The 57,671-nt window shown below is 35.0% G+C and carries 58 protein-coding genes, 1 other RNA gene and 1 riboswitch (1 of these 60 running past the window's edge); of the genes, 30 read left to right on the top strand and 29 right to left on the bottom strand.

The window, feature by feature from the left end; genetic code table 11:
• Window positions 1–170: 170 nt before the first annotated feature.
• On the bottom strand, window positions 171–950 hold the full coding sequence (locus H3U97_RS00005; protein WP_198197440.1) for an SDR family oxidoreductase: 780 nt from the start codon (window positions 948–950) through the stop codon (window positions 171–173).
• A 232-nt stretch (window positions 951–1,182) separates the two neighbouring features.
• On the opposite strand from H3U97_RS00005, the gene H3U97_RS00010 reads away from it, so the two are divergent.
• On the top strand, window positions 1,183–2,073 hold the full coding sequence (locus tag H3U97_RS00010) for a LysR substrate-binding domain-containing protein (protein ID WP_086354381.1): 891 nt from the start codon (window positions 1,183–1,185) through the stop codon (window positions 2,071–2,073).
• Between the two features lie 112 nt (window positions 2,074–2,185).
• On the opposite strand, the gene tolC is transcribed toward H3U97_RS00010, so the two are convergent.
• Window positions 2,186–3,532: an outer membrane channel protein TolC gene (gene tolC, locus H3U97_RS00015; RefSeq protein ID WP_065650751.1), complete on the bottom strand. Its 1,347-nt coding sequence runs from the start codon at window positions 3,530–3,532 to the stop codon at window positions 2,186–2,188.
• A 140-nt stretch (window positions 3,533–3,672) separates the two neighbouring features.
• Here tolC and nudF point away from each other — a divergent pair, with 140 nt between their 5' ends.
• Window positions 3,673–4,302 (top strand): ADP-ribose diphosphatase, encoded by a 630-nt coding sequence (gene nudF / locus H3U97_RS00020; RefSeq protein ID WP_034902117.1) that lies wholly within the window; start codon window positions 3,673–3,675, stop codon window positions 4,300–4,302.
• Between the two features lie 161 nt (window positions 4,303–4,463).
• The gene (gene cpdA, locus H3U97_RS00025; protein WP_065578534.1) at window positions 4,464–5,294 is read left to right on the top strand and encodes a 3',5'-cyclic-AMP phosphodiesterase; all 831 of its coding nucleotides are present in this window, start codon (window positions 4,464–4,466) and stop codon (window positions 5,292–5,294) included.
• A 33-nt stretch (window positions 5,295–5,327) separates the two neighbouring features.
• Here cpdA and cls read toward each other — a convergent pair whose 3' ends face one another.
• From cls to fldA, 5 genes are all read right to left on the bottom strand, one after another.
• Window positions 5,328–6,791 (bottom strand): cardiolipin synthase, encoded by a 1,464-nt coding sequence (gene cls / locus H3U97_RS00030; RefSeq protein WP_198197442.1) that lies wholly within the window; start codon window positions 6,789–6,791, stop codon window positions 5,328–5,330.
• A gap of 5 nt (window positions 6,792–6,796) precedes the next feature.
• Window positions 6,797–7,255, bottom strand: a complete 459-nt coding sequence (yciA, locus tag H3U97_RS00035) for an acyl-CoA thioester hydrolase YciA (RefSeq protein WP_086364318.1) — start codon at window positions 7,253–7,255, stop codon at window positions 6,797–6,799.
• Between the two features lie 27 nt (window positions 7,256–7,282).
• Complete coding sequence (locus H3U97_RS00040) at window positions 7,283–7,825, bottom strand: inner membrane-spanning protein YciB (protein ID WP_034902113.1); 543 nt, start codon at window positions 7,823–7,825, stop codon at window positions 7,283–7,285.
• Between the two features lie 69 nt (window positions 7,826–7,894).
• Window positions 7,895–8,353: a ferric iron uptake transcriptional regulator gene (fur, locus tag H3U97_RS00045; RefSeq protein WP_034902110.1), complete on the bottom strand. Its 459-nt coding sequence runs from the start codon at window positions 8,351–8,353 to the stop codon at window positions 7,895–7,897.
• 78 nt (window positions 8,354–8,431) lie between these two features.
• Window positions 8,432–8,944, bottom strand: a complete 513-nt coding sequence (gene fldA / locus H3U97_RS00050; RefSeq protein ID WP_034902105.1) for a flavodoxin FldA — start codon at window positions 8,942–8,944, stop codon at window positions 8,432–8,434.
• 177 nt (window positions 8,945–9,121) lie between these two features.
• Here fldA and sucC point away from each other — a divergent pair, with 177 nt between their 5' ends.
• The 11 genes from sucC to hslU all read left to right on the top strand — a co-directional run bounded on the left by sucC (window position 9,122) and on the right by hslU (window position 19,023).
• Window positions 9,122–10,294 carry an ADP-forming succinate--CoA ligase subunit beta gene (gene sucC / locus H3U97_RS00055; RefSeq protein ID WP_198197444.1) on the top strand — a complete coding sequence of 391 codons (1,173 nt, stop codon included), beginning with the start codon at window positions 9,122–9,124 and terminating at the stop codon, window positions 10,292–10,294.
• A 24-nt stretch (window positions 10,295–10,318) separates the two neighbouring features.
• A complete protein-coding gene (sucD, locus tag H3U97_RS00060; protein ID WP_065578539.1) occupies window positions 10,319–11,185 on the top strand; it encodes a succinate--CoA ligase subunit alpha in 867 nt (288 codons plus the stop codon).
• Between the two features lie 117 nt (window positions 11,186–11,302).
• The gene (locus H3U97_RS00065) at window positions 11,303–12,874 is read left to right on the top strand and encodes a cytochrome ubiquinol oxidase subunit I (RefSeq protein ID WP_065578540.1); all 1,572 of its coding nucleotides are present in this window, start codon (window positions 11,303–11,305) and stop codon (window positions 12,872–12,874) included.
• 19 nt (window positions 12,875–12,893) lie between these two features.
• Window positions 12,894–14,030, top strand: coding sequence for a cytochrome d ubiquinol oxidase subunit II (gene cydB / locus H3U97_RS00070; RefSeq protein WP_198197446.1), 1,137 nt, complete (start codon window positions 12,894–12,896; stop codon window positions 14,028–14,030).
• Window positions 14,031–14,039: 9 nt separating this feature from the next.
• Window positions 14,040–14,150: a cytochrome bd oxidase small subunit, CydX/CbdX family gene (locus tag H3U97_RS00075; protein ID WP_086320090.1), complete on the top strand. Its 111-nt coding sequence runs from the start codon at window positions 14,040–14,042 to the stop codon at window positions 14,148–14,150.
• A 204-nt stretch (window positions 14,151–14,354) separates the two neighbouring features.
• Window positions 14,355–14,750: a tol-pal system-associated acyl-CoA thioesterase gene (gene ybgC / locus H3U97_RS00080; RefSeq protein ID WP_034902095.1), complete on the top strand. Its 396-nt coding sequence runs from the start codon at window positions 14,355–14,357 to the stop codon at window positions 14,748–14,750.
• Window positions 14,751–14,801: 51 nt separating this feature from the next.
• Window positions 14,802–15,422, top strand: coding sequence for a protein TolQ (tolQ, locus tag H3U97_RS00085; RefSeq protein ID WP_065578639.1), 621 nt, complete (start codon window positions 14,802–14,804; stop codon window positions 15,420–15,422).
• Window positions 15,419–15,844, top strand: a complete 426-nt coding sequence (gene tolR, locus H3U97_RS00090) for a colicin uptake protein TolR (protein ID WP_370527996.1) — start codon at window positions 15,419–15,421, stop codon at window positions 15,842–15,844. The genes tolQ and tolR overlap by 4 nt, the downstream gene beginning before the upstream one ends.
• Before the next feature lie 23 nt (window positions 15,845–15,867).
• Window positions 15,868–16,974: a cell envelope integrity protein TolA gene (gene tolA, locus H3U97_RS00095; RefSeq protein ID WP_370545663.1), complete on the top strand. Its 1,107-nt coding sequence runs from the start codon at window positions 15,868–15,870 to the stop codon at window positions 16,972–16,974.
• Window positions 16,975–17,139: 165 nt separating this feature from the next.
• Window positions 17,140–17,667 (top strand): ATP-dependent protease subunit HslV, encoded by a 528-nt coding sequence (hslV, locus tag H3U97_RS00100; protein WP_025316169.1) that lies wholly within the window; start codon window positions 17,140–17,142, stop codon window positions 17,665–17,667.
• Between the two features lie 27 nt (window positions 17,668–17,694).
• Window positions 17,695–19,023, top strand: coding sequence for an HslU--HslV peptidase ATPase subunit (gene hslU / locus H3U97_RS00105; RefSeq protein WP_034902086.1), 1,329 nt, complete (start codon window positions 17,695–17,697; stop codon window positions 19,021–19,023).
• A 76-nt stretch (window positions 19,024–19,099) separates the two neighbouring features.
• Here hslU and asmA read toward each other — a convergent pair whose 3' ends face one another.
• The 3 genes from asmA to mltA all read right to left on the bottom strand — a co-directional run bounded on the left by asmA (window position 19,100) and on the right by mltA (window position 22,743).
• Window positions 19,100–20,980, bottom strand: coding sequence for an outer membrane assembly protein AsmA (gene asmA, locus H3U97_RS00110; RefSeq protein ID WP_198197450.1), 1,881 nt, complete (start codon window positions 20,978–20,980; stop codon window positions 19,100–19,102).
• A gap of 33 nt (window positions 20,981–21,013) precedes the next feature.
• Window positions 21,014–21,595, bottom strand: a complete 582-nt coding sequence (dcd, locus tag H3U97_RS00115; RefSeq protein ID WP_198197452.1) for a dCTP deaminase — start codon at window positions 21,593–21,595, stop codon at window positions 21,014–21,016.
• A 68-nt stretch (window positions 21,596–21,663) separates the two neighbouring features.
• A complete protein-coding gene (gene mltA, locus H3U97_RS00120) occupies window positions 21,664–22,743 on the bottom strand; it encodes a murein transglycosylase A (protein ID WP_086354374.1) in 1,080 nt (359 codons plus the stop codon).
• 201 nt (window positions 22,744–22,944) lie between these two features.
• Between mltA and cycA the strand changes: the two genes are divergently transcribed.
• Complete coding sequence (cycA, locus tag H3U97_RS00125) at window positions 22,945–24,318, top strand: D-serine/D-alanine/glycine transporter (RefSeq protein WP_034902080.1); 1,374 nt, start codon at window positions 22,945–22,947, stop codon at window positions 24,316–24,318.
• 48 nt (window positions 24,319–24,366) lie between these two features.
• On the opposite strand, the gene H3U97_RS00130 is transcribed toward cycA, so the two are convergent.
• A complete protein-coding gene (locus H3U97_RS00130; protein ID WP_144189791.1) occupies window positions 24,367–25,389 on the bottom strand; it encodes a TerC/Alx family metal homeostasis membrane protein in 1,023 nt (340 codons plus the stop codon).
• 179 nt (window positions 25,390–25,568) lie between these two features.
• Between H3U97_RS00130 and dacB the strand changes: the two genes are divergently transcribed.
• Window positions 25,569–27,002, top strand: coding sequence for a serine-type D-Ala-D-Ala carboxypeptidase (gene dacB, locus H3U97_RS00135; protein ID WP_198197454.1), 1,434 nt, complete (start codon window positions 25,569–25,571; stop codon window positions 27,000–27,002).
• Between the two features lie 49 nt (window positions 27,003–27,051).
• Here dacB and H3U97_RS00140 read toward each other — a convergent pair whose 3' ends face one another.
• Window positions 27,052–28,887, bottom strand: coding sequence for an ABC transporter ATP-binding protein (locus H3U97_RS00140; RefSeq protein WP_198197456.1), 1,836 nt, complete (start codon window positions 28,885–28,887; stop codon window positions 27,052–27,054).
• Window positions 28,888–29,140: 253 nt separating this feature from the next.
• On the bottom strand, window positions 29,141–29,824 hold the full coding sequence (locus tag H3U97_RS00145) for a LexA family transcriptional regulator (protein WP_034902075.1): 684 nt from the start codon (window positions 29,822–29,824) through the stop codon (window positions 29,141–29,143).
• Window positions 29,825–30,476: 652 nt separating this feature from the next.
• On the opposite strand from H3U97_RS00145, the gene tatA reads away from it, so the two are divergent.
• Window positions 30,477–30,653: a Sec-independent protein translocase subunit TatA gene (gene tatA / locus H3U97_RS00150; RefSeq protein WP_086320111.1), complete on the top strand. Its 177-nt coding sequence runs from the start codon at window positions 30,477–30,479 to the stop codon at window positions 30,651–30,653.
• Between the two features lie 15 nt (window positions 30,654–30,668).
• Entirely contained in the window at window positions 30,669–31,853 is a 1,185-nt protein-coding gene (locus H3U97_RS00155; RefSeq protein ID WP_198197457.1) for an FAD-dependent monooxygenase, read from the top strand.
• A 50-nt stretch (window positions 31,854–31,903) separates the two neighbouring features.
• Here the strand turns inward: H3U97_RS00155 and H3U97_RS00160 are convergent, their stop codons facing one another.
• The 5 genes from H3U97_RS00160 to raiA all read right to left on the bottom strand — a co-directional run bounded on the left by H3U97_RS00160 (window position 31,904) and on the right by raiA (window position 36,979).
• The gene (locus H3U97_RS00160) at window positions 31,904–32,944 is read right to left on the bottom strand and encodes an NADH:flavin oxidoreductase/NADH oxidase (protein ID WP_198197459.1); all 1,041 of its coding nucleotides are present in this window, start codon (window positions 32,942–32,944) and stop codon (window positions 31,904–31,906) included.
• Between the two features lie 128 nt (window positions 32,945–33,072).
• On the bottom strand, window positions 33,073–34,278 hold the full coding sequence (locus tag H3U97_RS00165) for an MFS transporter (RefSeq protein ID WP_198197461.1): 1,206 nt from the start codon (window positions 34,276–34,278) through the stop codon (window positions 33,073–33,075).
• A gap of 73 nt (window positions 34,279–34,351) precedes the next feature.
• On the bottom strand, window positions 34,352–35,389 hold the full coding sequence (gene mutY, locus H3U97_RS00170; protein WP_198197464.1) for an A/G-specific adenine glycosylase: 1,038 nt from the start codon (window positions 35,387–35,389) through the stop codon (window positions 34,352–34,354).
• Between the two features lie 8 nt (window positions 35,390–35,397).
• The gene (pheA, locus tag H3U97_RS00175) at window positions 35,398–36,549 is read right to left on the bottom strand and encodes a bifunctional chorismate mutase/prephenate dehydratase (RefSeq protein WP_198197466.1); all 1,152 of its coding nucleotides are present in this window, start codon (window positions 36,547–36,549) and stop codon (window positions 35,398–35,400) included.
• A gap of 103 nt (window positions 36,550–36,652) precedes the next feature.
• The gene (raiA, locus tag H3U97_RS00180; RefSeq protein ID WP_065578552.1) at window positions 36,653–36,979 is read right to left on the bottom strand and encodes a ribosome-associated translation inhibitor RaiA; all 327 of its coding nucleotides are present in this window, start codon (window positions 36,977–36,979) and stop codon (window positions 36,653–36,655) included.
• Window positions 36,980–37,230: 251 nt separating this feature from the next.
• Between raiA and trmJ the strand changes: the two genes are divergently transcribed.
• Complete coding sequence (trmJ, locus tag H3U97_RS00185) at window positions 37,231–37,968, top strand: tRNA (cytosine(32)/uridine(32)-2'-O)-methyltransferase TrmJ (protein ID WP_081300039.1); 738 nt, start codon at window positions 37,231–37,233, stop codon at window positions 37,966–37,968.
• 56 nt (window positions 37,969–38,024) lie between these two features.
• Here trmJ and cysS read toward each other — a convergent pair whose 3' ends face one another.
• The 5 genes from cysS to mog form a co-directional block, all read right to left on the bottom strand.
• Window positions 38,025–39,416: a cysteine--tRNA ligase gene (cysS, locus tag H3U97_RS00190; RefSeq protein ID WP_198197468.1), complete on the bottom strand. Its 1,392-nt coding sequence runs from the start codon at window positions 39,414–39,416 to the stop codon at window positions 38,025–38,027.
• Between the two features lie 226 nt (window positions 39,417–39,642).
• On the bottom strand, window positions 39,643–39,885 hold the full coding sequence (locus tag H3U97_RS00195) for a GlsB/YeaQ/YmgE family stress response membrane protein (protein ID WP_065578554.1): 243 nt from the start codon (window positions 39,883–39,885) through the stop codon (window positions 39,643–39,645).
• A gap of 342 nt (window positions 39,886–40,227) precedes the next feature.
• Complete coding sequence (gene lysC, locus H3U97_RS00200; RefSeq protein WP_198197470.1) at window positions 40,228–41,589, bottom strand: lysine-sensitive aspartokinase 3; 1,362 nt, start codon at window positions 41,587–41,589, stop codon at window positions 40,228–40,230.
• Window positions 41,590–41,663: 74 nt separating this feature from the next.
• Window positions 41,664–41,838, bottom strand: a riboswitch (Lysine riboswitch).
• Between the two features lie 111 nt (window positions 41,839–41,949).
• Entirely contained in the window at window positions 41,950–42,408 is a 459-nt protein-coding gene (argR, locus tag H3U97_RS00205; RefSeq protein ID WP_034905059.1) for a transcriptional regulator ArgR, read from the bottom strand.
• Between the two features lie 196 nt (window positions 42,409–42,604).
• Window positions 42,605–43,183 carry a molybdopterin adenylyltransferase gene (gene mog, locus H3U97_RS00210; RefSeq protein WP_198197472.1) on the bottom strand — a complete coding sequence of 193 codons (579 nt, stop codon included), beginning with the start codon at window positions 43,181–43,183 and terminating at the stop codon, window positions 42,605–42,607.
• Between the two features lie 150 nt (window positions 43,184–43,333).
• Between mog and H3U97_RS00215 the strand changes: the two genes are divergently transcribed.
• On the top strand, window positions 43,334–44,272 hold the full coding sequence (locus H3U97_RS00215; protein ID WP_198197474.1) for an ABC transporter ATP-binding protein: 939 nt from the start codon (window positions 43,334–43,336) through the stop codon (window positions 44,270–44,272).
• Window positions 44,265–45,035 (top strand): ABC transporter permease, encoded by a 771-nt coding sequence (locus H3U97_RS00220; protein WP_198197475.1) that lies wholly within the window; start codon window positions 44,265–44,267, stop codon window positions 45,033–45,035. The genes H3U97_RS00215 and H3U97_RS00220 overlap by 8 nt, the downstream gene beginning before the upstream one ends.
• Window positions 45,036–45,087: 52 nt before the next feature.
• Here H3U97_RS00220 and H3U97_RS00225 read toward each other — a convergent pair whose 3' ends face one another.
• The 3 genes from H3U97_RS00225 to accB form a co-directional block, all read right to left on the bottom strand.
• The gene (locus H3U97_RS00225; protein ID WP_065578559.1) at window positions 45,088–45,726 is read right to left on the bottom strand and encodes a bifunctional 4-hydroxy-2-oxoglutarate aldolase/2-dehydro-3-deoxy-phosphogluconate aldolase; all 639 of its coding nucleotides are present in this window, start codon (window positions 45,724–45,726) and stop codon (window positions 45,088–45,090) included.
• A 66-nt stretch (window positions 45,727–45,792) separates the two neighbouring features.
• On the bottom strand, window positions 45,793–47,139 hold the full coding sequence (accC, locus tag H3U97_RS00230; protein WP_198197478.1) for an acetyl-CoA carboxylase biotin carboxylase subunit: 1,347 nt from the start codon (window positions 47,137–47,139) through the stop codon (window positions 45,793–45,795).
• 41 nt (window positions 47,140–47,180) lie between these two features.
• Window positions 47,181–47,636 carry an acetyl-CoA carboxylase biotin carboxyl carrier protein gene (accB, locus tag H3U97_RS00235; protein ID WP_065578561.1) on the bottom strand — a complete coding sequence of 152 codons (456 nt, stop codon included), beginning with the start codon at window positions 47,634–47,636 and terminating at the stop codon, window positions 47,181–47,183.
• Window positions 47,637–48,009: 373 nt separating this feature from the next.
• Here accB and H3U97_RS00240 point away from each other — a divergent pair, with 373 nt between their 5' ends.
• The 6 genes from H3U97_RS00240 to H3U97_RS00265 all read left to right on the top strand — a co-directional run bounded on the left by H3U97_RS00240 (window position 48,010) and on the right by H3U97_RS00265 (window position 54,254).
• On the top strand, window positions 48,010–49,053 hold the full coding sequence (locus H3U97_RS00240) for a rod shape-determining protein (protein WP_065562215.1): 1,044 nt from the start codon (window positions 48,010–48,012) through the stop codon (window positions 49,051–49,053).
• Window positions 49,054–49,168: 115 nt separating this feature from the next.
• Window positions 49,169–50,011: a rod shape-determining protein MreC gene (gene mreC / locus H3U97_RS00245; RefSeq protein WP_065650768.1), complete on the top strand. Its 843-nt coding sequence runs from the start codon at window positions 49,169–49,171 to the stop codon at window positions 50,009–50,011.
• Window positions 49,998–50,489, top strand: coding sequence for a rod shape-determining protein MreD (mreD, locus tag H3U97_RS00250; RefSeq protein WP_065614507.1), 492 nt, complete (start codon window positions 49,998–50,000; stop codon window positions 50,487–50,489). The genes mreC and mreD overlap by 14 nt, the downstream gene beginning before the upstream one ends.
• 12 nt (window positions 50,490–50,501) lie before the next feature.
• Complete coding sequence (gene rng, locus H3U97_RS00255) at window positions 50,502–51,977, top strand: ribonuclease G (RefSeq protein WP_065578564.1); 1,476 nt, start codon at window positions 50,502–50,504, stop codon at window positions 51,975–51,977.
• 99 nt (window positions 51,978–52,076) lie between these two features.
• Window positions 52,077–53,534, top strand: coding sequence for a metalloprotease TldD (gene tldD / locus H3U97_RS00260; protein WP_198197480.1), 1,458 nt, complete (start codon window positions 52,077–52,079; stop codon window positions 53,532–53,534).
• A 30-nt stretch (window positions 53,535–53,564) separates the two neighbouring features.
• A complete protein-coding gene (locus H3U97_RS00265) occupies window positions 53,565–54,254 on the top strand; it encodes a DedA family protein (RefSeq protein WP_065578566.1) in 690 nt (229 codons plus the stop codon).
• Between the two features lie 2 nt (window positions 54,255–54,256).
• Here the strand turns inward: H3U97_RS00265 and rnpB are convergent.
• The 3 genes from rnpB to H3U97_RS00280 all read right to left on the bottom strand — a co-directional run bounded on the left by rnpB (window position 54,257) and on the right by H3U97_RS00280 (window position 55,696).
• Window positions 54,257–54,645, bottom strand: an RNA gene (rnpB, locus tag H3U97_RS00270) — RNase P RNA component class A.
• A gap of 199 nt (window positions 54,646–54,844) precedes the next feature.
• The gene (locus H3U97_RS00275; RefSeq protein WP_065578567.1) at window positions 54,845–55,207 is read right to left on the bottom strand and encodes a hypothetical protein; all 363 of its coding nucleotides are present in this window, start codon (window positions 55,205–55,207) and stop codon (window positions 54,845–54,847) included.
• A gap of 216 nt (window positions 55,208–55,423) precedes the next feature.
• The gene (locus H3U97_RS00280) at window positions 55,424–55,696 is read right to left on the bottom strand and encodes a helix-turn-helix transcriptional regulator (RefSeq protein WP_065578568.1); all 273 of its coding nucleotides are present in this window, start codon (window positions 55,694–55,696) and stop codon (window positions 55,424–55,426) included.
• A gap of 178 nt (window positions 55,697–55,874) precedes the next feature.
• Here H3U97_RS00280 and H3U97_RS00285 point away from each other — a divergent pair, with 178 nt between their 5' ends.
• The 3 genes from H3U97_RS00285 to prc all read left to right on the top strand — a co-directional run.
• Window positions 55,875–56,231, top strand: coding sequence for a DNA-binding protein (locus H3U97_RS00285; protein ID WP_086357542.1), 357 nt, complete (start codon window positions 55,875–55,877; stop codon window positions 56,229–56,231).
• A gap of 66 nt (window positions 56,232–56,297) precedes the next feature.
• On the top strand, window positions 56,298–56,834 hold the full coding sequence (gene proQ / locus H3U97_RS00290) for an RNA chaperone ProQ (protein WP_065578570.1): 537 nt from the start codon (window positions 56,298–56,300) through the stop codon (window positions 56,832–56,834).
• A 9-nt stretch (window positions 56,835–56,843) separates the two neighbouring features.
• A protein-coding gene (prc, locus tag H3U97_RS00295) for a carboxy terminal-processing peptidase (RefSeq protein WP_198197482.1) crosses the window boundary here: on the top strand, window positions 56,844–57,671 show its 5' end (the start). It continues 1,245 nt past the right edge of the window; 828 of the gene's 2,073 nt are visible here — the first part of the coding sequence; the start codon lies at window positions 56,844–56,846; its stop codon lies beyond the right edge, outside the window.

Raw genomic sequence — 57,671 nt, forward strand, 5'->3', positions numbered from 1 at the left:
GCCGCGGGAGATTGTAAAGAGGGTTGGCGCCAACCCTCTTAACTCGGACGTAATCACCGTATAGAAACAACCGCAAAACAACAAAACGTCCGAAACACAAACAACCAAAAATTTTGAGGAGAGGGGTTTTTGAAACCCCAAAATCACTTTAATCACTTATATTCGATTGTTTATTTCTGATTTTCTGCTGGATTACCAGAATAAGGAAAGATACTATCTTTTAAACTGAATGAAAAATCCTTCGTACTGATCTCGCCAATGATTTTGTTGCTATCATAAAGGGCTAATAAAAATTCAGCCATTTGATCGGCAGAATGATATTTAGCAAAACTTTTATCATAATCATATTCATCAACATTATTGGCTTTTTTGCCAAATTCCGTTTGTGTTGCCGCTGGAGCAAGTACTTTTGCTCTTAATTGGGCCTTAGCTTGTATTAGTTCTTGAGCAAGCCCTTCAGTGAAAGCATTAACATAAAATTTTGTTGCGCAATAGGTAACAGCATTTGGCACAATGGTATAGCCGCCGCGAGATGATATATTAATCAACTGAGTATTTGCTTGATCTTTATATTTACGTACATAAAGTGTTGATAGAATGGTTAATGCTTCAATATTTAAATGCAGCATGGATTCGATTTTTGTTAAATCTTGATCGTTTACACTGCCATAATGACCAAAACCGGCATTATTAATCCAAGTTTCGATAAAATAATTCTCTAATTGATTGAATAAATGATAATTAGACTGTGTATTGGTTAAATCACAAACTTTTATAATAACTTCAACTTTGGAATTTAGTTTTGCTATTTGTTGTTTTAATGATTCTAAATTTTCTTTTCTTCGAGCAATTACTATCAGATTTTTGTTTCTTTTGGCAAATGCGATTGCCGTTGCATAACCTATTCCCGAGCTAGCACCAGTGATAACGGTATATCTTTTGTTTTCCATTTTTAATCCCTTTGTTACTTAGATTGGTACCAAACTTTTAATAAGTTGATATCACTAAAATATTTAACTGACATAAAAATCGTTAGGCAAACTTAATCAACAAAATTTTGTTTAATGATGATTATAGACTGATTAAATTTCCTTATTTAATTAAAGATCTATATTATATTGATTGATAAAATGACAATAAATAATATCAAAATTGATTTATTAACAACTGAGGATTGCTAATATGGATTTAGTTAAATGTATGGAAGCATTTGTTATAACCGTAAAAACTGGCTCTTTTGCTGCAACGTCTATTTCGTTAAATACCTCCCCACAGATGATTGCTAAATATATTCTTTTTTTAGAAAATTATTTGGGTCTGAAATTACTTAATCGAACGACAAGATCACAACATTTAACAGAGTTTGGTAAACAGTATTATGAACGATGTTTGTTTATTCTCAGTGAAATTAAAAGTACAAAAACATTAGCGCAGCAATTTAGTCAAGAGCCCAAGGGAAGATTAAGGATTAGTGCCCCAATTAGTTATGGTCAATTTAATTTGATTCCTGTGATAAGTCGCTTTATGAAATGTTATCCGAAAGTGAATATTGATATGCAATTAAGTGATCGTTATGTCGATTTAGTTAAAGATGATTTTGATGTGGTGTTTCGAATTGGCTCGTTAAATGATTCAAGTTTAATTGCTCGTAAACTAAGTGACTTACAGCTGATTTTTGCTGCTTCACCAAGCTATTTAGCTCAAAATGGCGTACCAGCAATACCTGACGATTTGAAGAAGCATCAATGCTTAATTTATCAATATGTCAATCCGACCAAAAAGGATAATTTGTGGCCATTTACTATCAATGGTAAGTTAACTAATATCGCTATTTCAGGTGCATTTCAAAGTAATAATACTACTGCATTGGCTGCAGCCGCTATTGAGGGATTAGGCGTCACAATGTTACCCGAGTCAGTACTGAATGAGTCGATTAAACAGAGTAAATTAATTCCTATTTTGCAAGATTTTTTGCCTCCGCCCAGAGAAGCTCATCTTTTGTATACAGCAGATAAGCAAAGATTACCTAAACTTAATACTTTTATTGAGTTTATGGTTAATGCTATGTCTTGATATATTTTGCAATACACTTGGTAATAGAGTTAAATTAGAAAAATTAATCACCCAAAATAGAAAAAGCGATCTGATGATCGCTTTTTTATGTTTAATCAAACTATATAGTCGATTATTTTATCGTTGCAATGGTACTAACTTCTTTACCTAACATGTTGTTTAAGTAAACTAAATCACTTGCAGTTAAAGTACCAACAGCATATTTCAACTGTAATAAGCTAGTTAAATAGTTGTATTTAGCATCGGATAGATTGCGTTTTGAACTATAAAGTTGTGTGGTAGCATTAAGTACATCAACAATAGTACGCGTACCTACTTGATAACCAGAAGATGTGGCTTCTAATGAACTTTGTGCAGAAACCACCGCTTGTTGATAAGCTTTAATCGCACTAATTGATGATGAAATATTGTTATAAGATGAGCGAACTTGGTTAATCACACTACGATTTGTACTTTCAAGTTTTTCACTAAAACTGACAAAATTATGTTGTGCTTGTTGCACTTGTGATACGGTCGCCCCACCAGAGAAAAGCGGTAAACTTACACTCACACCAACTCTATTATCCCCTGAATATTTTTTGCCAGCGGTATGACGTTGATAATTGGTGTTACCATAGCTATCAGATTTATTTAAGTTAGTGGAGGCATCAAGACTTGCCGTAGGCATAAAACCTGATTGTGCCATTTTTATTTGATCACGAGCAATCTCTTGATTTAACTTCATAGTTAGTAAGTTAAGATTGGCGGTTTCAGATTGTTTTAACAGTGTGTTAATTTGTGTTGGTGCTTGAGTTTTAAAGGTTTTAGTATCAACACTGGCTAGCTTAGAATAAAAGCGACCACTTACTTGACGCAATGATTCAATAGCGTTATTTAAATCATTTAAGGCATTAACTTGTTGCGCTACCGTTAAATCGTAATTTGCTTGTGCGTTTTGTACATCGGTAATAGCTACTAAACCGACTTGATGTTGTTGACGAGTTTGTTCTAATTGACGACCAATTGCTTTTTTCTGAGCATCGATAAAGCTTAATGCATCAAGGCATTTAAGTACATTGAAGTAAGCAACAGAAGTGTTTAAAATCAATGTTTGGCCTTGGTATTGATAAGAAATATCTGCAATAGTTGCTTGTTTTTTCGTGATATCTAAAGCTTTCCAATTAGAAAAATTGAAGATACTTTGCGAGACAGCGACTTGATACAAGCTACCGCTTTTAGTCTTAATTCCGCTATTGTCTCGACGTCCATGGGCTACTCCATAAGAAGCACTTAAGCCTACTTGTGGCAATAAGCTTGCACGAGAACCTGAAATTGCTGAATAAGCTTTATCTTTTTCAGCCAATGAACTGCGTAAATCTGGATTGGTTTCTTTTGCTTGTTCATAAACTTGAACTAAGTTTTCAGCAAATACAGATTGACTTAATGCTAAGCCAATTAAAAAGGTTAAAGTTTTTTTCATCAATCTTTCTCTTTAAAAGCAATAAAATAGAATAATATTTTTCAATTGCATAATTTTAACAGATAATTAGCATATAGAAAGTGCCCATATTAGTTATTCGCACTTTTTATTAAAATTTAGCTTAAAATCGAGAACTTAATATGAAATATAAACCTACTCCAGTAATTTTTAACAAAAAAGATGTGTTTAATTTGACTAAACGAATTTTATATAAAGGTTTTTTCTCGTTGTTTGAATATCGTTTTCAATATCGTAAATTTGATGGTTCAGTGAGTGAAATGGTTTCGCGTGAAATTTTAGAACGTGGTCATGCGGTGGTACTTTTAGCTTATGATGATAAACGAGATGAAGTCGTCCTTATTGAACAAATTCGTATTGCAGCGATTGATACCCAAGCTAGTCCATGGATATTAGAGTTGATTGCCGGCATGATGGATCATGAGAATGAGTCGACAGAAGAAGTTGCAAGACGAGAAGCTATGGAAGAAGCGGGTATAGTCATTGGACAATGTAAGCCGATCATAAGTTATTTAGCCTCACCAGGTGGCTTAACTGAGCAGTTGCATATTTTAGTTGGTCAAGTTGATTCTTCGACCGCAAAAGGTGTACACGGTTTGGCTGAAGAGAACGAAGATATTAAGGTTCATGTGGTGAGTCGTGAACAAGCGTATAAATGGGTTGAAGAAGGGGTAATAAATAATGCCGCCTCAATTATTGCGCTACAGTGGTTACAACTTAATCATCTGACATTAAAGAATGAGTGGAAATAAACAGTTTTTTGTTAAACTAAGCAATTATTACTTTCCTAAAAATAGAATTTATTTTACAATTTAAGTTAACATCATGATTTAAAAATAAAAATTGTGATGTTGATCACAATATCAATTCTATTGCTGACATGATTTCATATAATAAATGATAGAGGTAGATTTTGGAGTCACTTTTAAAGCTTCAAATACGTAATAAGCATTGTGCAAAAATACTGCATATTACCGATACGCATCTGTTTGCTGATGATAATGGCGCATTGCTAGGCGTTAAGTCAAATGCCAGTTTTTTATCAGTTATTGCTGAAATTGAGCGCAGCAATAAGAAGTTTGATTTGATTGTTGCAACGGGTGATTTTGTCCAAGATGGTGCTAAGAAATCTTATGCACGCTTTGCTGAGCAAATTCAAAAATTTGCTACACCATGTGTTTGGTTAGCGGGTAATCATGATAACTATAGTTATATGCAAGAGGTATTTTCGAATTATCAACTTGCTGAAAATAAAAGTATATTACTCGGTGATAACTGGCTAATTGTGTTATTAAATAGTCAAGTGGTGGGTAAGGCTTATGGAATGTTGCCTGAATCTGAATTGCAGTTTTTACAAAATACTTTAACTGCTCATGCCGATAAAAATGCTCTAGTATTTTTACATCATCATCCGATTCCTTCGGGTTGTGATTGGCTGGATGAACATATTTTAAAAAATAGTTATAAACTTGAAGAAATTATCAAACGTTTCCCTAATATAAAAGGAGTAGGTTGGGGACATATTCACCAACAACAAGATCATATTTGGCATAATTGCCATGCATTTTCGACGCCTTCTACATGTTTTCAATTTAAACCTAATTGTTATGATTTTCAGTTATCTAATGCAGATGCACCTGGGTGGCGAGAAATTATTCTTAATCAAGATGGAGTGATTGAATCTAACGTTTTTCGTATTGCGGATAATCAATTTTTACCTGATATATCACAAAAAGGTTATTAGGGTATTTTTTGTACGTTAATTTTTTCAAATTGATTAGAGTAAAGGGGCAAAAAAGTAAAATAATCGTTCAATAACCCGCTGCCAGATCGGTCGCTTTTTCCATTTTTGGATATTAATTTCTTCTGACTGTGATAAATATTGTTTTAGTAGCTGTGATAGTGATTTGGCAAATTGAGCGTCATCAATTACAGTAGTAATTTCAAAATTCAACCATAAACTGCGCATATCTAAATTAACCGTTCCAACTAGACTAAGTTGATTATCAATTAGAACACTTTTTGTATGTAATAAATTATCATTAAATTGATAAAGTTTAACGCCACTACTTAATAATTCCGAAAAGAAAGCTCGACTGGCCCATTTTACCATTAATGAGTCGTTCTTTTTCGGCGTAATGATGATGACCTCAACACCACGTTGGGCGGCGGTGCATATTGCATGTAAAATATCATCACTAGGTACTAAATAAGGTGTAGTAAAAATAATTTGTTCTTGAGCAGAATAAATTGCTGTCAATAACACTTGATGGATCATGTTTTCGGTATAACCAGGGCCAGAAGGAATAAGTTGCATAATATGTTTCTTTTCTTCTGGTGGTTCGGCAAAATCAGTGATTTGTGGAAGGGCTAAATATTTACCTGTTTCAAGTTCCCAATCACTAGCGTATATAGCCCCCATTAAGGTGGTAACCGGTCCATTCATTCTAATCATGATATCAACCCATTCTCCAACATGCTTATTTTGTTTGAAGAATCTAGGGTCAACAATATTCATACTTCCGGTATAGGAGATATAGTTATCTATGATGGCTACCTTACGGTGTTGACGCAAATCAAGTCGTCTAAACATAAATCTTAATAGATTAACTTGTAACGCCTCTATAATGATAATACCTGCAGCACGCATTCTTTGGCAGGCTTTCGATCTAATAAAGTGTCTACTTCCTGCTGAATCAATCATTAATCGACAGGTAACGCCTCTTTGTGTGGCTTGTATTAGTGCTTGTTCAACATCATCCGCTTTACCGCCTTCATTCCAGATATAAAATACCATTTCTATGTTGGAGTTGGCATTATTGATATCGTCAATAAGACGATTAAAAATCGTGTCGGTATCACTTAATAATTCAATATGATTACCTTTTATACCATCAAGTCCTGTTTGATGTTTACAAAGTTGAAAAATAGGCTTGCTGACTTGGCTAACTTTAGCGGTAAAAATATCTGGGAAAGCGCTTAATTGATTAATAAATTTGGTGATAGTTGGGCGCATTTTTTGCGCGCGCTTAGCTCGCTGTTGCCCTAAGTGGGTCTCGCCTAAGGCGAAGTAAAGAATAATGCCAATAATAGGTAATATATAAATGACCAACATCCATGCAATCACGTAAGTAGTTGGTCTTCTTTTGAAGACAATACGTAGCGTGGTCGACACAATAAGCAACCAGTAAACGAGAATAATTAATGTACTTATTAATGCATGGAATGATGTAAATTGCATATTTATCAGCTATAAGTTAAGTTTAATTTGCTAATAGGATCTTTAGTACAATCATAATGTTGAAATATTTCTGGCAAAGGTTTTGGATTATTGTGTTTATCTACAGAAACATAGGTAAAAGTAGCATCAGTGATACGAAAACGCTGCGTAGCAATTTCTGAATCGGTTACTTTTTTAATCCAAACTTCAATCTCGATGGTAATCGAGGTAGTGCCAGTTTTTATACAATGAGCATAACAACATACTACGTCGCCAACCATTGCCGGTTTGTGAAAAGTAATACTACTGGCATTAACTGTCACGACTCTTCTTTTGGCAATTTCTTTAGCTAAAATACCACCAGCTAAGTCCATTTGCGACATGATCCATCCACCAAAAATATGGCCATGTGGATTAGTGTCTGCCGGCATAGCTAAGGTTCGTAATACTAATTGTCCTTTAGGGTTGTTATCATTTTGTGTCATGTTGTTAATACTCCTACCAGTATAATCTTATCTATTTTCAGTAGTCTTACTCATATTTCGGTAAATATAAATTCCCGATATTAAAGACATTATTAATGATGCTGCCGGTAAAATAAATACTTTAAAAATCCAGAAGAAGTCATCTGTTGCATAATATGTTGCAATTAAACTGAAAGTCCCACAAGCGATAAAAAATACAATCCACATCAGATTTAACTTATTCCAGACTGTTATATCAAGCTGTATCTCTTTAGCTAATATTTTTTGTATTAGATTTTTCTTGAAAATAAACTGACTAACAGATAAAGCAGTAGCAAATAAAAAGTTAATAATAGTCACTTTCCATTTGATGATATTAGGTTCACGAGTTAACAATGTCACGCCACCAAAAATCATTACCATCAGATAAGATATCAGCTCAACTTTATCAATTTTTTTATACATAACAAGAATAATTAAAAAGGATATTGTTGAGGCAATCATTAATGCTTGGACGCCGACAAAAATATCGTAAATTGTTAAAAATATAAAAAATACGATAAGTGGGATAAAATTTAAAAGCTGCTTCATGTGATTATTAACCTGACAGATAAAAGTATGTATTATTCTTAATAAGTAAAAAAAGCCTATAAAATAGGCTTATTTTTTAGTATGAAGTTCCGGATGAGCTTTACAGTTACCAGCCTTACAATGTCCGTAAAGGTATAAGCTATGAAAAGTGAGGGTAACGCCATATTGTTCTGCGATTTCTTTTTGACGTTGATTAATTATTTCGTCTCGAAATTCAAACACTTCGCCACAATCTAAACAAATTAAATGATCGTGGTGTTTTTGTGAGGCAAGTTCAAAAACAGCTCTGCCACCTTCAAAATTATGACGAGTTACAATTCCGGCATCGTCAAATTGATTCAATACTCGATAAACCGTTGCAAGGCCAATTTCTTCGCCCATATCAAGTAGTTTTTTATAAAGATCTTCTACAGTAATATGTTGGCATGAAGGGTCTCGTAATAATTCTAAAATTTTTAATCGTGGTAAGGTAACCTTTAAGCCGGCACTTTTTAGTGCTGCATTATTATCTTTATCATGATTCGTCATATTACATTCCAGTTGAGTTGTTTAATAAAACATATTATAAAAATATGTACGGAAAATAAAATAAATCACTTTGATAGATCAAATATTCATTTCGGTTTTTACTTGTTTTACCCAATTATTAATGCGTTCTTCGGTTAATTCTGGTTGACGATCTTCATCAATGGCTAAACCAACAAAATGATTATCATCAACTAAACTTTTCGATGCTTCAAAGCTGTATCCTTCTGTTGACCAATGACCAACAATTTTAGCCCCTTTAGGTTCGATAATATCGCGAATTGTTCCCATTGCATCACAAAAATATTCAGCGTAATCTTCTTGATCACCACAGCCAAAAATTGCTACAGTTTTACCATTAAAATTAATTTGTTCTAAATTAGGGAAAAAATCGTCCCAATCAGCTTGAGATTCACCGTAATACCAAGTTGGGATACCAAAAAACAAGCAATCATATTTTTCGATATGTTCTTTAGTTGTTTTTGCAATATCGAAAAGATCTGCTTTATCTGTACCTAAAATTTGTTGGATTTGTTTAGCTACATTCTCTGTATTACCGGTGTCACTACCAAAAAAGATTCCAACTTGTGTCATATTTTTACCTTTACTGTTTTTACAATATCAATATATTTTTTGAGTATATCATTGTCGGTAGGTATCAGCAATAATTCTCAATTACTATAAACATAAGTAATTATTTACTACACAATTTTTACATCTTGCATTAAAATTAGCCACTATTTTTGGCAATCAGAGCTTTGGGATTTATTTATGAACCTGCATGAGTATCAATCAAAAAACCTATTTAAACAGTATAATTTGCCAGTGCCAGAAGGTTATGTATGTAACTCTATCGATGAAATACAAGATACATTGGCTGAAATTTCCTTGCAAACACCGACTAGCGCTTGGGTGGCAAAATGCCAAGTACATGCAGGGGGACGAGGCAAATCTGGCGGGGTCATTTGTACTAAGGATTTTAATGAAATAAAGCGTTTTGCTGAAAAATGGTTAGGTCAGTATTTAGTAACTTATCAAACAACATCCAAAGGCCAACCTGTTAATCAGATTTTAATTGAGAAGGCTTCAAATATAGCTAAAGAGCTTTATTTAGGTGCAGTAATTGATCGTAGTAGCAAACGTATTGTGGTGATGGCGTCGACTGAAGGTGGCGTTGAAATTGAAAAAGTTGCTGAAACTTCACCACATTTAATTCATAAAATATCGCTAGATCCATTAACTGGGCCATGTGGCTATCAAGGTCGTGAGCTTGCTTTCAAACTCGGTCTTACTGGTAAACTCGTCAATCAATTTGCCAAATTATTTGTCAATTTTGCTAATCTTTTTATTGAAAAAGATGTCTCTTTAGCAGAAGTAAATCCGCTAGTTATTACCGATGTACAAGAATTAATTTGTTTAGATGCTAAAGTGGTTTTAGATGATAATGCCATGTTCAGACATCCTGATCTAGCAATATTAAGAGATTCAACCCAAGAAGACGAACGTGAATCAATTGCAGCTAAACAAGGTATTAGCTATGTTTCACTGGAAGGTAATATTGGTTGTATGGTTAATGGTGCCGGCCTTGCGATGGCAACAATGGATATGATCAAACTTTATGGTGGTGAGCCAGCGAACTTTTTAGATGTAGGTGGTGGTACAACCAAAGAGCGCGTAGCGGAAGCATTCAAATTAATTTTATCAGACAAAAATGTCAAAGCTATTTTAGTCAATATTTTTGGTGGTATTGTTCGTTGTGATCTTATTGCTAATGGTATTATTGATGCCATTAAAGAGATTGGTTTGACAGTGCCTGTTGTTGTTCGTCTTGAGGGTAATAATGCTGAGCTAGCAAGAGAGATTTTGGCTAAAAGCGAATTGAATGTTATTACAGCAAAAGGTTTAGTCGATGCAGCCCAACAAATTGTTGCTGTTGCACAATAATAGTATGGGTGGAGAATAATTACTATGTCAATTTTGATTAATAAAGAAACAAAAGTGATTTGTCAGGGATTCACTGGTAGTCAGGGGACTTTCCATTGTGAGCAAGCAATTGCTTATGGAACAAAAGTCGTCGGAGGTGTAACACCCGGTAAAGGCGGTACCACGCATTTAGGTTTACCTGTATTTAATACGGTTAAAGAAGCTGTAGCAGCAACAGGTGCAACAGCAACAGTAATTTATGTTCCTGCTGCATTTGGTAAAGACTCGATTTTAGAGGCAATTGATGCAGGTATCAAACTGATAGTATGTATTACAGAAGGTATTCCAACTCTGGATATGCTTATCGTTAAACAAAAATTAGTCGAACATGATGTTGTTATGATAGGACCTAATTGTCCTGGAATTATTGTTCCTGATGAGTGTAAAATAGGTATTATGCCTGGACATATTCATTTGGCAGGAAAAGTAGGTATTGTTTCTCGTTCTGGTACTTTGACTTATGAAGCAGTCAAACAGACTACCGATATCGGATTAGGCCAATCAGTGTGTGTTGGAATTGGCGGTGATGCTATTCCGGGTAGTGATTTTATCTCCATTCTAAAATTACTTCAGCAAGATCCTAAGACTGAAGCTATTGTTATGATAGGTGAAATTGGTGGTAGTGCTGAAGAAGAAGCCGCTAATTACATCAAACAAAATGTCACCAAACCTGTTATTGCTTATATTGCTGGTGTTTCGGCACCTGCAGGTAAACGTATGGGCCATGCAGGGGCAATTATTTCTGGAAACAAAGGAACTGCTGCCGATAAAACCAAAGCACTACAGGCAGCTGGAATCATTGTTGTGAATAGTTTAGCGGAAATCGGTGAAACGGTAAAAATGCACCTTTAATTTTATTTAATTTCATTTTTTTGACATTCATCAATTTTTATTCTTAAAATAATATTGTAAAATACAATAAATAACGACAAAAAATTTGTGGGTATTTAAGGATAAAGGGAGCACGTTATGTTTGATATTGTAGAATTATCAAGACTTCAGTTTGCACTCACCGCAATGTATCATTTTATTTTTGTTCCATTAACGCTAGGTATGGCGTTTATGCTTGCAATTATGGAAACAGTATATGTGGTTAGTGGCAAGCAAGTTTGGAAAGATATGACTAAATTCTGGGGTAAACTATTCGGTATTAATTTCGCCGTTGGTGTTGCTACCGGTTTAACCATGGAGTTCCAATTTGGGACTAACTGGTCTTATTACTCGCATTATGTAGGTGATATATTTGGTGCACCTCTTGCGATTGAAGGACTAATGGCATTTTTCTTGGAATCAACTATGGTTGGTTTATTCTTTTTTGGCTGGGATAGACTAAGTCGTGGTAAACATCTAATGGTTACTTGGTGTGTAGCCTTTGGTTCCAATTTCTCTGCACTTTGGATTTTAGTTGCCAATGGTTGGATGCAATTTCCTATCGGTTCTGACTTTAACCCGATTACCTCTCGCATGGAAATGGCCAGTTTCTTTGAATTAATTACTAATACTGTAGCTCAATACAAGTTTGTTCACACTGTTGCTGCAGGGTATTTGACTGGTTCAATCTTTGTTTTAAGTATTAGTTCCTATTATCTATTAAAAAAACGAGATTTGCCTTTTGCTAAACGTTCTTTTGCTGTAGCAGCTGTGTTTGGTTTTATTATGTCAATTGTTGTTGCAATTATGGGCGATGAAGCCGGTCATGAGTTGACAACTGTACAACCAGTAAAACTAGCGGCAATTGAAGGTGAATGGGAAACTCAACCAGCGCCAGCATCATTTAATGTTATAGCGTTCCCGTCGCAAGATAAGAAAGAAAATGTATTCGCTTTGGAAATCCCTTACATAATGGGAATCATGACAACTCGTTCATTCGATACCCAAGTTACTGGTTTAAGAGATATTTTAACTAACAATGAATCTCGAATTCGTAATGGTATTTTAGCTTATACTAATTTGGAAAAAATTCAGAAAGGTGATCAGGACCCAGCTGTTTTAAAAGCCTTTGAAGACAATAAAGTGGACTTAGGTTACGGTTATTTAGTTAAACGCTATACCGATCGTGATAACTTAACAATTCCTGAAGCGACTGAACAACATATTAAAGCGGCAACTGAAGATTCAATCCCTACTGTATGGCCACTGTTCTGGGCATTTAGAGGTATGGTTGGTTTGGGCTTATTAATGATTTTAGGCACTGGGCTTGCTTTATGGACAACCTATAAAGGTCGAATTGGTGAAAAACGATGGTTATATCGTTTACTACTGTTATCTTTACCATTCCCATGGCTTGCATGTGAATGCGGTTGGTTTGTTGCCGAATATGGTCGTCAACCTTGGGCAATTCAAGATATTTTACCAACAGGTGTAGCTAATTCATCATTAACTCCAGGTGAAGTATTATTTACCATGGTTCTTATTTGTGGACTTTATACTTTGTTCTTGGTTGCTGAATTGTTCTTAATGTTTAAATTTGCACGATTAGGGCCAAGTTCATTAGGTACTGGCAGCTACCATTATGAAAAAACACAATCAATATCGGAATAAGGCATAGGGAGTAAATACAATGATTGATTACGAAATTGTACGCGTCATCTGGTGGGTGTTGATTAGTGTTGTTTTAATCGCTTTTGTTATCACAGATGGCTTCGATATGGGTGTCGGAATTTTATTACCTTTTATTGGTAAAACCGATACTGAACGCCGAATCATGATAAATGCAATCGCACCACACTGGGATGGTAACCAAGTTTGGTTAATTACTGGTGGTGCAGGTATTTTCGCTGCATGGCCTACGGCTTATGCGGTATCTTTTTCCGGTTTTTATATTGCGATGGTTTTAGTGCTCTGTGCGCTATTTTTTAGACCAATTGGTTTTGATTACCGTAGTAAACTGGAAAATACTAAATGGCGTAATATGTGGGACCTCGCGATCTTTTTTGGTAGTTTTGTGCCTGCTCTTGTTTTTGGTGTTGCTTTTGGAAACTTATTAGAAGGTGTACCATTTAGATTTGATATTAGTAAACGTGCTTTTTATGATGGTTCATTCTTTGAATTACTAAACCCATTTGCAATATTAGCCGGTATTGTGAGTTTGATGTTAATCGTTGCTCATGGTGGCGCTTGGTTGCAAATGAAAACTTCTGGTGAACTTTATTTAAGAGCAAGAAAAGCAACACAAATAGCAAGCTTGGTAATGTTAATTGCTTTTGTATTAGCTGGCGTTTGGGTTGCATTTGGCATTCATGGTTATGAAATTACAAGTGCTATAGATCATAATGGAGTATCGAATCCATTAGCTAAAACTGTATCAACAGATTCTACATGGTTAAATAATTACATGAATTATCCTATTTTATGGGCGGTTCCAGCATTAGGCGTATTATTACCATTATTAACTATTTTCTTTTCTAGTGTGAATAAAAATGGATTGGTGTTTTTATCTTCTTCACTAACTATTGCTTGTGTATTACTTACCTATGGAATTGCAACATTCCCATTCATTATGCCATCAAGCATTATGCCAAACGCTAGTTTGACTATTTGGGATGCAACTTCTAGTCAGTTAACACTTAATATTATGTTTGGTGTTGTGGTAATCTTTTTACCAATTGTTCTTTTCTACACTATCTGGTCTTACATTAAAATGTTTGGACGTTTAGACAAAAACCATATAGAAAATAATAAACATTCACTTTATTAAGGATTAATTATGTATTACGTTTTATGGTTCATTGGATTAATTGCTGCATGTATGTTAGCTGTTGTTACTGGACTTTGGGTTGAAAACTCTAGTAATGAAAAAGAAACTAATAATAAATAAAATATTAAAAAACTAATATAAAGGTGGCAAATAGTCACCTTTTTACTTATTTATAAGTCTGAACAAATTTATAAGTCTGAATAAAATATAAATAATTCACAAATGATAATTGTTTTCATTTAACTATTTTTATATCATAGTGCAGCGAATTTCATATTCAGATATAATGTGGTTAATTTTTTAGTCTAAATTAGATCTAACAATATGAAACAATTCAATTGGAATGCAAGAGTCTATTATGAAGACACAGATGCTGGTGGGGTAGTTTATCACGCTCGGTATCTTGCTTTTTTTGAACGAGCTAGAACAGAAATGCTAAGGCAACTTGATATTAGTCAACAAAAGTTACTGCAAGAAGGTATTGCTTTTGTTGTTAAAAAGATGGATATTAGCTACGACTTCCCAGCACGTTTAGATGATATGTTAACTATCAGCACTAAGATTGAGCAAATTCGTAAGGCGTCTATTATTTTTAAACAGACAATTTTAAACCAGAATAAGCAAATTATCAGCAGCGCTGATGTGGTGATTGCTTGTGTCAATATGACTAAAATGAAGCCTTGTGCGCTTCCTAAGTCATTATTTTTGGAGTTAATTTAAGTGAATATTATTGATCTATTTTTACAAGCAGGACTTTTGGTACAAGGCGTTATGCTATTGTTACTTATATTTTCTGTTATGTCTTGGGCTTTTATTTTTCAACGTAGTAGCATTTTAGGCAAAGCTAAAAAACAAGTTGAACAATTTGACAATAGTTTTTGGGCCGCTGATGACTTAAATGTGCTCTTTGATAAAGCAAAATTCAATAAAGAAGAGATCTGTGGTACAGAACATATTTTCTATTCGGGATTTAAAGAGTTTTCTCGTTTATACCAAATTAATCCAAATATGCCAGAAGCAGCGTTAGATGGTGCGTCTCGTTCAATGCGTTTAGCGATGAATCGTGAATTAGATAATTTAGAATTGCATATTCCTTTTTTAGGTACTGTAGGGTCAATTAGTCCGTATATTGGTTTATTTGGTACGGTTTGGGGAATTATGCATGCCTTTATTTCACTTGGAGAGGTTAAGCAAGCAACATTGCAAATGGTTGCTCCGGGTATTGCTGAAGCGTTAATTGCGACTGCTATTGGTTTATTTGCCGCGATTCCTGCTGTTTTAGCTTATAACCGATTATCCTTACGTGTGAGTCGAATGGAACAAAGCTATTTGAACTTTATTGATGAGTTTTCATCAATTTTACAACGTCAAGCAGTAGCTGTTAGGAAATAATTATGAGCAGACGTTCACGTTATTCAACAAAATCAGAGATCAATATTGTACCTTTGTTAGATGTATTATTGGTATTAGTATTGATTTTTATGGCTACAGCCCCAATAATAAGCCAAAGTGTTGAAGTTGATCTTCCAGAAGCGACAGAATCAAAAACTGTATCTCCTTCTGATAATAAACCTATAATTATCGAAGTATCTGGAATAGGGGAGTATGCAATTATTATAGATCAGAATCGACAATCGAATATTCCTCAAGAGCAAATTGTTGCAGAAGTTAAGCAGCAAATGTCACTTAATGATAAAGCTGTTTTTTTAGTTGGTGGTGCGAAACAGGTTCCTTATGAAGAGATTATAAAGGCTTTAAATTTACTTCAATCAGCAGGTGTCAAATCTGTTGGTCTGATGACTCAACCAATTTAACTTAACAATTATTAAAAATAAAAATGTCAGCAATGTCTAATAAGTTAAACTCAAAATTAAGTTTACCGGTTATCATTTCCATTCTTTTACATGGCATATTAATTATTGCCTTGGGATATAAGTTTGTCAGTGATACTGGTGAAAACTACGGTAGTATCAATGGTAATTCGATTGATGCTATTATGATTGATCCATCGGTTATGACCGAACAATATCAAAGACAATTGCAGACACAAGTTAATCAACAAAAAGCAGATCAAAAGACCCAAGAACTGCTAGATAAGCAAATAAAAGAACTAGCTGAAAAAGCAGAAGCAGAAAAAGCCGCGGCTGAGAAAGCTGCAGCAGAAAAAGCCGCAGCAGAAAAAGCTGCTGCCGAGAAAGCGGAAGCAGAAAAAGCCGCTGCCGAGAAAGCTGCTGCTGAGAAAGCTGCTGCTGAAAAAGCTGCAGCAGAAAAAGCAGCTGCTGAGAAGGCTGCGGCAGAAAAAGCCGCCGCTGAGAAGGCCGCAGCGGAAAAAGCTGCAGCAGAAAAAGCCGCCGCTGAAAAGGCTGCAGCAGAAAAAGCCGCCGCTGAGAAAGCTGCAGCAGAAAAAGCCGCCGCTGAGAAAGCTGCAGCAGAAAAAGCCGCCGCTGAAAAGGCTACAGCAGAAAAAGCTGCTGCTGAGAAAGCTGCAGCAGAAAAAGCCGCTGCTGAGAAAGCTGCAGCAGAAAAAGCTGCTGCTGAGAAAGCTGCAGCAGAAAAAAAAGCTAAACAGAAGGCAGAGCAAGCTAAAAAAGATAAAGCCCTCAACGATCTTTTGGGTGGGCTTACCTCAGGAACACCAAGTTCTGGAGGAGTTGCCAGTCGTAAAGGTGTATCTGATGGTGAGCTAGATAAATATAAATCGTTAGTACAAAATGCAATAAGTAATAAATTTATTAACCCACCAAATGTTTATCGTGGCAAAACTTGTGAACTACAAATTCAGATAGCACCAGATGGACTATTACTTAATGTTACCTCAAAAGGTGGTGATGCTGATCTATGTAGAGAAGCGCTTGCTGCAACTAAATTAGCGGTTATACCAAAACCAGCAAGTAGTTTGTATAATGAAGTAAAAACCATGAATATTGAATTCCAACCAAAGTAAATAATTTGATAGTTCTTTGATTTTTAAAATTTATTTATGTTATGTCATTTATTAATGAATAAATATTCCGCATCTTGATAATCTGATATTGAAAATTTACTAATCACCCCAATATATTTCCTATTCATTCCGAATTAAGTTTTTATGTAAAAGAAGGAGCAGAATATGACAACAATTGTCAGTGTCCGTCGTGAAGGTCAAGTTGTTATTGGTGGCGATGGGCAAGTCACATTAGGTGAACGCATTATCATGAAAGGTAATGCGCGAAAAGTTCGCCGATTATATAACAATAAGGTGATAGCTGGATTTGCTGGCGGTACAGCAGATGCTTTCACACTATTTGAATTATTTGAACGAAAATTAGAAATGCACCAAGGGCATTTAACTAAAGCAGCGGTTGAATTAGCCAAAGATTGGCGAACCGATAGAATGTTGCGTAAATTAGAAGCATTACTTGCCGTTGCTGATGAAAGCGCATCATTGATTATCACCGGTACTGGTGACGTAATTCAACCAGAAGATGATTTGATAGCGATTGGATCCGGTGGACCTTATGCTCAAGCAGCTGCAAGAGCTTTATTAGATAATACCTCATTATCTGCACACGATATTGTGCAAAAATCGCTATCAATAGCGGGTGATATTTGTGTTTACACGAATAACTTCCAAACTATTGAAGAGCTTAATTACTAATTAATCTGATTTAAGAGAAAAACTACTATGTCTGAAATGACTCCTCGCGAAATTGTAAGCGAATTAAACCAACATATCATTGGACAAGATAAAGCAAAACGTTCTGTTGCTATTGCTTTACGTAATCGCTGGCGTCGTATGCAACTTGATGAAGCATTACGTCATGAAGTTACGCCAAAAAATATTCTTATGATTGGCCCTACAGGGGTGGGTAAAACTGAAATTGCTAGACGATTAGCTAAATTAGCTCATGCACCTTTTATTAAAGTAGAAGCGACCAAATTTACTGAAGTTGGTTACGTTGGTAAAGAAGTTGACTCGATTATTCGAGACCTTACTGACTCTGCGGTGAAAATGATTCGCCAAGAAGCTATCGAAAAAAATCGTAATCGAGCTGAAGAATTGGCAGAAGATCGTATTTTAGATGTGCTTGTTCCACCAGCTAAAGATGGTTGGGGACAAGTTGAAAATAATAATGATTCAACAGCTAGACAAGCATTTAGAAAAAAATTGCGTGAAGGTGCGCTTGATGATAAAGAAATTGAAATTGAAGTAGCTGGCGTCAATATTGGTGTTGAAATTATGGCTCCTCCAGGTATGGAAGAGATGACTAACCAACTACAGTCGATGTTCCAAAATTTAGGTGGTCAAAAAACTAAAGCACGTAAAATGAAGATCAAAGATGCCTTCAAACAGCTAATAGAAGAAGAGGCTGCGAAGTTGGTTAATCCTGATGATCTTAAACACGAAGCCATTGAAGCTGTTGAGCAAAATGGGATTGTATTTATCGATGAGATCGATAAAGTGTGTAAACGAGGTAATTCATCTGGACCTGATGTTTCTCGCGAAGGTGTGCAACGTGATTTACTACCACTGGTTGAAGGTTGTACCGTTTCAACTAAACATGGTTCAGTAAAAACCGATCATATTTTATTTATTGCATCGGGTGCGTTCCAAACTGCTAATCCGTCAGATTTAATTCCTGAGTTGCAAGGACGTTTACCAATTCGAGTTGAATTACAAGCGTTAACAAGCGAAGATTTTGAACGGATTTTAACTGAACCGAATGCATCATTGACAGTCCAATATAAAGCATTAATGGCAACCGAAGGCGTTGATATTGACTTTACACCTGATGGTATTCGTAAAATTGCTGAATCTGCTTGGCAAGTTAATGAACAAAATGAAAATATTGGTGCTCGCCGTTTGCATACAGTGCTTGAACGTTTAATGGAAGATGTCTCTTTCGAAGCCAGCGAATTGGGCGGACAAACTATCACAATTGATGCTAAGTATGTTAGCGATCATCTAGATAAGCTTGTTGCAGATGAAGATCTAAGCAAGTTCATTTTATAATAAAAGATATTGTTAAATTAAAAGGTGAGTTAAACAACTCACCTTTTTTATATCTATTATTTAGTTAATGATAAGTTTATTTTTTTAGCAATCCGCCTAATATATCGGTTGCTTTAGACTTTAATTTATCTTTGTCTTTGTCTTTGTGATTTTCCAATTTATCACGGAGTTTATCTAAACGTTGTTGTAATTTATCACTCAACACATCAGACAGTATTTGAGCGATATCTAATTGATAGCGTAAATTAGAAAACTGACCATATATACGTAGTGGTATAGTAACTTTCTGTAATTTGGCAATGGTTTCACTTTTACTATTCCAGCCACCAAGTAATTTGATGTTTAAATTAACATCCAAATCATGATTAAGCATTCCTACTTTGCCAGAACCATCTAGTACATCTAAGGTTTCAGAATTGGCGTTGAGCGAATTAAGTTGTATATTACCTTGGCTTAAATTAGCATTGGTTTTGATGGTATGAAACTCTGTATATTTCTTTTGATTTCCAGATTTATCATTACCGTTGCCATATTTTGCAGCTGCATTTTCAATAATATTTTGGATATTAATATTATTTAATTTAGCATTAGTAATGACGATATTCGCATTACCTTTTAGATTTTCTAATAATTTAGCCGTTGATAATGAATTAGTTTCTAATAACCCAGAAGCATTAAATATACCATCTAGATCATACGCCATATCCATTTGTGTAAAAAATGAATTTAAATTGATATTGCTAATTTTGGTATTGAGTTTAATCTGCGGTGTTTTCTGTTTGCCGTTAGCTGTACCAGTTGCAGTTATATGACCATTAGCAAAATCAAAATTTAAATCTTTGAATGTCGCTATTCCATCCTGATTATCAACGTCTAGTTTAAAATTGTTAATTACAATTTTATTTGCTTTAACTTCTTTGATGTTTATTGTTGCTTTGCCATCAAATGTATTAAGAGCACTTAATTGATTATTATCTTTGACAACACTAGAAACAACAGGTGAAGTTTGTTGCATCGGAGTGTCTTTGGTTGATTTTGTATCTTGTTGTAAAAAAGGCGTTAAATCTAATTTTTCTGAATTCAATTGCAAATCGACGTATGGTTTCTTATCAAAACGTGCATTGATTTTACTGGTAAAATTATTGTCGTTAATAGAAAAAGCTAAGTTTTGACTATTTAATTGCATAGGACTTTGCTGATAATTAAATATACCGGTTGCACTTCCTTTGAGTTCTTTTTCGGAACTCTCTATGCCGTTATAAGTGTAATCTAACTTTTTAAGATCGATAATGGTTTTTTCAGGAAATTGAGTTAAATCGACATTGGCATTCATTGAATAAAATAGGTCTTGCTGATTTTTATCAATATTTCCTTTTAATTCGATTAAAAGATTCTTATCGTTATTTTGTTCTAATAACAAATTGATATTTCGGAAATTGATCAGATCATCATGATATTGCAACGCTACTGTACTATCAGCTATTTCAAATTTATTTAAGCTAAATTTCCAATTAGATGTATTCTTTTTATTTTCAGATATATTTGTGTTTTGTTCCGCTGAAGGTGCTAGAGTTTGGGTATATTTTTTAGCATTATCACCTTTACTTTCGTCAGTAATATTGATTAATGCTGATTTGATAAATACATTTTTAATCGCTAAATTTTTGGAAAAAAGAGGTAGAAGTTCAACATCAAGTCGCATATTGTCAGCAGTTAATAGCGGTTTTGTCGCACCGGTATCAGATAATTTAACTGCATCAGTTAATATGCTGACCTGAGGCCAGACATGCCAGCGTAAATCACCTTCGATAGTTAATTCATAACCGGTTTTATCTTTTACTGTTTGAGATATATATCCGCGAAAATGATTAGGATCAACAAATACAATAAGAGAAACAATGCCGATAACAATAACCAAAATTAAGATAAATAGAATAACCAGTATTTTTTTTATCATATGAATGTTCCTTTATTAAGGTTATAAACGTTATTAGTCTTTATCTATACGACTGGCAACAGCGCCATGTTGGTCTTTATACTTAGCATCTTGTCTTCGATTATATGGTCTTGCAGCTGGACCACTAAGGGTTTCAAAACTTAGTGCACCAATGGTCATACCAGGTCTTAGTGCTACTGGAATTTTTCCGGAATTGTAAAATTCTAAAACAATTTGACCATGCCAGCCAGGATCAATGCGATGGGCGGTAACGTGTACCATAAGTCCTAGACGCGCTAACGATGAACGCCCATCTAACCAGCCAACTAAATCATCAGGAATGGTTACTGATTCAAGCGTGACAGCTAAAGCTAGCTCTCCTGGATGTAAATAGAAAGCATCACCTTCAGATAATATCATTTCTTCGCTCATGACTCGTTCTAAAGCAGCAGAAACTTCTTCTTTGGGACCACTTAAATCAATATAGGGAGTAGTATGTTCTTTAAAAGTACGAAATTGATTACCAAGTCGAACGTCAACAGTTGCTCCATTAATACAACTTAATTCAGGTTGTGGCGTGATTTTTAATTTACCACTATCTAAATATGCTTCTATATCACGATCACATAATCTCATAAGTTATCCTTAATTCTGCTTTTTAACTTATTCTAGCAGGTTCTTTGGTTGGCGTCGATGTTGGTAAATTAAGGTTTTATAACCCAAGCTCGGCCAAAATGATTGTAGTAACCAGCTTGCTTACCTGCTTTATCGCCAATGCCTAAATAAAGATCAAAATGATGGCCTTTAATTGCACCACCAACATCAAGTGCCACCATCAACCGTACTTCTCGTCTACCTCGATACTGACCATCATCATCAAGGAGTGGTACATCGACTAATACAACAGAACCTGTTGGTATTAATGATTTATCTGATGCCACTGAAGCATTTGCAATTAAAGGTACTGCGGCAGAGCCTTTCACTTCAGCATTATATTGTGGTTTGAAAAAGACAAATGATCGGTTTTGAATTAATAGTGCTTTAAGTTGTTTTTCGCTTTTATTTTTAGCCCAATTTTTAATTGCTTGAATGGACATATCTTCCTTGGCAATTTCACCTTGTTCAACTAATAAACGCCCGATACTTGAGTAACCGTGACCATTTTTACCACCATAACAGAAGAAAACTAATGGTGTGCCATCTTCAAAATCAATATAGGCACTTCCTTGTACTTCCATTATAAAGTTATCCATTAATGAATTACTGTAAGCAATTTCGAGACCTTTACCGGATAATGCTCCATTATATATTTGTTCACGACTAGGTAGACGACCTTTGGACTTAGCCGGCATTCTATAAATTGGATATTTAAATTCACCAGTTGGTTGGTGTCTAGCTTTGATTACCGGAGTATAATAACCAGTTAAATGAACATTGCCATATCCGTCCTTACCTGCCATTTCATAGCTTTTTAACCCTACTTTATGGAATTCTGCCGAACCTAATGAACGATTAATCCAAGCGTCAACCGCTTTATAAATATGTTCATTTTTCTGATACAGTGAAGGTGATGTGGTTCTTAATTTTTCAATTTGGATAGTATAGTCAGAAATATTGACCGGTACGGCTAATTGAGGATGGCTAACATTAAGAGCATTTGGTAGTTTCCCATCTCTAAATTGTTTACTTTTTGCATTTGAATCACTTTGACACCCAGTCAATAATGATAGAATCAATAAAATAGATAATAGGAAGATAGTAGATTTGTGTTTGTTTTCTTTCATTTTAAATAATTTTTTGTAATTAGTTATATGATATAGGTAGCTATGCTACACAATTATATTATAAGAAACTATCAATAATTATTATAATGCCATAAAAAGTTTTGATAACGATTCAGCTTGCGATTTAAAGCCATTAACTTTATAGTCTTTCATTCCTCATAAAAAAACAGAAAATTGTAAAAACGACAGGTAATCAACAAGATGAACAGTACGTCTTCAAATCATGATCTTAAGCGAAATCTCTCCAGCCGACACATTCAATTGATAGCAATTAGTGGTGCAATTGGTACGGGTTTATTTATGGGCTCAGGAAAGACGATTAGTCTTGCGGGACCATCTATTATTTTTGTTTACATGATTATTGGGTTTATTTTATTTTTTGTTATGCGAGCGATGGGCGAAATTTTATTGTCCAACTTGAATTATAAATCCTTCAGTGATTTTGCTAACGATTTATTAGGTCCTTGGGCAGGCTTTTTTACTGGTTGGACCTATTGGTTTTGTTGGGTTATTACAGGAATTGCTGATGTTGTGGCTATCGCCGGATATGCACAGCACTGGTTTCCTGAGTTACAAGCGTGGATCCCGATGTTGCTTACGGTTATCGTTCTATTAACCTTGAATTTGTTGACGGTAAAAATGTTTGGTGAAACCGAGTTTTGGTTCTCAATGATTAAAATTGTCGCTATTTTAGCTTTAATTGCTATTGGCCTTGTTTTAGTCTTTACTGCCTATCATTCTGAACAAACCAATACTACCGCTGCATTTTCTAATCTTTGGCAATATGGTGGCTTCTTTCCACATGGTACTATGGGCTTTTTTGCCGGTTTCCAAATTGCAATTTTTGCTTTTGTCGGGATTGAATTAGTTGGAACAACGGCTGCTGAAACCCTCGATCCAAATAAAAATTTACCTCGAGCGATCAATTCAGTGCCAGCGCGTATTATTTTCTTCTACGTTTTTGCGTTGATTATCATTATGAGCGTAACGCCTTGGCAGTTTATTTCACCAAATAAAAGCCCATTTGTTGAGTTGTTTACGTTAATTGGCTTACCTGCTGCGGCCAGTATTATTAACTTTGTGGTACTAACTTCAGCAGCATCTTCTGCCAATAGTGGTATTTATTCAACCAGTCGAATGTTATTTGGCCTTGCTAAAAAACAAGATGCTCCTGAACCATTTGGTAAATTATCAAGACGTTCTGTTCCTGCTAATGGTTTGCTATTTTCATGTACTTGCTTGTTTGGTGGGGTAGTACTGATTTATTTAGTGCCTAATGTTATGGAAGCATTTACCATTGTAACCACTATTTCTGCAATATTATTTATGTTTATTTGGTCGATGATTTTAATTTCTTACATTGCCTATCGCCGTAAAAAAGCTAAATTACATCAAGAGTCACAATTTAAGATGCCGGGTGGCGTTTTTATGTGTTTTGTTTGTCTTGCTTTTTTTGCTTTTGTAATTGTGTTATTAACTTTTGAAACAGACACTTGCCAAGCACTTATTGCAACACCTATTTGGTTCATTATTTTAGGTATTAGTTACTATATTCGATCATTAAAACGGGTATAACTTTTTATTCTTAATCGGCAGGTTGCCTGCCGATTATCTTCTCATATCTTATTTTTTTGTTTGGTTAGGCCAAATAACACTCGCAATAATACCTAACAATAAAATACCTAATACCACATAAAGACTGGTGGTTGGGCTAATAATAATTCCATAACCAAATAGATGATCAGTTGCATTTAAAGCAAGTTTTGCGGCAATAAAAAATAATAGGCAAATTACTGCTTTACCTAAATGAACAAGATATTGTTGCATTGCCTCTAAAACAAAATACATAGTTCGTAAGCCTAAAATAGCGAATATCATCGCACTATATACAATTAATGGCTCTTGGCTAACAGCAATTACAGCAGGGACCGAATCAAAAGCAAACATAACATCACTTAACTCAATCACAACAATACATAAGAAGAGTGGTGTTGCATATAATGCACTTTTGGGCATTTTGTTGATTAGTTCACTATTCTCTGGTTTGGCTAGTTCGTTATTGAGTTGCTTTTGCGTTAATAAGAAATGGTGCCCGACTATTTTAGGATAGGAAGGAAAAATACGTTTAGCAATGCGATAAGCAAAATGTTCTGAATAATCTTTTATCTCATCATCATTGCCTTGGTTTTTTAGCATCATCAATCCAGTTAAGGCAACCACGACAGAGAAAACCAGCTCCATCCAAGGCCCTAAGGATAATAGACCAGTACCAATAATGACAAAAACAGCTCTGAAGATGATTGCACCAATCACTCCCCAATAAAGTAACCGATGGCGATAATTGTTAGGGATAGCAAACCAAGAAAACAGTGCCATAATAACAAATAAATTATCAACAGAGAGTGCTTTTTCAAGTACATAACCAGTGATAAACAGGCTAGCTATTTCACTTCCGTGATGTATATACAGATAAAGCGCAAATCCTAAAGCCACGAAAATCCAAAAGAAAGACCACATAACTGCACTAGTTAAGCTAATGGGCTTATCATTATGATGAGCGTATAAATCAATTATAATCGCTGCTAAAGCCAAAACGATAAACATTAGTACGGTTTCAATGGGAAAGCCTAATGAATGTTGAATCATAGCTATGTTACCTATATTAAGTTATTTTTTTGAAATAAATAGAAAAATATTATGAGTATTGATATTTGGAACATATTTTTAAAAGTGATTGAGTATATATTGATAGGCTCAGCAAAAAAAGATATATTTGTTATCTTTATTTAACTAGTTTTATTCAAAACTCATGTGAGCATACGTTCATGACTAATATAAAGGTATCTTTTTTCTTCATTGTTACTTTTTTTTCATGTTTATTATCAGCACAACCAGTGGAACCATATATCTCATCCTTACCTAAAGGAAGTGATTTATCTATTTTAGTGCAAACTGTTGATGGTAATCCTAAAACCTTAGCCAAATATAAAAGTGATCAATTTAAACAACCTGCTAGTACGCAAAAAGTTATAACGGCATTAGCTGCACAACTTGAGCTTGGCGATAATTTTCGGTTTATTACTGGCATGTATACCAATGGTTCTCTAAATAATAAACAGCTTAGTGGTGATCTTATTATCAAGTTGAGTGGTGATCCAACTTTTAATCGTGCAAGATTAAAGAATATGATTACTGCCTTACGTCAGAAAGGTGTAGAAAAGATCTCTGGTAATGTTATTTTAGATACTTCTATTTTTGCTAGTCATGATAAAGCAGAAGGGTGGTCATGGAATAATTTAACTGCTTGTTACAATGCACCCGCATCGGCTGCAACAATTGATGATAACTGCTTTTATGCAACCATTACCCCTGGTAAAGCTGGTTCTAAAGCTTCGATTTCAGTATCATCCAGTATACCGGTTATGGTATCAGGTGATGTCAGAACAATTGCTGCCAATAGTAAAGATTTAAATGATAGATATTGTGAACTTGATGTTAGTGCTGATAAAAATCGCTACCACTTATCTGGTTGTATCGCGTCGAATGCGGATAAAACACCGTTAAAGTTTGCGGTAATGGATCCGACCGAATACTTTTCAACAATTTTAAAAAATGAACTAAAACAACAAAATATTACTTATAATGGTCGAGTTGTTGAAAGAAAACAAAAAACATCAGGTGGATTAACATTACTGACTTCAAGTCAATCAGCTCCACTTTCTGAGTTATTAACCGTCATGCTCAAAAAATCAAATAATTTATATGCTGATACTATTTTTAGAACTTTAGGTGCGCATTATTATAATGTGTCAGGAACTTGGCGTAATGGTGGTGATGCGGTAAAACAAATTTTACGCAAGAAAGCCGGAATTGATTTAGAAAATTTAGTTATTGCCGATGGTTCTGGTTTATCACGTCTAAACTTGGTTAGTGCGAATAAATTAATGGAGATTTTGCAATATATTTCTTTACATAATAATCAATTAGCTTTTATTGAAAAATTACCGATTGCAGGCGTGGATGGAACGCTACAAAATCGTAAAAGTTTTAATCAAGCTCCATTTAAAGAAGCAGTTATGGCTAAAACTGGTTATATTCAAGGTAGCTATAATTTAGCCGGATTTATTCAAAAATCAGATGGTCGTTATATCGCCTTTGTTCAGTTGTTATCAGGTTATCGAGCCGATAGTCAAGGTGAGCCTAAAAATGGTGCAATTATGCGATTTGAATCTGAATTTTATAGAAACTTTATTAATTAATATATAGAATTAATATAAGGGCGATGTTATATCGCCCTTATATTTTTAGTTAGAAATTATCCGCTAAGAAGCCACCACTTTGATGTTTCCAAAGTTGCGCATAAAGACCATTTTTACTGAGTAACTCTTGATGTGTTCCTTGTTCAATAATTTTACCTTGGTCTAACACGATTAATCGATCCATTGCCGCAATGGTTGATAAGCGATGGGCAATAGCAATAACCGTTTTACCTTCCATTAAGGTATATAAACTTTCTTGGATGGCTTGTTCAATTTCAGAATCCAGTGCACTTGTAGCTTCGTCTAATAACAATATTGGCGCATTTTTTAAAATAACACGAGCAATAGCAATCCGCTGACGTTGTCCGCCTGATAATTTAATTCCTCGTTCACCAACAAAAGCATCATAGCCAGTTCTACCATTAGCATCAACTAAAGCTTCAATAAAACTGCCTGCATGGGCTTTTTTGGCAGCGATTATCATCTCTTGTTCAGTAGCATGATTGTTACCGTATAATAAATTATCTCTTACTGAACGATGTAACAGCGATGTGTCTTGGGTTACCATGCCAATTTGTGCGCGTAAACTTTCTTGATTTACTTTAGTGATATCTTGACCATCGATAGTGATCTCACCATGTTGTAAATCATAAAATCGCAATAATAAATTGATTAAGGTTGATTTGCCCGCGCCAGATCTGCCAACTAAACCAATTTTTTCACCTGATTTGATGGTTAAATTTAAATTATCAATAATGGCATTATTTAACTTTTCATCGTAACTGAAATCTATCTGTTTAAATTCGATTTTACCTTCAGTAACTTTAAGTGTTGGTGCATTTGGTTGATCAACAACAGTTTTCGCTGCAGAAAATGTATTAATACCATCTTTAACCACGCCAATATTTTCAAATAATGAAGCCATTTCCCACATAATCCAATGTGAAAACCCATTTAATCTTAACGCTACTGCGGTTGTGGTTGCAATTGCACCGACGCCAACTAAATCATTGCTCCATAACCATAATGACAAGCCGGTGGTGCCCAATACTAGGAAAATAGACAATAAATGATTAACAATTTCAAAACTACTGACTAAACGCATTTGCTTATTCACTGTAACCATAAATTCATCCATCGATTCCTGTGCATATTTTGCTTCATTACCAGCATGAGAAAACAGTTTTACCGTCATGATATTTGTATAAGCATCTGTTACACGACCGGTCATGGTTGAACGGGCATCTGCTTGCATACTTGCTACTTTACTTAATCGTGGAATAAAGTAATACATCGCAATACCATAAAAAAAACACCAGACCATAAACGGAACTAATAACCAAAGATCTAACTGACCTATGATGGTAGCCATGGTGATAAAGGAAATCAGAACATAAATAAAGATATCAGCAACTAAAAAGCAAGTATCCCTTACGGCAAGCGCGGTTTGCATGACTTTTGCTGATATTCTGCCAGCAAATTCATCTTGAAAAAAACGCATGCTTTGGTTTAGTACTAATCTGTGCAAATTCCAACGCAAACGCATAGGAAAATTTCCAGCTAGGCATTGATGCTTAATGATGGTTTGTAAGGCAATAATAATCGTGCTAGCTAAAATAATAATGGTAAATGCGATTAAGGTTGTTTTTTCTTGTTGCCAAAATTGATTTGGTGATACAGCAGCGAGCCAATCAACAACTTTACCAAGTGCGGCATATAAAAAAGCCTCAAATGCACCTGCTAGCGCACTCAATATTATTAATAGTAATAAGAAGCAGCGAGTTCCTTTAGTGGATTGCCAAATAAAGCTAAAAAAGTCTTTAGCCATTGGTTGTGGTTCATCTTTGGGATAAGGTGATACCAATTTTTCAAAAAATCGATACATAGTTGACCTAATTAGTTAAAAGGTTATTCATTAATAATTTATCAATGATATAAAAAAGCGAGGTTTGTTTTGCTATACACTTATTGCTGTAGTTGCAAATATAAATCTGAAATTAGTAAATTAAAATCACTTGAATATATACCTATTAAACTGATGTTATGAAAAGAGTAACATTTTGAGGAAAGGGGTTTTTTTATACTTTCCTCGTGTAATAAATTATATATTGAAAAACTTTAGATTACTAATAAATGTCTTAAAAGACATCTTTGATAACTTGCACAACTCGACCGACAATATTGTATTTTTCGAAATGAGCTTTAGGTACTTCAATTGTCGGATATTGGTCATTATTACAGATTAATATCCAGTTACCGAGTGTTAAGCGTATTTTTCTTAATAATGTAAAATTTTCATATTCTATTAAATAAATAGCGCCATCAATAATTTCGTTTATATCTGTGTTAATAATTAAGCCATTATTATTTTCGATATCAGGTGCCATCAAATCACCTTTAGCCCAGTAAAGAATTAATTTTTTAATGTCTAAACCGCGGTGAGATGCCCAGCCTTCAATTACAGGATAATTCATGACGGGTGGTATTTCACGAACATAACGTTGATTTTGTGCTTCTTCTTTGGTTGGTAGCTGTTTTTTATAAACCGGAATACGATAGATATTTTCATTATAGACTTCATCATCGTCTTGCGGATTTAAAATTTCTAGCTTATAACCTGTAGCTAACCAGTTAAATGATACGTTACATTTCTCGGCAATAACTTCTAAACGGGTCAATGATGGATAAGTTTTTCCTGACAAATAATCACGAATAACAGTTTCCGACATATCACATTTTTTTGCAAAAGCAGATACAGATAAACCTTGCATTGAAGTATGGAGTCTGTCTTTAAAAGTTTTGACATTTTTATTTTTAATCATATTTATTTTTGTCTCGTTTTTATTTATTCATCCAGTTTTTGATTATATTGTATTTTTTATGAGTTTTATATAAGTGATTAAATGAATATTCTCAATATTGAAGTTTTTAAATATGAATATTCTTTAAAATTCGTTTTATATTTTGTTATTTTATTGAATTTTCATATAAAAACCAACATTTATTGTTTTTTTTAATAAAATTATTTCATTGCTTTTTTGTTGGGTTTCTTTGTTTTTCTGCGAGGTTGTTTTTGGGTTTATGAACTGAAAATGGCTTTTTTTGGTGGTTAAGTACTGAATAAATATGCTTAAATTACATTTTTGTCATTTTTTGTTTGTTATGTTAATATTTTATTAATGCTCTTTATTTTTCGTGTAAATTTAGTTATTTTTGCTGAAATCCAAATAAAAACGTTGACTAGAGCGAAAAAAAATGGATAATAAGCAGCGTAAGGATTTTTCATTGTTTTCTTTCCTTATATTCCTTATATTTCATGTTGGCCTGCATAATTTTTATGCAGGTCTTTTTTTTATTTAAAATTAACTTGTCATGAAATCCTAGTTTAAAAAGAGTATAATTAATGCCATTATTTAAAATCTATTTGCGCAGTAATAGAATCCAAATAGAGATATATTTTTAAAAGAGGTTTTAATTATGTCATTTAGCATTCCACATCTTTTGGTCTTTCTAGCTGTAGTTGTGTTAATTTTTGGAACCAAAAAATTACGCAATTTAGGTTCTGATCTTGGCTCAGCATTAAAAGGTTTCAAAAAAGCAATGAATGATGATGAAGTTGAAACCAAAAATGATAATAAGCTCGATAAGTAATAACAAAATATTGATATGAAAACGCAATTCGATGTCGCCATTGTTGGTGGTGGATTAGTTGGTTTGGCTACTGCTTGTGCACTAAGCAGATACGATTTAACGGTAGCCATTATTGATACTAAAGTTGATGAGTGGCAATATTTTAACCTTGATGAAATAGGCATAAGAGCGTCGGCAATAAATGGTGCCAGTCAGAGATATTTTTCTCAAATTGGGATTTGGCATGATCTTTGTGCTAGCAATCGAGTTCATTCTTTTAGTGAAATTGGTGTTTGGGAAAAGAATGGTTTAGCTCATCTATCGGCGCATGCTAAAGATTATGGTTATGAAAATCTTGGCTATATTATTGAAAATAATCTCATCGCTTACTATTTGTATCAACTTGCTCTAGCCACAGATAATATTACTATATTCAATCAGGTGGCTATAGATAATAATTATACTGATGATTATGCTTTTTTGACCTTAGCGGATAATACGACTTTACAAGCTAAATTGATTATTGGTGCTGATGGTGCTCATTCATGGTTACGCAGACATGAAAAAATATCAGTATTTGAGCGTAATTATCTTCACCATGCAGTGATTACAACAGTTGAAACACAATATCCTCATCAAGCTTGCGCCAGACAGATTTTTTACCCGAATGGTATTGTTGCCTTTTTACCGCTTTGGCAAGCTAATAAAAGCTGTTTGGTATGGTCGGCTAAACCTGCACAAGCCGCAATTTTAAACTCTTTGACTGAATCTGACTTTTGCCAAGAACTGTTTAAATTAACTGGTGATAAAGTAGGGCAATGTCAGTTGGCTAATCCAAGAATGGTATTTCCATTAAAAGCTCGCTTTGCCAAACAATTTGTCAAACATCGGTTAGCGCTAATAGGTGATGCTGCGCATACTATTCACCCATTAGCTGGACAAGGCGTTAATTTAGGTTTTCAAGATTCTGCACTGTTGGTGGCTACTATCAAACAGCTTATTGATGAGCAAAAAGATATTGGTTTAATGGAAAACTTAAAATCATTCCAATTTACTCGTCGTAAAGATGCATTAGTTATGCTAACAGCCATGCGAACGATTCAAGATATGTTTAATGGCGATAATGCCTTTAAAAAGATGGTTAGGACGGTTGGTATGAATGCTATTGACAACTTTTCACCAATAAAGAAACAGTTGATCAAATATGCCATGCAGATTTAATCTGTTTCTTAATCCTGTAGCATTCGCTACAGGACAATCATTAAATTAACTTATTTAAAGGCGATTTGATAAGACGTTGGTATAAATGGTGAAGATGGAATACGTAACGGCCAATAAGGATCTTTCAATAAACCACGACCAATCGCAACTAAATCAGCATCCCCAGTGCTTAGCACATAATCGGCAACATAAGGATCTTCAAGCATACCAACAGTGATAATCGGTAAATCGGTTACCTGTCTAATTGCTCGGGCTAAATAAACTTGGTAACCAGCATGAAAATCAGGTGTGCGTTCTGGATCCAGTTTTCCATCGCCACCACCACTAACATCTAAAACATCGGCACCAGCTTGAGCTAATCGTTTGGCAATTTGGCAGCCGTAATTAACATCATAACCATTAGCGCCATATTCTTGGGCAGAAAATCGCACAATTAGTGGCATATCTTTTGGCATAACTGATTTTGCAGCTTTAATAACTTGTTCTGCGAATAATAATTTATCTTGACCATATTCATCGGTTCTTAAATTGGTTTTTGGTGAACAGAATTGGTGAATCAAATAACCATGAGCACCATGTAATTCAATGGCATCAAAACCTGCTTCCACGGCTCGTTTGGTTGATTGTTTAAATTTTTCGATGATATCGATAATTTCATTTTTGCTTAATTCTCTTGGCATTTGGTATTGCCATTTTGGATTAGCTTCGACGTTGCCATCATAACGAATAGCGGAACAGGAAACCACATCAGATTCGCCTAACGCTTTTCGACCAGCATGGGCAATTTGGATCGCAATTTTGCCATTTTGTGCATGAACCGCATCGACAATACGTTTTAACTGATCGCGTTGTTCATCATTCCATAATCCCAAACAATTTGGTGATATTCGCCCATTTGGTGCAACATTGGTCATTTCTAAAATAATTAAACCTACACCACCAACCGCGCGTGAAACATAATGAACAAAGTGCCAATCATTAGCTAAACCATCTTTTGCTTGATATTGACACATAGGCGGCATCACAATGCGATTTTTGAGTGATAAATTTTTTACTTTAAATGGCGTATTAAGATAGGATATTTTTGCCATGAGTGACTCCTGTTTTCAATGATAGTGCAAATATTGATGGTGCAAATATTAACTGATAAATGATATATGGTGTTTAAAATCGGAAAATTAAATGGATAACCGTTAAAAAACCCCGTTCCTCAAATTTTTTAGTTTAATTTAGCCTTATGTTTAGGATTGTGAACGGTTCTAAGATAATAGATCCAACAGAGTATACCCAAAAATCCTAAAACGGTTCCGGAAATAATTATCGCTATCCAACCATAATTGCTATACAAGTAAGTAGAAGCAATAGAGCCTAACATACCACCGATAAAATAACTGACCATGTAACCAGTATTCATACGGCTACGTGCTTCTGGACGAATTTGATAAATAGCATTCATATTGGATACATGGGTAACTTGCACCGCAAAATCTAATAAGATTACACCAAAAATTAGGGCCACGAGTGAATACTCGGCAATAGATAGCGGTAGCCAAGCAGCAAGTAATAATGTCAAGCCAATGGATGTGGCTAACCAGCCTTTTCCTTGATCTGATAATTTGCCAACGATGGGGGAACCTAATGCGCCTGCTGCGCCAGCCAAGCCGAACAAACCGATAATAAAATCAGAATAATGATAAGGTGCATCAGTTAATAAAAATGCCAGTGGTGTCCATAATAATGAAAATAAAGCAAAGGAAATAATCGCTAACAATGACCTGATGCGTAAAACTGCTTCTTGTTTGTACAATGAACCAATTGACAATAACAGTTGGAAATAGTTAATGTCGATGCTGTTTTTATAAGTTGGTAATGATAACCAAAGTAAGAAAGTGACTAAGGTCATAATTGACGAGGCAATCCAATAAACATAATGCCAATCGGCTATTGATGAAACAAAACCCGCAAATGTTCTACCTAGTAGAATACCTAGCAACATACCGCTCATTAGTGTGCCGACAATTTTACCTCGATGTTCAGGACGTGATAGTGTTGCTGCAAAAGGAATGAGTACTTGGGCAACAGTCGAAAATAGGCCTGTCATTGCAGTACCTAATACCAACATCCATAAATTCTTTGATATCGCACTAATTATTAGTCCACAGATTGATAATATCATTAATGTAAGTATTAGCTGTTTACGTTCAATTTTATCACCGAGTGGGGTAATAAATAGTAAACCGACCGCATAACTAAATTGCGCTGCCATAATGATTAAACCGGCATGTTTAACTGCAATATGTAAATCATCAGTTATTGAGTGCAATAGTGGTTGAGCATAATAATTACTTGCGACGGTTATTCCAATGGCAAAAGCCATCAGGAATACTAACCATGCCGATAGACCTTGCGCTTGTTTGCTATTCATAATAAAAAGTTAACTAATAAATGATGGTTAATTATATATCAAAAGATGATTTGATACTGATAGATTGTAATGGTTAACGAGATTGATTTAATAAATTATATACAGGCGTAGCTAAGCCGATTTTTGCATTCTCTGAATTGAGCTTATACCAATAACCGTTTGACTCATCCAAACACTTAGTGTTGTTTGTTATCTCACAGTAAATGGGCACAATATCTAAATGAAAATGGCTAAAGGTATGTCGAAATGCAATTAATTGTTTAGGTTTGCTGGTTTTAATACCATGGTTATCTAGCCAGTCTGTTAAGGCATGCTCGCTGGTAAATTGCGGTAAGCAATATAATCCACCCCAAATACCAGCTGGCGGTCTTTTCTCTAGCCAAATCATATTATCCTGTTCAAGCATTAGAAAATAGGCGGTTTTTTCAGGAATGGTCTTTTTAGGTTTTTTGGTTGGATACTGTTGCCAACTATCAGTCTTATATGCGATACATAATTGATGCAAAGGGCATAGACTACATTTAGGCTTAGAGCGAGTACAAACCATCGCGCCAATATCCATCATTGCTTGATTAAATTTTGCAACGTTATGTTTAGGTGTCACTTGTTCACTTAATTGCCAAAGTTGATTCTCAACAATTTTATTCCCAGGCCAACCTTCTATTGCAAAAGATCGGGTTAATACACGTTTAACGTTACCATCTAATATGGGGTAATGTTGATTTTGTGATAGAGATAAAATGGCACCAGCGGTTGAACGCCCAACTCCCGGCAAGGCAATCACATCTTCAAATTTAGTGGGAAATTTACCATCAAATTTGTCGGCGATAACCTGTGCTGCTTTATGTAAATTACGAGCCCGAGCATAGTAACCCAGCCCCGTCCAAAGATGTAAGATATCGTCAATTGGCGCTTTAGCTAAATCAGTAATTTTAGGGAATTGTGCAATAAAGCGCTTAAAGTATGGAATAACCGTTGCTACCTGTGTCTGTTGTAACATGACTTCGGATAACCACACATGATAGGGGCTTTTTTCAATTTGCCATGGTAGTGATTTTCTGCCGTACTGTTCATACCAATCAAGTACGGCATTTGCAAAATTTTTTGTCATGCTAGTTATTACATAATAGCGGTAATTGAATCACTAGGATAACAGCCAAGTACTTTGGTATATAAAGTGATTGCAGCTAATTCTTTAAGTGCGACTTGCATTTCATAATCATGAACATTACCTTGTAGATCAATATAAAACATCTCTTCCCATGGTGTACCATGGATAGGTCGTGATTCAAGTTTTGTCATAACAATATTATGATTACGTAAAACCGATAGCGCATCAACTAAAGCACCAGCTTGTTGACCAGTTTTCATTAAGATCGTGGTTTTAGCTGGAATTTGTTCGGAAACTTCAATTGGCTCACGCGCTAAAACAATAAAACGAGTAATATTCTCTTTTTGATTAGCAAAATTGTGCTCAAGAACCTGTAAACCGTATAATTCTCCTCCATCTTTGTTACCCATAGCAGCGATATTAGGTTGATTTAATTTAGCAACAGTTTCCATTGCTGATGAAGTGCTATCACAATAAACGATTTTCCAATGTGGATAATTTTCTAGGAAATTACTGCATTGTTGAAAAGGTTGTGGATGGCTATAAATTGTATCTATTTGAGCAAGTTTAGCGCTAGGAATGGCTAAAATGCAGTGATCAATCGGTAATGATAGTTCAGCAATAATATGTAAATTGGTTTTTTGTAACAAATCATAAACTTCATTGATAGAGCCGGAACTAGAATTCTCTATCGGTAAAATTCCATAATCAACAACTTTTGATTCGACTTTTTCAAACACATCTTTAAACGTATTGCAGCTTGATTCTGTTAACTGATCAAAGTGAGTACTCGCATAACGGCGGGCTGCCGAATGTGAATATGATCCTTTAGGTCCTAAAAAAGCAATATTTGCAGAGGAAATAGTCCCTTGATTCAGTTTTTCTTGTAAAAGTTTCTGTTGTAACAGCACTGAATCTTCAATAATAATTTGATACAGGCTCTTAATTAAAAGATCATCAAGATTATGTTGTTTACCTTGTTCAATTAATGCCTTAATAAGTGAGCGTTCACGAGCTAAATCACGCAAAGGAATGTTAGCCGCTATTTTGGCGTGAATAACTTCGGTCGAAACTTGACGTCTTTCCGCAAGGATTTCAATTAATTTTTGATCGAGTTGGTTAATTTTTTCGCGTAAAGGCAATAAAGGATTGGCAGTCATGTTCATTAATACAATAAAAAATAGATGGACAATATTATAGCAAGCAAAAAAATAAAGGCACTATTAAAGTGCCTTTTTATTACTTTGGAACTATTAATTAATATTATTCTTCAACTACTGCGTTTTTAATACTGTCAAATGCGCGACGAGATTCGCCTTTATGTTGGATTTTATTCAGTTGTTTTTCCAGTTTAGCAACTAAATCATTAATTGCAGCATACATATCTAAGTGTTTAGCTGAAGCAACTAGTGGTGAACCTTTGGTTGCAATTGTTGCATCAATAATAAATCCATCTGGTTCTTTAGATAAAATAAAGTGAGGGTTAATTAACAGTGCTCTCCATTTATCTAATTTCGAAAATTTATCTTCGAGATAGCTACGAATTGCAGGGGTAATATCCATTTGTTTACTGGTAATACTTAAAGTCATAATTGACCTCCACTATGTTTACTTACAAATTGAGCTAATACAATTATTCTATTGATTACATTGACAAATTTTTTACATTTCGTCAATAGGTTATTTCAATTTGATTAAACTTTTTGTGAACTTTGTCTAAAATAGTGAATTTCTAGTTATGATTAACCTTTGTGAAACTGCTTTTAAACTATTTTTTATTATATACTGTGGTTTATTTGTGTTAATTTTAAGTATAAGTTGTGTTATTTAATGAGGAATATGTGAATTATTTAAATAATGTTAAGATTGTTTTAGTTGAAACTTCCCATACAGGTAATATGGGTTCTGCCGCTCGTGCAATGAAAACCATGGGATTAACTAATTTATGTTTGGTTAATCCGATAATAAAGCCAGACTCTCAATCTATTTCACTGGCAGCTGGTGCCAGTGATATTATCAAACAGGCACAAATTTTTTCCTCTTTAGAAGAAGCTGTTGCTGATTGTTCTTTAGTTATTGGTACCAGTGCTCGGCCACGAAGCCTACAATGGCCAAATTTAACCCCAAAAGAGTGCGGTGATAAAATAATTGCTGAAGCATCTCATCATGCTCAAGTAGCTTTAGTTTTTGGTCGTGAACGGGTTGGGTTAACTAACGATGAATTACAAAAGTGCCACTTCCATGTCGGTATTCCTGCTAATCCTGACTATAGCTCTTTAAATTTAGCAATGTCAGTACAAGTTCTTTGTTACGAAATTAGAATGTCGATGTTGTCTGCTCAAGACTCACCGTCACAGTTAGCTGATCAGAATATAAATGACACACAATATCCTAAAGATGAAGATATTGAACGATTTTATCAGCATTTAGAGCAGACCTTATTACAAACAGGTTTTATTAACCCTAACCATCCAGGGCAAATTATGGGGCGTTTACGAAGATTATTTACTCGTGCCCGTATTGAACAACAAGAGCTGAATATATTAAGGGGAATTTTAACCTCAATAGATAAAAAATAGTTAGTCTATCCCCTAGTAATTTTTCATTAAATCTAGGGGATTTTAGGTTTATTGCATTAACTTTTTTTACGCCAAGTTGTGCCGTTAGCACCGTCTTCTAAAATAATATTCATTTGATTGAGTTTATCTCGTGCCTCATCAGCTAAAGCCCAATTTTTAGTAGCACGAGCATCATTACGTTGTTTAATTAATGCTTCAATGAGTTGTGTTTCACTATCATCCTGATTACTACCTTGTAAAAACTTAACCGGATCTTGTTCGAGTAAACCAAGTACAGAAGATAAATAGCGTAACTCAGCAGCAAGTTCATTGGCTAGTGGCATATCATTTTCTGCTTTAGCTTTATTTATCTCTCGAGCTAAGTCAAACAAGGTTGAATAGGCTTCTGGAGTATTGAAATCATCATTCATTGCCTGACAAAATTGTCGATAATAATCACTATCAGGTGTGTTATGTGGATAATTAGCATCGGTATCTCGTAAAGCCGTATAAAGTCTTTCTAAAGCAGTTCTAGCTTGCTTTAAATTTTCCTCGCTATAGTTAAGTTGGCTACGATAATGACCTGATAATAAAAAGTAACGCACAGTCTCTGCATCATAATGCTCTAATACATCACGAATGGTGAAAAAATTATTAAGTGATTTAGACATCTTCTCTTGGTCAATCATCACCATACCTGAATGCATCCAGTAATTTACATATTGACCATTATGGGCACAGGTAGATTGGGCTATTTCATTTTCATGATGTGGGAACATTAAGTCAGAACCGCCACCATGGATATCAAAATGATTGCCTAATTGATGACTATTCATGGCCGAGCATTCAATATGCCAACCTGGACGGCCTTTACCCCATGGCGAATCCCAACTCGGTTCGTTAGGTTTTGACATTTTCCAAAGCACAAAATCCATTGGATTGCGTTTTACATCAACGACATCAACTCGAGCGCCTGCTTGTAACTGTTCTAAATTTTGACGTGATAAAATACCGTAGTTAGGATCACTATCGACAGAAAACATGACATCACCGTTATCGGCGATATAAGCATGCTCTTTTTTGATTAACTCTTCTACAAGCTCGATAATTTGTGACATATGACGAGTAGCACGAGGCTCTACATCAGGACGTTTTATATTTAGTGCGTCAAAATCGGCATACATCTCTTTTAACATGCGATCCGTTAATTCATCACAGGTTTCGCCATTTTCAAGCGCACGTTTAATGATCTTGTCATCGACATCGGTAATATTACGCACATAAGTTAGATCGTAACCTAAAAAACGTAAATAGCGAGTAACGACATCAAATGCGACAAAAGTACGACCATGGCCAATGTGGCAAAGATCATAAATGGTAACGCCACAGACATATAGTCCAACTTTATTAGCTGTAATAGGCTGAAATATCTCTTTTTCTCGAGTTAGTGTATTAAAGATTTTTAACATTATTGATTACTGTTCATGTCAGATTATGATTAATTGTTAATATAACAAAAATCAGAGTATGGCGGAATGACTTTTGCTAATCTTAAAGATTAAAAACAGTACAAATAGTGATTGTATTAAGATTGTTTATGGTTTAATCAGTGCAGATTAAAATTGTCAGAAGAAGATTTGATTGAATTTGATATAAAATGACGAGTAAGTCTACTCGTCATTTTATGAAGTAATTTTATTTTATTAATCGATAAATATAAATCAATAAAATAGCACCAAGAACAGAAATAAATAAACTCGGGAAGTTAAAACCAGTTACACTTCCCCAACCGAAGAATGTACTAATGTAACCACCAACTAATGCACCCGCCACGCCAAGTAGAATGGTTTTAAGCACACCAACTTGTCCTAATGGCATAAAAAACTTAGCAATCCATCCAGCAATTAATCCTAGAATAATCCAGCTTAAAATACCCATGATAGTTTCCTTCGTCTAATTAAGTTAAAAGTTACTTTTTGTATAGCTTAAAACATATTGCAGATGAAAATAATCGTTGTGAAAGATATAACTAATTAATAAAACGTAAAATTTACAGCTTTAAAAAAATTGTTATCAAAGAAAGAAGAAAAATGATTAATACTTAGAACTGTGTGTAGCCATAGATGTATGTCTAGGTCATTACCAACAACCTTTCATACAAATATTAAGTGTAGTTTACAATTATTTTTTCAAATATTCTAGAAATTTTTAGTACTGCTTAAGTGAAGATTTATATCATCATTTGCTAGGAGCGATAATATAATCGCTCCCGTTAAGTCGTTATTCAAAAATAGTTTTGTGTAAAACTTTGATCACATCTTCTGCATCATTACTTCGTGCTAGTAAGCAAAGATTATGCGTGCTAGCGCCATAACAACATAGACGAATAATGAAATCATCTAAAGCTCCGAAAACTTCTTTCGCAATACCTTTAGTCGTGGTTAGATTATTACCAATTATAGCAATCAGCGCTAAATCTTCTTCAACTTCGACATGACAAACCGTTGATAACTCATCAAATAACGCTTTAGTTAATAAGCTATTGCCATTGGTATTTGTGCCTGTGGTATCAATGGTTAATGCAATGCTGACTTCAGAGGTTGTTACCAAATCGACCGAGATATTGTGTTTAGCCAATATAGTAAATACATTTGCTAAAAAACCTTGTGCATGTAGCATATTTAAACTGGTTAAGGTTAATAATGTCTGTTGACGACGAAGTGCTAATGCTCTGAACGAAGGTAATGATGATTTAATACTATGAGTATTATAGACAATAGTTCCTCCGTCTTGTGGCGCTTTACTTGAACCGACAAATACCGGAATATTGCTACGCACAGCTGGTACTAGTGTTGCTGGGTGTAAAACTTTAGCTCCAAAAGTGGCCATTTCAGCGGCTTCGGCAAATGATATTTCATCAATACGTTTTGCACCAGAGGTAATTCGAGGATCGGTGGTATAAATACCAGCAACATCGGTCCAGATATCAATTTGGGTAGCATTTAACGCTTCGCCAAGTAAGGCTGCGGTATAATCGCTTCCACCACGCCCCAAAGTTGTGGTTTTACCTGAACTTTCACTACCAATAAAGCCTTGAGTAACCACGATAGTTTCTGGATTGAGTGATTTTAAATGGGCGCAACAAAGTTGTTTAATTTCGTCTATTTTCGGTACTGCTTTACCAAATTTATCATCAGTGCGCATTACTTTACGGACATCAAACCAAATGGCATTTTTTTGTTTTTCTTTTAATATTTCGACAAATAGTTTTGATGACATGATTTCGCCATAACTGACTAATTCATCCGTCAGCGCAGGGGAGGTAGCTAAACTTGCGGCTTCTGATAACGAAGCGATATTGGCAATTATTTGGTCAATTTCAGTGCGTAGAGCTTGATTTTCAGGTAGATTTTCTAAGATATTATATTGAATTGATTGAATTTTGGCGATGTGTTTTGCTCTGACATTGGCATCACGACCTTCAGCTAATGCTACCAATAAATTGGTTATACCTGCTGAGGCAGATAATACGACTACTTTGATATTAGGATTAGCTAGAACAATATTAGCACTGTTGACCATTGCTGGGTAATCTGCAACGCTAGTACCACCGAATTTAGCAATTATAAATGATGTTTCCATGGATTCCTCATATTAAAAATTCTTATTTTTAACAGAGATAGAGCGGGCATGTCTTACTACCGTTTAAAAAACACATACCGTGAAGCGCTCCACCTGTTAGGGTGACAACCCAAGGGATTCAGCCCTTGTAGCCGATTCAATTGCTTTCTGGAATAACAATCAAACCTCGGCATTACACCCCATTAATCATCTCTTTACGGCTCCAGTTCCTAAAATGATCTACCTGAGTAATGCGCCTCTTCTTTTTTTTGTAATATTGGTTACAAAATCAGTGTCATATAGGATTAACGATTTAACCAAGTGTGTCAATAGCCTAAATATTAAAAAAAATTATTGGTCTGGCTTAAAATAAATTGTTTTTTATAAGCTTCGCTCAAATAATTCAATAATAGTTTGATACAGTTTCTTAACCGAACAATCTTTAGTCGGAGTGCTAAAAATTGTATCATCGCCGGCAATGGAGCCTAAAATCCCTTCTGATTTACCAATTGAATCTAACAATCTAGCAATCAGTTGCGCAGCTCCCGGACTGGTACGGATAACCACCATTGAACTATTGTAATCAATATCCAATACTAAATTCTTCAGTGGACTACTAGTGGTTGGTACGCTCATTTCGGCTGGTAAGCAGTAAACCATTTCTGATTTTGCATTGCGAGTTCTTACTGCACCAAATTTGGTTAACATTCGAGATACTTTGGACTGATTTATATTATCAAATCCTTGTTCCTGTAAGGCCTGTACGATACCTATCTGAGAACTAAACTTTTCTTGTAATAACATTTCTTTAAAAGTTTTAGTGAGATCATTTTGTTTCATACTGTTCCTTTAAATTAAATTTATGACCAATTACGCCAACAGCGTTTATTAATCATATTAACTAGTTATCTAAAATTACCTAATTATAATCTTAAATAATGTCATTATTAGCCATTAAGGTAATATTGCTATTATCAATCTTACCTGCACGGTTAAAACATTTATTTACATAATTATGCATGATGTTTGCATAAAATTAAAGGTTAGATTTGCTAGCATTTTTCGGTCGGAAAGCTTGAACAACATGATTATGAGTTTCGATATAAGGGCCATCTAGTAAATCAATACAGTATGGAACACTGGCGAAGATACCTGTAACAATAGTATTTCCTTGATCATCTTTCACGCCTTCAAGGGTTTCTTTAATTGATTTAGGCCTGCCTGGTAAGTTTAAAATTAAACATTTTTTTCTAATGACACCCACTTGCCGGGATAAAATTGCTGTAGGAACAAAATACAAACTAATTTGCCGCATTTGTTCACCAAAACCTGGCATTAATCGGTCAGCAATTGCTAAGGTTGCATTTGGTGTAACATCTCTAATTGCTGGCCCAGTACCGCCTGTGGTTAATATAAGGTGGCATTGCAACTTATCTACCAATTCGCATAAAGTTTCTTCAATGATTAGTTGTTCATCAGGAATAATACGTTGTTCAGTAATAAATGGTGTTTTTAAGGCTGTTTGTAACCATGATAACAATGCTGGAATACCCTCATCTTGATAAATACCTTGTGATGCTCTATCTGATACTGAAACCAAACCAATTTTGATCATAACCTCTAATCCTTAATCTTATATTTATCTAATAATTATATTGTTAGCCTTGAAAATTGAATTATTCTAAAAATCATAACAATATTGTCGATCGGCTAAACATGATATCATATTATATAAATAACAAATTAAGGAATTAGGATTCATTTTATGTCATCAACGCCCGCACTAGAGCTCATAGCGCTCAAGAAAAAATATAAAAATGGTGTAGAAGCATTAAAAGGAATTAATTTAACCGTACAAGCAGGGGATTTTTATGCTTTGCTCGGCCCTAATGGTGCCGGTAAATCAACCACTATTGGTATCATTAGCTCTTTAGTTACCAAAACCTCTGGGCAGGTTAAAATATTTGGATATGATTTAGACAACGATGTTGTTAATGCTAAAAGGCAATTAGGTCTGGTCCCGCAGGAGTTTAATTTTAACCAATTTGAAGAAGTACTCCAGATTGTTACCAATCAAGGTGGTTATTATGGTTTGCCTCGCAAATTAGCCTTACAACGAGCTGAAAAGTATCTGCGTATTTTAGATTTGTGGGATAAACGACATAGTCGAGCAAATATGTTATCCGGCGGAATGAAAAGACGGCTAATGATCGCTAGAGCGCTGGTTCATGAACCAAAATTATTAATTCTAGATGAACCTACCGCCGGGGTTGATATAGAATTACGTCGTTCTATGTGGGAATTTCTCCGCAAAATTAATCAACAAGGCATTACTATTATATTAACCACCCACTATTTGGAAGAAGCCGAAATGCTCTGCCGTCATATCGGTATTATTCAGCATGGAGAGTTAATCGCTAACTCATCAATGCGTGATCTGCTAGCAAAAAGTCAATCCGAAACAATCATCATTGATTATGTACCAACAGCTACACCAATCTATCTTCAAGGTTATCATTATACCGAGGTCGAATCGGGGATGTTAGAAGTCAGTGTAGATAAACAACATGGACTAAATCAGTTGTTTGAACAACTCAATCAACAAAACATAAAGGTAATTAGTGTTCGTAATAAAGCTAATCGACTAGAAGAATTATTTGTAGATTTGGTGCGCAATGATACTAAAGGAGCTATTGATGAATAATTTATATTGGATTGCCTTAAAAAGTATTTGGCGTAAAGAAGTTACCCGATTTTTAAGAATTTGGCTGCAAACATTGATTCCTCCTGTTATTACCATGTCTCTGTATTTTATTATTTTTGGCAATTTAATCGGCTCACGTGTTGGTGACATGGGCGGTTTTAGCTATATGGCGTTTATTGTCCCCGGTCTAATTATGATGTCGGTCATTACCAATTCATATACTAATGTCTGCTCTTCATTTTTTAGTGCAAAATTCCAACGTAATATTGAAGAAATACTTGTTGCTCCGGTACCTACTCATATTATTATTTGGGGATATGTCGGTGGCGGTGTCATGCGCGGCATATTGACAGGTATATTGGTTACAATTGTGTCGTTATTCTTTGTTCGATACCAAGTTTATTCATGGCCATTTGTTATTTTTACCTTATTATTAACCTCAATTTTATTTTCCTTAGCCGGCTTGCTAAATGCCGTATTTGCAAAATCCTTTGATGATATAAGTATTATTCCCACCTTTGTATTAACACCGTTAACTTATTTAGGTGGCGTTTTTTATTCAATCTCCATGTTACCCACTTTTTGGCAATGGGTTTCTAAACTCAATCCAATTGTCTATATGATTAATGGATTTCGATATGGTTTTTTAGGCACTAGTGATGTCTCTTTAGTGATCACTTTTTCAATGCTGTTACTTTTTGTGGCTACTTTATATTTTATCGCGTGGCGAGTTATTGAAAGTGGAAGAGGGCTTAGGAGTTAGATTAATCTGGATAAAGCTAAACCGCCGACCAATGTCGGCGGTAAAGTAGAACCTATTTTGCACCAGCAACGGCTTCTTTGGCCATTTCAGTAATTTTAGCAAAATCACCTTTAGCAATCGCATCGGTAGGGATAAACCAAGTTCCACCTACACAAAGGACATTATCAAGTGCTAAATAGTCACGATAGTTTTTCGGATTCACACCGCCAGTTGGGCAAAACTTCATATAACCGCAAGGACCAGCAAAAGCTTTCAGTGCCGCAACACCGCCATTGATTTCTGCTGGAAAGAATTTTAATGCCGTTAAGCCATATTCTTGGGCAGTTAATAATTCAGAAATAGTTGCAATTCCAGGAATAACCGGCACAGTACCTTCAACTGCTGCTTTTAAAATAGAATCAGTAATACCCGGAGTGATGATAAATTCCACGCCTGCTTCAGTTGCTTGTTTAAGTTGTTCAACAGTGGTTACTGTACCTGCACCCACTACTGCTTCAGGTACTTCCTTGATAATTTTTTTAATGGCATCAAGTGCACATTCAGTTCTTAATGTAACCTCTAGAACTTTAACTCCTCCTGCAATTAATGCTTTTGCTAATGGAACAGCATCTTCTAAACGTTCAATAACAATAACCGGTACAACAGGGCCTAATGTTAAAATTTCCTCAGCGGTTTTTTTCCAACTCTTCATATGCGTTACCTATACTTTATTTACTTCTATACAGCAATAAGCCCTCAAAATAGTGAGGGCTTATTTTTACTCATAAATACCTAATTTCTTTTCTAAATAATGAATGTTTGTGCCACCTTTCATGAAGCCTTCATCATTCATAATTTCTATATGAAGTTCGATATTGGTTTTTATTCCATCGATAACCAGTTCTGCTAATGCATTTTTCATGCGGGCGATGGCGACTTCTCGGGTCTCTCCATAAGCGATTAACTTACCAATCATTGAATCATAATAAGGCGGAACCGCATAACCAGCATAAATATGAGATTCCCAACGAATACCAAACCCACCTGGAGCATGGAAGCGAGTGATTTTACCCGGAGATGGCATAAACGTTTTTGGATCTTCAGCATTTATTCGACATTCAATGGCATGACCTTTAATTTCAATATCGTCTTGCTTGATAGATAAAGGTTGTCCTGCAGCAATAAGAATCTGCTCACGAATTAGATCAACGCCTGTCACCATTTCAGTAACTGGATGTTCTACTTGAATACGGGTATTCATTTCAATGAAATAGAATTCACCATTTTCAAATAAAAATTCAAAAGTACCTGCACCACGATAACCAATCTCAATACATGCATTTACACAACGTTCGCCGATAAATTTACGCATTTTCGGTGTGATGCCGACAGCCGGTGCTTCTTCAACTACTTTTTGATGGCGTCGTTGCATTGAACAGTCACGCTCACCTAAGTAAACGGCATGACCTTGACCATCAGATAGTACTTGAATTTCAATATGACGAGGGTTTTCAAGGAATTTTTCCATATAAACCATGTCATTATTAAACGCTGTTTTTGCTTCCAGCTTAGTCATTTTGATTGATTGTTCGAGGTCTTTTTCTTCTCGAACAATACGCATTCCGCGGCCACCACCACCGCCAGATGCTTTAATAATCACTGGATAACCAATTTTCTTTGCAATCTGTTTGTTGGTATCCATATTGCTACCAAGTGGACCATCAGAACCAGGAACACATGGTACACCGGCTTTTCTCATCGCTTCAATTGCCGATACTTTATCGCCCATTAAGCGAATAGTATCTGGTTTTGGACCAATAAATATAAAGCCAGAACGTTCGACTTGTTCAGCAAAGTCAGCATTTTCAGATAAAAAACCATATCCTGGATGAATAGCGGCTGCGCCAGTTACTTCGGCAGCAGAAATTAAGGCTGGGATATTAAGATAACTTTTTGCAGAAGCTGCTGGACCAATGCAAACCGTTTCGTCTGCAAGTAAAACATGTTTTAAATCTTTATCTGCCGAAGAGTGAACAGCGACAGTTTTAATTCCAAGTTCTTTACATGCTCGTAAGATGCGAAGAGCAATTTCTCCGCGGTTAGCAATAAGAATTTTATCAAGCATATTCAATCTCTTAATCGTCTAAGTTAATAAATAATTTCTGATTATTCAATAATGAATAGCGGTTGATCGAATTCAACTGGTTGACCATTTTCAACTAAAATAGCTTTAATAGTCCCTGCTTTTTCTGATTCAATTTGGTTCATCATTTTCATCGCTTCAACAATGCAAAGTACATCACCAACATTTACCGATTGGCCGACTTCAACAAATGCTTTCGATTCCGGACTAGGGGTACGATAAAATGTACCAACCATTGGTGATTTTATTGTGGTACCATTAATTGTATTGGTATCTGCGATGACTTCTGCTTCAACAGTTGGAGCAACCACAACAGGAGCTGGTTGAGGAATTTGAATATTTTGCACTGGCGCAGAATAGTTTGCCGCAGGCATAGAACGACTAATTCGAACTGATTCTTCACCTTCAGAAATTTCAAGTTCAGAAATACCTGACTCTTCTACTAATTCAATTAACTTTTTAATTTTGCGTATATCCATGAATTACACCGTGTTTATTTGATATAAATAACAATTATTTTAATGCATACTTAATACCTTAAAAGTTACCTTTTAATACGATACTAAGTTTGTAACTCAACATTAACGCGGAAGGATACACTGTAAATCGTAATTTGTCATTATATATCTCCTTTACAAACACTTGTTATACTATTTTCTAGGTATTATTTTAGAATTGCGATACAATAGTAACCCTTAATTATTATTGAAGCTAGCTGTGGTTTTTATCTGCTAAAAAATCTCTTATTTATCGGATAAAATATAGAAATATATATATTTTGTAGATGCCTTAGTTTGCTTCTGAATACTCAAATATATTCAAACAAGATTAATTCTAGGAAGAGTTTTTATTATGTTCAAAAAAGTTCGCGGCTTGTTTTCAAATGATTTATCGATTGATTTAGGTACAGCCAATACTCTTATTTATGTTAAAGGGCAAGGCATTGTGCTTAACGAACCTTCAGTTGTTGCCATTCGTCAAGATCGCTCTGGAACACCTAAAAGTGTTGCTGCAGTTGGCCATGCTGCGAAACAGATGCTAGGACGAACACCTGGTAATATTGCAGCGATTAGACCAATGAAAGATGGTGTAATTGCAGACTTTTCCGTAACTGAAAAAATGTTACAGTACTTTATTCGACAAGTTCATAGCCATAGTTTTTTAAGACCAAGTCCGCGTGTACTAGTTTGTGTGCCTGTAGGTGCTACACAAGTTGAACGCAGGGCTATTCGTGAATCAGCATTAGGTGCTGGCGCACGTGAAGTTTACTTAATTGAAGAACCAATGGCTGCAGCTATTGGCGCTGATTTACCTGTTTCAGCACCGACTGGCTCAATGGTGGTTGATATCGGTGGTGGTACAACTGAAGTTGCCGTTATTTCGTTAAATGGTGTGGTTTATTCCGCGTCGGCACGTATTGGTGGTGACCGCTTTGATGAAGCAATTATCAATTATGTTCGTCGTAATTATGGTGCATTAATTGGTGAAGCAACCGCTGAAAAAATTAAGCACTTTATTGGTAGCGCTTATCCAGGTGATGAAGTACTTGAAATTGAAGTGCGGGGCCGTAATTTAGCCGAAGGTGTACCACGTAGCTTTACCTTAAATTCAAATGAAATATTAGAAGCGTTGCAAGAACCATTAAGTGGTATTGTTAGCGCGGTTAAAGTAGCACTTGAACAATGTCCACCAGAACTTGCTTCAGATATTTCTGAGCATGGTATGGTATTAACCGGTGGCGGTGCATTATTGCGTAATATTGATAAATTGTTATCGGCTGAAACTGGTATCCATGTTGTTGTCGCTGAAGATCCTCTAACTTGCGTAGCGCGTGGTGGTGGTAAAGCACTTGATATGGTTGATATGCATGGTGGTGATCTCTTTAGTGAAGAATAACGTTAAATAATTACTAATAAGTAACCAACTATTTCATTTTATCCGCCGACATTGTCGGCGGAGTCATATATTAGAATAGTTAACTACTTAGTATATAACAGGTAAATACTGAACAATGAAATTACTTTTTTCTAAACGTTCGCCTCTGAGTGTACAACTATTTATTGCGCTAACACTTGCTCTGACGCTAATGGTATTAGATATTAATTATCGTCCTTTTAAAGAGATTCGTTATTATTTAGATACCATAATTTCACCACTTTATAATGTTTCAAACGCACCAAAATCATCATTTGACTCTCTTTATGAAATGTCAAAAACACAAGAAGCGTTAGTTAATGAAAATAGCAAATTGCAAGAAACGTTAATGCAACAGAAAAGTGATCTACTACTACTTGAACATTTGAAACATGAAAATGATCGCCTAAGAGGATTATTAGGTTCTCCATTAAGACATGATGAACACAAAATGGCTGCTCAAGTTTTATTAGCTGATACTGATCCTTATGTTTACCAAGTTGTGATCAATAAAGGAAAAAATAATGGTGTTTATGTTGGTCAACCAGTCGTAGATGAGAAAGGAATTGTTGGACAAATTTATCAAACGGCTCAATCAACCAGCCGTGCGATATTAGTTTGTGATTATCAACATGCAATCCCTGTGCAAGTACTAAGAAATGATATTTCTATGGTAGCAGTTGGTAATGGATGTAGTAATGATTTAACCCTTGATTTTTTACCTAATAATGTTGATATCAAAGTTGGTGATGTTTTAGTTACTTCTGGACTTGATGGTCGCTTCCCTGAAGGCTATCCAGTGGCTGTGGTAAGCTCAGTCAAACTTGATATTAGTGATTCAACCCCAATTATTTCTGCTACACCTACAGCGGATTTAAAACGTTTACGCTATTTATTATTACTATGGGGCGAACAAGGAGTAAAACATGAGGGGGAATAGTCGATTTAGTATTTTGATTATTTGGTTAACACTGTTGATAGGCTTATGTTTACAGATTGTTCCATGGTCAGCTGATTATAATATGCTTAAACCGCATTTATTAATGTTAATCATGGCGTATTGGTTAATAGCGCTTCCTCATCGTATTGGAATGGGGATGGCCTTTATATTAGGCATCGTCTTGGATCTATTTTCCGGATCTATTCTTGGTATTCATGCGTTTATTTTTTCCTGTATAGCTTACTTGCTGCTGTTTAAATTTCAGTTGATTCGTAATTTAGCGCTCTGGCAGCAAGCAATTGTTATCTTTGTTGTATCACTTTGTTACAATTTTTTAATATTTTTATTTCAGGTTACTATTTATCACACCATAACGATTTCGCCTTTAATTTTAATATCTAGTTGTGTTGATGGGGTATTATGGATAGTGATTTATCTATTTTTACGAATAATAAGACGGAACTTTGCTATCAATTAAAAAGGAATCATTATGTCTGTTGAATTATTAATGAATGTGACGCCTTCAGAGACTCGTGTTGCTTATATTGAAGACGGTATTTTACAAGAGATCCATGTTGATCGTGAATCGCGCCGAGGAATTGTTGGCAATATTTATAAAGGAAAAGTGATTCGTATCTTACCTGGTATGCAGGCCGCTTTTGTAGATATTGGTCTTGAAAAAGCTGCTTTTTTGCATGCTTCAGATATTATGCCACATACTGAATGTGTCTCTGATAGTGATCAAGAACAATTTCAAGTTAAAGATATTTCTGAACTGGTTCGCCAAGGTCAAGACTTAATGGTTCAGGTGGTTAAAGATCCTTTAGGAACTAAAGGAGCTAGGTTGACCACTGACATTACATTACCTTCACGGTATTTAGTTTTAATGCCGGGGCCAAATTCGACCCATGTTGCTACATCACAACGAATTGAATCTGAAGAAGAGCGAGAAAGGCTGAAAAAAATCGTTGAGCAGTATGTCTCTGATGAAGGCGGTTTTATTGTAAGAACAGCTGCAGAAGGGGCAAATGCCCATGAGCTTGAACAAGATGCTAATTTTTTAAAACGGCTCTGGACAAAAATTCAAGAAAGAATGGCTCGTCCGGTTAGTAAAAATTTAGTATATGGAGAGCTAGCTTTATCGCAACGAGTATTACGAGATTTTGTTGGTGATCCAATCGAACGTATATTAGTTGACTCAAAATTAACTTATGACTTGTTAGTTGAATTTACTCAGGAATTTATGCCTGAAGTAACTAGCAAACTAACCCATTATCGTGGCAATATTCCAATTTTTGATCTGTATGATATTGAAAATGAAATTCAAAGAGCGCTAGATAGAAAAGTTAAATTAAAATCTGGTGGTTATTTGATTATTGATCAAACCGAAGCCATGACTACCATTGATATTAATACCGGTGCATTTGTCGGCCATCGTAATTTAGAAGAAACCATTTTCAACACCAATATTGAAGCAACGATTGCCATTGCCCGCCAATTAAGATTACGTAATTTAGGTGGCATTATTATTATCGATTTTATCGATATGCAAGAAGATATTCATCGTGAACGGGTATTACAATCTTTACAAGATTTTTTAGCTAAAGATCGAGCACGAACATCTGTTAATACTTTCTCTGGTTTAGGATTAGTCGAAATGACACGTAAACGTACGCGTGAAAGTATTGGCCATATTCTTTGTGAAGAATGTCCATCTTGTAAAGGTCGTGGTATTGTTAAATCTGTCGAAACAGTATGTAATGAAATATTGCGTGAGATTGTTCGTGTTTATAAAGCTCATCGCTCTGAGTACTTCTTAGTTTATGCATCTGCCGCAGTAGCCAATGCACTGACCAATGACGAGTCTCATGCTTTAGCCGAAGTTGAAGTCTTTGTAGGCAAACGAGTTGAAGTAAAAGTTGAACCACTGTATATACAAGAACAGTATGATGTTGTACTTATGTGATTAGTTTAACTGTATTAACCATAAAAATAGGTAAAACCTAATTGATAAGTGATTGTCAGAAAAACATTTTTTATTTTTTATCAATAAATTAAGGAATTTATGAAAGTAACTCAAGTGAGTGAAAGGTTACTCCACCCAAATAACTTAAATCAACAAAATATAGCGAATTTACTTGATATGTTAAGTTCAAGAAAAATTGATTTTGGTGATTTATATTTTCTATCCGGTTATTATGAAAGTTGGTCACTTGAAGATAGTATAATCAAAAATGCTTCTTTCCATCGTGATCAAGGTGTTGGTGTGCGAGCAATTATTGGTGAAAAAACTGGATTTGCTTATACCGATCAATTGTCATTAGCTCGCTTGGAACAGAGTGTATTGGCCGCTAATTCAATTACTAAACAGCAAACACCTATAGCAGTTACACCTTTTAAAACGGCGCAAGATATCACGCTCTATCCTTCGATAAATCCAATAAACAGTTTTGCTCAGGAACAAAAGATTGCCATATTACAGCAAGTGGATAAATTAGCCCGATCGATCGATTCAAGAGTAATTGAAGTATCGGCAAGCTTAATTGGTAGTTATGAAGATATCTTAATCGCAGCTACTGATGGAACCTTAAGTGCTGATGTTCGTCCATTAGTTCGCTTATCGGTATCTGTTCTAGTGGAACAAGATGGTAAACGTGAACGAGGTAGCAGTGGTGGTGGTGGCCGATTTGGTTATGACTATTTTTTAACAACTAACGTTAAAACTGGTGAAAGCCATATCGATAGTTATACTCGCGAAGCGGTGCGACAGGCTTTAGTATTACTTTCAGCTAAGCCAGCACCTGCAGGCACAATGCCGGTGGTGTTAGGCTCAGGTTGGCCCGGCGTATTACTACATGAAGCAGTTGGTCATGGATTAGAAGGTGACTTTAATCGTAAAAATAGCTCGGTATTTTCCGGTAAAATTGGTCAGCAAGTTACTTCAGAACTTTGTACTATAGTTGATGACGGTACCATCGCTAATCGTCGTGGTTCGCTTTCTATTGATGATGAAGGCACACCTAGCCAAAAAACGGTATTAATTGAAAATGGTATTTTAAAAGGTTATATGTTTGATAAGCTCAATGCAAAATTAATGAATTGTTCTTCGACTGGCAATGGTCGTCGTGAAGGTTACGCATATTTACCAATGCCTAGAATGACAAATACCTATATGCTTGCCGGGACATCGAGCTTTGATGATATTATTCAAAGTGTTGATTATGGTTTATATGCCCCTAACTTTGCTGGTGGTCAAGTTGATATAACTTCAGGTAAATTTGTTTTTTCAACTTCAGAAGCTTATTTAATTGAAAAAGGTAAAATTACTATGCCAGTTAAAGGTGCAACACTTATTGGTTCTGGTATTGAAACTATGCAACAGATTTCAATGGTAGGGAATGATCTAGAATTAGATTCAGGTGTTGGCGTTTGTGGTAAAGCCGGGCAAAGTGTACCGGTTGGTGTTGGCCAACCGACTTTAAAAGTGAATAATTTAACGGTAGGTGGTACTATTAACCACTAATAATAATACATTAATGAGAAATTAAGCTAAATGGATACAATCATTACACTCTATCAAGCATTTGTTCATATGGATCTTGCAACACTCTCAAATCCGAATGTGTTATGGATATTATATGGCATGCTTTTTGTTATCATTTTATTAGAAAATGGTGTGTTACCAGCAGCCTTTTTACCGGGTGATAGTTTATTGTTTCTAACTGGCGTATTAATTAGTCAAAATGTTTTTCATTTTGGTTTAATAAACTTAATTCTAATTGCAGGTGCCGCATTTGGTACATGGCTTGGTTATGCGCAGGGGCGCTGGCTTGGCAATACCAAAATTGTGCAAAATTGGATGGCGCATTTACCCGAAAAATATCATCGTAAATCAGAAGTTTTATTTCATAAATACGGATTACAAGCCTTATTTATCGGACGATTTATTGCATTTGTGCGTACTTTATTACCAATGATGGCGGGATTATCAGGTTTACATAGTCGCAAGTTTCATATCTATAACTGGATTAGTGCGACATTATGGATTTTCTTAATTGTTACATTAGGTTATCTATTCGGCTTATCGCCGATTTTCAAAACCTATGAAAAGCAAATCATGTCATTGCTTATGTTAATACCGGTAATTTTATTGCTATTAGGTTTGCTTTTTACAATTTGGCTAGCATTTAAACGTTGGTTGAATAATAAAAAGCAAGTGAAACAAGATACAACAGAAAAGTAAAAGAGCGAAATTAACCGATAAGCCGGGTTCTGTCGTGGACAATCATTCCTCTAGGCTAATACTCACGCATTAGCTCAAGCAGTCTACCCGGATTCAACGCGGGCCGCGCCAATGAATCCCTATTTGACCTTGCTCCGAGTGGAGTTTACCGTGCCACAACTGTTACCAGTTGCGCGGTGCGCTCTTACCGCACCCTTTCACCCTTACCTGATCTTATTACTAAGCCATCGGCGGTATACTCTCTGTTGCACTAGTCGTGAATTTTAGCTCGCGCCAAAACCCCCCAGGCGTTACCTGGCACTCTGCCCTATGGAGCCCGGACTTTCCTCCCCTCTGTTTGTCTCCCTTTTGCAAAGGACTACAACAAAGCAGCGATTGTCTGGTTAATTTCGACAAAAAGTATAACCTAATGGTTATTTTTGTCCAGAACAGAATAGGGATTATGGTTACAATCTGTGCAAAAGCATTAATTTGAGTATAAGAAAATTGACGTTTGATGAATAAGTAAGTTTAACTATTCTATGTGGTTTAGAGAACATAAACTAAAAAGCACATCAATTTGATGTGCCTTACTTAATCAGTAATGAGAATTACCATTTTTTCTGTTTATTATTTTGATCATAATTAAACCAAGTAACTACACCTTGGTTAACAATGACTTCTAAAGTACCTTCGACAATATCATATTGCGTTTCACCTAATAAAACATTATTCGTTGAACTCTTTTTAAGATATTTATAAGTCCATTTAGTCTCATTGCTATTAATAACGGTTTTAGCTGTTGGTTCACCAAAAATATGTAAAAGCTGTGTTTCAGTGGTCGAACCTTCTACTATTTTATTCACTTTTTCGTGACTTAGAGGGGCTCCTTGTTCAAAATAATTTTTTTGTGAACATGCTGCTAATGCCAATATTGAAAAAAGAACGACCAAAATTTTACTAAGATTTTTCATGGATTCTTGCCTATTAATTTATGATTTATAACAAAAGATAGCTAATCATAGCATAGCTTTACTGTTGTAGAAAATGACCGAATCATAAATTTCAATAATAATAATTAACCTTACTAATTGATATAAAAGGATAAAATGAATATATGGAAACATTTTTGTTTCTTTATGTTTCCATTTTTTAAAAAGTGGATAAGATGTTTATCTCTAGTTATTGTTTTATCCTTTATCGTCTCGTTTTTTTCTTAAAACTCGCTTAATTGGTTGTTTTGTCATGGAATTAATATAACGACTTGGCCAAATTTGCGAAGGTTTCAAATTAAGAGCCTTGGCTATAATAGTTTCTCCTTTGGTCCACGGTCTCACTAGTGCGTTGCTTAATGTTGATGAGCTCAAACCTGATTTACGAGATAATTCAGCCAGTGTAGTACCTTTCTTTTTTAATGCGGCAATTATATCTGCTTTGTGCCAGTCGTTGGATTTTATTTCCATTTTTTCTTCCTTCGTAGTTTATAACATTAAATATCTATGTTATGCTTTCATGTTATTAAAACCAGTAAGTTTATAATTTAACTTTTAACATCATTAATAAGTTGTTTCTTATTATTGTAACAAAGTTTCTTTAATTTCTGTAATTTTTTTCTTGTTTCTTAAAAATAGGGTAATTAAAATGAAAGAGTGGTTCTCTCCCAAAGAACTATTAAGCGTTGCTGGAATGCCTTCAACAACGCAAGGGATTAACCGTAAAGCAAGAGCTGAAAAGTGGACTTCTCGAAAACGATCTGGTGTTCGTGGTAAAGCACTTGAATATCATATAAGTAGTTTATCGATAGATGTGAAAAAAGCTTTATGTCTTGAAGAAGAAAGTGCGACTTACGTAGTTTCACCAATAGATCCGCTACAACTTTGGATGACTGCTTTTGAACAGCTATCTATTGAAGAACAAACAATTGTTAGTTCATGGCTAATGCGTAATGGCATTAAGGATTTTATTACCTTTATTAATAAACATAAAAAAGATAGTTAGTGTTATTGTATAAGCTGATATATACTCTAACGTCAGAAAATTTTAGTTGCTACAATGGAATAACCAATGGAAAATAAGTTTCAATTAACGAATAGTAAAGAGATTATTATTTATTTAGCTCAACAGTTTCCGAATTGTTTTACAATTGAAGGGGAAGCCAAACCTTTAAAAATTGGCATCTTTCAAGATATCCTTTCTCATCTTGAAAATAGTGAAATACTTAGTAAAACCAAACTCCGTGTTGCATTAAGAGCTTATACAATGGGTTGGCGTTACCTATATAGTATAAAAGAAGGTGCTCATCGCGTTGATTTAAATGGTAATCCAACTGAAGTTATCACCAAAGAACAAATGGAACATGCACAACAGCAATTGAAAGAAAGCAAAGAACAAGCTAAAGAACGTGCAAAACAAAAACGTAAAGCGACCCCAAAACCAGCTAGAAAACCTCGTACTTTGAAATTAGGTGATTTTGTTAAAGTTAATGTTGGTAATAAACCAATAAAAGGACAAATCATTACAATTGAAAAGGAACATATCAAAGTTAAAGTAGGCGCTGGAATGGAGTTAATGGTTAAACCTGAGCATATTATTAATAGATAGAGAATTTATATGAATAAGCTACTGAAAAGTTTTGTTAAATTCGGTCTCATTTTATGTATTATTAGTACAACTGCTCAGGCCAAAACGCCGGCGACTGAACAAATTCCTGTTTTAAAGCAAGACGAAGTACATCAAGTGGTTGCTAAACGTGTGACCAACTTTTTTACCCAGTCACATTACCGTGACTTTTCGTTAGACGGAGCCTTTTCTGCTAAAATTTTCGATCGTTATTTCAAATTATTAGATGGTAATAAAACCCTCTTTCTGCAAGATGATGTAAATAAATTCCGTGATCGCCAAGAGCAATTGGGACAAGAACTGATTGATGGCGATTTAAAAACCGCTTACGATATTTACAACCTATTCTTGCAAAAACGCTACAATCGTTATCAATACGCGCTTCAGGTCTTACAACGTCCTATGGACTTTAATACTAAAGACCAAATAAATTTCAAACGTGAAGATATGGCGTGGCCAACCTCTGAAAAAGAGCTCGATGAATATTGGGATAAACGAGTTAAATATGATGAGTTAAATTTATCTTTAACTGGTAAAAATGAAAGCCAAATTCGTGAAGTTCTAACTAAACGTTATCAACGAGTATTAAAAACGATTGTTCAATCTAACAATGAAGATTGTTTCCAAGTATTTATGAATGCTTTTGCGCGAGAAATTGACCCGCATACCAGTTATTTAGCGCCACGTAAAAAACGTGATTTTGATTCAGAAATGAGTTTATCTTTTGAAGGTATTGGTGCAACGCTTAGCCAACAAGATGATTATACTGTTATTATGTCTTTTGTTACTGGCGGCCCTGCTGAAAAAAGTAAATTATTA

The organism is Gilliamella sp. W8128, assembly GCF_016100545.1.
Lineage (GTDB): Bacteria > Pseudomonadota > Gammaproteobacteria > Enterobacterales > Orbaceae > Gilliamella > Gilliamella apis.

Coding starts and splice junctions, on each gene's coding strand:
- H3U97_RS00155 (WP_198197457.1), top strand. CDS start 30,669: ATGAAAACGCAATTCGATGTCGCCATTGTTGGTGGTGGATTAGTTGGT.
- asmA (WP_198197450.1), bottom strand. CDS start 20,980: ATGATAAAAAAAATACTGGTTATTCTATTTATCTTAATTTTGGTTATT.
- H3U97_RS00160 (WP_198197459.1), bottom strand. CDS start 32,944: ATGGCAAAAATATCCTATCTTAATACGCCATTTAAAGTAAAAAATTTA.
- H3U97_RS00265 (WP_065578566.1), top strand. CDS start 53,565: ATGGATACAATCATTACACTCTATCAAGCATTTGTTCATATGGATCTT.
- H3U97_RS00040 (WP_034902113.1), bottom strand. CDS start 7,825: ATGAAGCAGCTTTTAAATTTTATCCCACTTATCGTATTTTTTATATTT.
- H3U97_RS00240 (WP_065562215.1), top strand. CDS start 48,010: ATGTTCAAAAAAGTTCGCGGCTTGTTTTCAAATGATTTATCGATTGAT.
- fur (WP_034902110.1), bottom strand. CDS start 8,353: ATGACGAATCATGATAAAGATAATAATGCAGCACTAAAAAGTGCCGGC.
- tolQ (WP_065578639.1), top strand. CDS start 14,802: ATGCTATTGTTACTTATATTTTCTGTTATGTCTTGGGCTTTTATTTTT.
- dacB (WP_198197454.1), top strand. CDS start 25,569: ATGACTAATATAAAGGTATCTTTTTTCTTCATTGTTACTTTTTTTTCA.
- cycA (WP_034902080.1), top strand. CDS start 22,945: ATGAACAGTACGTCTTCAAATCATGATCTTAAGCGAAATCTCTCCAGC.
- cysS (WP_198197468.1), bottom strand. CDS start 39,416: ATGTTAAAAATCTTTAATACACTAACTCGAGAAAAAGAGATATTTCAG.
- proQ (WP_065578570.1), top strand. CDS start 56,298: ATGGAAAATAAGTTTCAATTAACGAATAGTAAAGAGATTATTATTTAT.
- mltA (WP_086354374.1), bottom strand. CDS start 22,743: ATGAAAGAAAACAAACACAAATCTACTATCTTCCTATTATCTATTTTA.
- H3U97_RS00165 (WP_198197461.1), bottom strand. CDS start 34,278: ATGAATAGCAAACAAGCGCAAGGTCTATCGGCATGGTTAGTATTCCTG.
- H3U97_RS00215 (WP_198197474.1), top strand. CDS start 43,334: ATGTCATCAACGCCCGCACTAGAGCTCATAGCGCTCAAGAAAAAATAT.
- H3U97_RS00195 (WP_065578554.1), bottom strand. CDS start 39,885: ATGGGTATTTTAAGCTGGATTATTCTAGGATTAATTGCTGGATGGATT.
- hslU (WP_034902086.1), top strand. CDS start 17,695: ATGTCTGAAATGACTCCTCGCGAAATTGTAAGCGAATTAAACCAACAT.
- mreD (WP_065614507.1), top strand. CDS start 49,998: ATGAGGGGGAATAGTCGATTTAGTATTTTGATTATTTGGTTAACACTG.
- H3U97_RS00220 (WP_198197475.1), top strand. CDS start 44,265: ATGAATAATTTATATTGGATTGCCTTAAAAAGTATTTGGCGTAAAGAA.
- ybgC (WP_034902095.1), top strand. CDS start 14,355: ATGAAACAATTCAATTGGAATGCAAGAGTCTATTATGAAGACACAGAT.
- raiA (WP_065578552.1), bottom strand. CDS start 36,979: ATGACTTTAAGTATTACCAGTAAACAAATGGATATTACCCCTGCAATT.
- argR (WP_034905059.1), bottom strand. CDS start 42,408: ATGAAACAAAATGATCTCACTAAAACTTTTAAAGAAATGTTATTACAA.
- tldD (WP_198197480.1), top strand. CDS start 52,077: ATGAAAGTAACTCAAGTGAGTGAAAGGTTACTCCACCCAAATAACTTA.
- rng (WP_065578564.1), top strand. CDS start 50,502: ATGTCTGTTGAATTATTAATGAATGTGACGCCTTCAGAGACTCGTGTT.
- H3U97_RS00225 (WP_065578559.1), bottom strand. CDS start 45,726: ATGAAGAGTTGGAAAAAAACCGCTGAGGAAATTTTAACATTAGGCCCT.
- accB (WP_065578561.1), bottom strand. CDS start 47,636: ATGGATATACGCAAAATTAAAAAGTTAATTGAATTAGTAGAAGAGTCA.
- H3U97_RS00285 (WP_086357542.1), top strand. CDS start 55,875: ATGAAAGAGTGGTTCTCTCCCAAAGAACTATTAAGCGTTGCTGGAATG.
- pheA (WP_198197466.1), bottom strand. CDS start 36,549: ATGACTGCCAATCCTTTATTGCCTTTACGCGAAAAAATTAACCAACTC.
- hslV (WP_025316169.1), top strand. CDS start 17,140: ATGACAACAATTGTCAGTGTCCGTCGTGAAGGTCAAGTTGTTATTGGT.
- H3U97_RS00140 (WP_198197456.1), bottom strand. CDS start 28,887: ATGTATCGATTTTTTGAAAAATTGGTATCACCTTATCCCAAAGATGAA.
- H3U97_RS00075 (WP_086320090.1), top strand. CDS start 14,040: ATGTATTACGTTTTATGGTTCATTGGATTAATTGCTGCATGTATGTTA.
- cls (WP_198197442.1), bottom strand. CDS start 6,791: ATGCAATTTACATCATTCCATGCATTAATAAGTACATTAATTATTCTC.
- H3U97_RS00145 (WP_034902075.1), bottom strand. CDS start 29,824: ATGATTAAAAATAAAAATGTCAAAACTTTTAAAGACAGACTCCATACT.
- lysC (WP_198197470.1), bottom strand. CDS start 41,589: ATGGAAACATCATTTATAATTGCTAAATTCGGTGGTACTAGCGTTGCA.
- sucC (WP_198197444.1), top strand. CDS start 9,122: ATGAACCTGCATGAGTATCAATCAAAAAACCTATTTAAACAGTATAAT.
- H3U97_RS00275 (WP_065578567.1), bottom strand. CDS start 55,207: ATGAAAAATCTTAGTAAAATTTTGGTCGTTCTTTTTTCAATATTGGCA.
- fldA (WP_034902105.1), bottom strand. CDS start 8,944: ATGACACAAGTTGGAATCTTTTTTGGTAGTGACACCGGTAATACAGAG.
- H3U97_RS00005 (WP_198197440.1), bottom strand. CDS start 950: ATGGAAAACAAAAGATATACCGTTATCACTGGTGCTAGCTCGGGAATA.
- mog (WP_198197472.1), bottom strand. CDS start 43,183: ATGATCAAAATTGGTTTGGTTTCAGTATCAGATAGAGCATCACAAGGT.
- H3U97_RS00010 (WP_086354381.1), top strand. CDS start 1,183: ATGGATTTAGTTAAATGTATGGAAGCATTTGTTATAACCGTAAAAACT.
- yciA (WP_086364318.1), bottom strand. CDS start 7,255: ATGACACAAAATGATAACAACCCTAAAGGACAATTAGTATTACGAACC.
- accC (WP_198197478.1), bottom strand. CDS start 47,139: ATGCTTGATAAAATTCTTATTGCTAACCGCGGAGAAATTGCTCTTCGC.
- nudF (WP_034902117.1), top strand. CDS start 3,673: ATGAAATATAAACCTACTCCAGTAATTTTTAACAAAAAAGATGTGTTT.
- mreC (WP_065650768.1), top strand. CDS start 49,169: ATGAAATTACTTTTTTCTAAACGTTCGCCTCTGAGTGTACAACTATTT.
- dcd (WP_198197452.1), bottom strand. CDS start 21,595: ATGAGATTATGTGATCGTGATATAGAAGCATATTTAGATAGTGGTAAA.
- H3U97_RS00065 (WP_065578540.1), top strand. CDS start 11,303: ATGTTTGATATTGTAGAATTATCAAGACTTCAGTTTGCACTCACCGCA.
- tolC (WP_065650751.1), bottom strand. CDS start 3,532: ATGAAAAAAACTTTAACCTTTTTAATTGGCTTAGCATTAAGTCAATCT.
- mutY (WP_198197464.1), bottom strand. CDS start 35,389: ATGACAAAAAATTTTGCAAATGCCGTACTTGATTGGTATGAACAGTAC.
- H3U97_RS00130 (WP_144189791.1), bottom strand. CDS start 25,389: ATGATTCAACATTCATTAGGCTTTCCCATTGAAACCGTACTAATGTTT.
- tolA (WP_370545663.1), top strand. CDS start 15,868: ATGTCAGCAATGTCTAATAAGTTAAACTCAAAATTAAGTTTACCGGTT.
- cydB (WP_198197446.1), top strand. CDS start 12,894: ATGATTGATTACGAAATTGTACGCGTCATCTGGTGGGTGTTGATTAGT.
- H3U97_RS00280 (WP_065578568.1), bottom strand. CDS start 55,696: ATGGAAATAAAATCCAACGACTGGCACAAAGCAGATATAATTGCCGCA.
- sucD (WP_065578539.1), top strand. CDS start 10,319: ATGTCAATTTTGATTAATAAAGAAACAAAAGTGATTTGTCAGGGATTC.